Genomic DNA, 56,027 nt, shown 5'->3' with positions numbered 1-56,027 from the left:
GAACACGAAGAAGGGAATCGCGAGGAACGAGAAGATGTTCATCCCCGACATCATCTGCTGGAAGATGACGGCGACCGGCAGGCCTTCGTAGAGGATGGTGCAGATCGCCGAGAGGCCGATAGCGAAGGCAACCGGCACGCCGAGGACCAGGAAGCCGAAGAAGGTGGCACCGAGGATGATCAGTTCCATGAGGGGACGACCTCTTCGCCGCGCAAGAGAGCAATGATGTGCTCGATGGAAAAGGAGACGATCAGGATGCCGGAGGCGATCAGTGGCACGTAGCGGATGACCTCGGGAAGGCCGAGATTGGGGATCTTCACGGTGCCTACGGACGCCCCGAGGATCCAGCCGTTATAGGCCATGGCAATGCCGAAGACGGCGACCAGCACATGGATCGCAAGCTCGATCTTTTCTCGCACGGGATCCGGAAGCATCACCAGCAAGCTGTCCATGCCAATGTGCCCTGCATCGCGCACGCCGACCGCGGCGCCGATCAGCGTGACATACAGGATCAGCACCAATGCGAGGTTCTCCGTCCAGGTCGGGCTGGAATTGAGCACGTAACGCCCGAACACCTGGTAGAATACGATGGCGACGATGACCAGCAGTCCGGTCACGGAGAGATACATCCCCGCGCGCGCAACAGGTGCATTGATCCGCGACAGCAAGCCGGTCGACGGGCGTCCGGTGACCGCGTCATGCTCGTGATCTGCGACGTGTGGGTCTGTCATCCCGCGTCTCCCCCGGCGAGGGTCCGGTGTCACCTCACGGCGACGCCGGACCCGCCCTGATGTTCTTACTTCGTGTCCTGGATACGCTTGACGAGGCTCTGCAGCTTCTCGTCGCCGGCAAACTTCTGGTACACCGGCTTCATCGCATCGACGAATTCCTGCTTGTTGGCGATCGTGACGACCTGAACGCCGGCGGCTTCGACGGTCTTGCGGGAGGCCTGCTCACGCTCGTCCCAGAGCTTGCGCATCACCGGCACCGACTCCTTGGCCGCCTTGCGGATCATCGCCTGATCCTCCTTGCTCAGCGTGTCCCAGACCTTCTTCGACATCACGAGGACTTCGGGCGCCAGGGAGTGCTCGGTAACGTTGTAGAACTTGGCGGCCTCGAAGTGACGCGACGACTCGTAGGAGGGCCAGTTGTTCTCGGCAGCGTCCACCAGGCCGGTCTTCAGCGCGGTATAGACCTCGCCATACGGCATCGGCGTCGGGTTGGCGCCGAGGCTCTGGATCATGCCGACCCAGAGATCGGATTGCTGGACGCGGATCTTCAGGCCCTTGAGGTCGGCGAGCGATTTGACCGGCGCCTTGACGGTGTAAATGGACCGGGCGCCGCTGTCGTAATAGGCAAGACCGACCAGGCCCGCAGGCTCCATGGCGGCCAGGATCTCGTCGCCTATCGGCCCATCGAGCACGGTGCGCATGTGCTGCGTGTCGCGGAAGACGAAGGGCAGGCACAGGGCGATGGTCTCGGGCACGAAGTTGTTGAGCGGCGATGCGTTGATCCGCATCATGTCGAGCGCGCCGATCTTGAGCTGCTCGATGGTGTCCTTCTCCGAGCCCAGGGCGCCATTGGGAAACACCTTCACGCCGAGCTTGCCGCCGCTCGCCGTCGCGAGCTGTTTGCCCATGAACTTGACGGCCTCGACGGTCGGATAATCGGCGGGGTGGACGTCGGCGGAACGCAAATCACGCGCGGTCGCCAGGGGCGCTGTGACCGCCAGTGCAACGGCTGTGATGATGCCGGTGAGTGTCTTCATCTGGGCTTCCTCCGGGGTTGATTATGTCGTTGTCGGCAGATGCTGCGAGCCGCCTTGGGTCGCTCCACCTCAGGCGTGAAGTCAAGCGCCAATGTCGTCCGTAGGGCGGGCGGCATTCTCTGTCCAAGCCAAATCCGGCATCGATCGATGCAACAGTTGCATCGATCGATTTCTGGCGCAATTCGCATTATGGCGGGGTAAGGCGGGCAGGCTGACGTCGCCGGCACGTGACTTGACGCCAGCAATCGAGGCACCTCAAGATGACCGACACAGCGGACCATCTCGAAGGAATGCCCATGCCGCGGAAGCTGATCGATATCTCGGTGCCGCTGAGAAACGACGTGACGGCCGATCCGCCGGGCAACCATCCGACCATCCAGTATATCGACCATCAGCAGGGCCTGCCCCGCATGCTGCAATTCTTCGAGGGGCTCAAGGCGAAGGACTTGCCGGACGGACAGGGCTGGGCCGTCGAACAGGTGTCGCTGTCGACCCACAACGGCACGCATCTCGACGCGCCCTGGCATTTCCATCCGACCATGAACCGCGGCGAGCGGTCATGGACGATCGACGAGGTCCCGCTGGAATGGTGCTTTCAGCCCGGCGTGAAGCTCGACTTCCGGCATCTGCCCGACGGCTACGTGGCGAGCGCCGACGACGTCGAGAAGGAATTGAAGCGCATCGGGCACACGCTGTCGCCGCTGGAGATCGTCGTCGTCAACACCAGCGCCGGCGCAAAGTTCGGCAAGGCCGAATACGTGAATTCCGGCTGCGGCATGGGCTATGAAGCCACCATGTATTTGCTCGAACGCGGCGTGCGGCTGACCGGCACCGACGGCTGGAGCTGGGACGCGCCGTTCGTCTACACCGCGAAGAGATATGCCGAAACAAGAGATGCCGGCCTGATCTGGGAGGGCCACAAGGCGGGGCGGCATATCGGCTATTGCCATCTCGAGAAGCTGCACAATCTCGACCAGCTGCCCTCGACCGGGTTCACGGTCTCATGCTTTCCGGTGAAGATCGAACGCGCCTCGGCGGGCTGGACCCGCGCGGTTGCCATCATCGACAGTTAGGCGGACGGCATCACTCGCCGTCGAGGCCGCTCTCGGCGAGTTCGCGCAGCGCATCCATATCCAGCACGACGATGGCGCCGTGCTCGAGGCGAACCCAGTTGCGGCCGGCCCAGGCGCGCAATTGCTTGTTGATGCTCTCGCGCGTCATCCCCACCATCTCGCTGATCTCCTGCTGCGTGATCGCAAGCGTGCCGCTGCCGGAGTCGAACTTGCGCTCCTCGGTGAGACCGAGCAGCGCGCTCGCCAGCCGGCCCGGCAGGTTCTGCAGGATCACCTGCTCGACCTGCTGGCTGGTCCAGCGCAGGCGCGCGCAGAGCAGCTCGATGAACTTCATCGCCAGCGCCGGCTGGCTCTTCACGAACGGCAGGAAATCCCGGCGATCGATGATGTAGAGCTCGCAATTGGTGTTGGCGGTCGCATCGGCCGATCGCGGCGCGCCGTCGAGCACCGCGATCTCGCCGAAGATCTCTCCGGGACCGATCAGATTGAGAATGGCGTTCCGCCCGTCCGGCGAGGAGGAGGAGATCTTCACCGTGCCCGAGATCACCGCGAACAGATTGTTGCCGGGATCGCCCTTGGCGGCGATCGTCGCGCCGCGCTTCACGGTGGTGTGCTTGGCGTAGCGGCAGAGCTGATCGAGCGCTTCCGGCTCCAGATCCGCGAAGATCGGGTGCTTGCGCAGGACCGATAGTTTGTTGCCCGCCAACTGTCGAGGGTCGCCGGTCTTGTCCTGAGGCACGCCGCGGGGCTCCTAAGACTGCGAGGCACTGAGGTTCCTGCGTAGTCAACGTTATCAGGCTTTTCAACCGGAAAGCACGCGCGCCATTTGAGGCAAATGCCGCGAAAAAGCCGCGGTCGAGCCGGAGCCCGCATCCGAAGGATGCGCCGATGCGTTTTGATCGCTGCAGAGTTGCAGATTGCGCAAGCTGTGATTGTGTTGAGGCGCTAACGAACGGCGGAGCCTGCCGGACGAGCGTCGGCCGTCTTGCGGACGAGAACTCGAAAGTTCAGCGCTTGGAATCCAGATCGAGCCGGCCTGAGCTGGTTTGCCGGTCCGCCCAAGCCAAGGCTGCGGCAAATGCGACGAAGATCGCGACGACGACAACGGTCACCAGCAACGCGTCCGCAGGCATTATTCCCTCCCGATAGTTTGTAGCATTATTTTGCTGCAGCCGGCCGGTGTCATTGATCGAGATCAAAAACGTCGGAGGCCGTCCCGGACGGAGTGTCAGGCTGCGGCCAGCGCCTCGGCGCGGGCAGGATCGAGCAGGCTGATGCCGCCATGAATGATCTCGATCACGCCATGACGCTCCAGCTTGGTGAAGGTGCGGCTGACGGTTTCGATGGTCAGGCCGAGATAGTCGGCGATGTCCTGACGGCTCATCGGAAGAGGAACCGTGTCGGACAGCCCCTTGAGCGCGACCAGCCGTTCACGCCAGCCGAGCAGGAAGGTGGCGACCTTTTCGTCCGCCGAGCGGCGGCCGAGCAGGACCATATGATCGCGTGCCTGGCCCAACTCGCGAATGGCCAGCTCATTGATCCGCCTCAGCAGCTGCGGCCGGTCTTCGATGAAGCGTCCGAAGGCGGCCTTCGCGAACTGGCACACAGTCACGACGCCGATCGCATCGGCCGAAAAATTGTGCCGGCCGGATATGTTCATCCCCAGGAAATCGCCGGGCAAGGCAAAGCCGACGATCTGACGTCGGCCGTCGGGCAGCAGCTTGTACAGCCGCATGACGCCATCGAGCACGTTGTAGAACGAGGTTGTGATGTCCTCCTCGGAGAATACGGTCTCGCCCGCGTCAAAATGAACGCGGCGCCCGAGATGCTCGAATTCCCTGAGCTCGGCCGCGTCCAGCGACGAACAAACCGCCGCTCCGCGTACGGCGCAATCGTTGCAGAAATGCCCGTTCGGCTCAATCGTGACCACGGAAGGCTTCATCCACCGCTCCCCGCGCCGGCTGCCCCCGACACCAGGCCGAGTCCATCGCGCGGCTGGATTTTACTGCACTGCGCCAAAGCCAATTGACTCAGATCAAATTTGGATGGCATCCCCGTCTTATTCTGCCTCCAGAGTTCGACGGGATCACTTTTCCATGCTGCCAAGCGCCCTGCGTCACGGTCTGATTGGGCTGCTTCTGATGACACCTGCGCTGGCGGCCCCGACCGCCGAACAGCGCGGCAAGGCCTTTGCAAGGGCCAATTGCGCGCGCTGCCACGCGATCGACCGCGCCTCCCGAAGCCCGCTCGAGGGCGCCCCCCCGCTCCGCACCCTGCATCGGCGTTATCCGATCGAGACCCTTGGCGAGGCGCTGGCAGAGGGGATCTACACCGGTCACGCCGACATGCCGGCCTTCGAACTCAGTCCGGACCAGATCCACGACCTTCTGTCCTACCTGAAAACGCTGGAATAGACGGCGTCATACCGCCTGCACGGTCCACCCGATCAGCTCCTTGGCGATGCGGGCAAAGGCCGCGTCGAAGGCGGCGACTGCGGCGGCCGGCTCGACCTTGTCGAGCTTCTCGCTGGTCTCGATCAGGCGCGAGGCAACCACCTTGCCGTTCTTGTCCACGATCCGCGCCGACAGCCCGATCTCGGCCCGTGTCTCGCCCTCCGTCACAATCCGAAAGCGCCGGATGTCGATCAGGAGCTGGTAATCCGCCTGACCGAGGTCGGTCGTACGTAGCGGGGCGTGGGCGATGTCGTAATTCTCGAAGCTGTCGATCAGGCGCGCCTGCACCAATTTCGGAATGCTGTCGGCCCAGAGGAACTCGGCAAAGCCCGGCCTGTCCCCGACGGGCGCGAACAGCATGCGCTGGGTCTGCAGCATGGCGACCGCGCTCGGCTCGGGAATGGCCAGTGACGCGGGAAGCGTCTTGCCGGCCGGCCCGAGGTTCTGCGGCGAGTGCAAGTCGTAGGTGACCTTCTGCGCAGGAGCGCCGCCGCCGGTCATCTTCTCCAGGCCAGCCAGAATGCTATCGATCTTGCCGGTGTTACGCGCGAGCCCGTCGGAGAACGACTTGAAATTCGCGATGGTGTCCTTCAGCGGGCCGGAATTGTCCTGAAGCACCGTGTCGACCCGCCGCAGCGCATCCCGCGCCGCCTGCGTCATGCTCTGACCGGCGCCGGCCTCGGCGATCAGGGTCAGCGGCTCGCCGGATTTGGCGACGATCACGCCGCCCTCCAACGTCACCACCGGCACGCCGGTCAGGCCCTGGAATTCGAGGCCGACCTTGGTGTCGGAACGGACCGGGGTGGCGGTCGCAACCGAGATCGTCGCATTGACGAAACGCGGATTGTCCGGCGCGAGCCCGAGCTGGGTCACCTCACCGACACGGATGCCGTTGAACAGCACGCCGGCGCCGACCAGAAGACCCGGGACCGGCCCCTGGAATTGCACGTGGTAGTTCGTACGCGGTCCGATGCCGCCGGTGTTGTTCAGCCAGTAGACGAAGCCGAACACCGCAAGGATCGCGGCCAGCACGAAACTGCCGATCAGCACGTAGGGAGCGCGGGTTTCCATGTCTCATCTCATCTCGTGTTGCAGCATCTGTGAGCGCTTGCCGTGGAAATAAGCGCGCACCCAGGGATGCTCGGATTGCAGCAATTCCCGCATCGGGCCAATCGCCACGATCTTGCCGTCGGCGAGCGCGGCGACGCGGTCGCAGACCGTGGTCAGACTCGCAAGGTCGTGGGTCACCATGAACACGGTCAGCCCCAGCGTCTTTTGCAGCGTCTTGATCAGCGCGTCGAAATCGCCGGCGGCGATCGGATCGAGGCCGGAGGTCGGCTCGTCCAGGAACAGGATCGGCGGATCGAGTGCGAGCGCGCGGGCCAGCGCCACGCGCTTGGTCATGCCGCCGGACAGCTCCGCCGGATATTTGTCCGCGTCCTGGGCGCGCAAGCCGACCATTTCGAGCTTGGCGATCGCGATCTCGTCCATCAGCTCCTGCGACAGGACCAGATTTTCGCGCAAGGGAAACTGGATGTTCTGGCGGACCGTCAGCGAGGAGAACAGCGCCCCCTGCTGGAACAGGATGCCCCATGTCGTAGCTGCGCCTCGATCGTGACCGCCGGTGGGTTGTCCCATGACTTCGATGGTTCCGCCCCGGCGCGGGATCAGACCGATGATGGTCCGCATCAACACCGACTTGCCGCCGCCGGACGCCCCCACCAGCCCGAGGATCTCGCCTCGGCGGACGTCGAGCGAGAGATGGTCGAGCACGTTCTGACGGCCGAAGCCGACCACGAGGTCACGGACGCGGATCGCGAACTGGTCTTGCGATGCATCCATCGTCACATTCCGATCGAGGCAAAGAAGACCGCGAACAGGCCGTCGAGCACGATCACCAGGAAGATCGACTTCACGACCGAGGTCGTGGTCTGCCGCCCCAGCGACTCCGCGCTGCCCTTGACGCGCAATCCCTCGCTGCAGGCCACGATCCCGATCACCAGCGCCATGAACGGCGCCTTCATGATGCCCACCTCGAAATGGGTGACGGAGATGGCCTCGTGCAGCCGCGCGAGGTAGATCGCCGGCCCCATGTCGCCATAGAACTGCGCGACGAGACCGCCGCCATAGAGCGCGGCAATCGATCCGATGAAGGTGAGAATGGGCAGCGCAATGACCAAAGCCGCAACGCGCGGCAGGATCAGGACGTCGACCGGATCGAGCCCCATGGTCGAGAGCGCGTCGATCTCCTCGCGCATCTTCATCGAGCCGAGCTCGGCGGTGTAGGCGCTTCCCGACCGGCCGGCGACCATGATGGCGACGATCAGCACGCCGAGCTCGCGCAGCACCAGGATGCCGACCATGTCGACAGTATACGATTCCGCGCCGAATCTGCGGAAGTGGAAAAAACCCTGCTGCGCGATGATGGCGCCGATCAGGAAGGTGATCAGCGCGACGATGGGGATCGCCTGCCACCCGATGCGGTAGAGCTGATAGACCAGCGAGGTCAGCCGCAGCGAGCCCGGCCGTCGCAGCACACCAATCACCGCCATGAACAACGCGCCGAGCATCTGGAGGAAGATCGTGATGTCTTCCCGCGCGCCGACCGTGGATTTGCCGAGATCGCCCAGCCTCGCCAGCACCGGGTTGGGTGCAACCGTCGGGGCCTGCGCATTACGGTTGACCTGACGCACCTCGTCCATAAGCCCGCTGAAATGGTCGGCAACGCCGACGAATTTTGCCGACCTGCCTGACGATGCAGCCCTGCGCGACAGCTTCTCCAAGACCCAGGCGCCGAGCGTGTCGAGCGCACTGACGCCCGACATGTCGAGGGTAACGACGCGCGACCGATCGACGTCGGCTCCGACCGTCCGGGACAATGTCTCGAGCGTGACCACATTCGCGGCAGTCCAGGGCCCTTCAGGGCGCAATTTCAGCTCGTCGCCGGACGGCGTTGCGAGCAACAGCGGCTCGTGGTTCACGCTTCCACCTCATCGGGACAATCGGTCCCCATTCAGACGGCTTTTCTAGGCCAGCATATGGCCGCCCGCTTGACCTGTCTCAAGTCCCGGACCACGCCGCCGATTGACGCAAATCAAGCGCGATCGCACCCGCGGGTCCTAGGCTTGCTTCCGTTCAATGGGGATATCGAGTCCATGTTCAACAGTGACAGGATGAGCGAAGAATTGCACGCGCTGAAGGTTGACGTCACACGCCTGCTGAGCACCGCGGGCGAGGAGATGTTCGAAAGCTCGAAAGATCGCGCCGAAGCACTGGCCGACCAGATCAGGGCCGCGCTGACCGAGCTCGGCGAGACCGTGGACGAAGAGCAGGAGCAGCTTCAAGGCCTCGTTGCGGACCGTCCGATCACATCGCTCGCCTCGGCCTTCGCGCTCGGCGTGGTCGTCGGCTTCATGCTGAGGAGACACTAGGTGAATAGCGAGAATGTGGTCAAACACCTGCGCGTGCTCTGGCGCACCGACAGGATCATCGCGGACATCAGGCTGCGCCATCTGCTGATCGGCCTCGGGCTGCGTGCCTTTGCGGCGCTGACCGCGGCGTTCGGGCTTCTGATGCTGGAGTTGTCGGCCTATTTCGCGCTGGTTCAGATCTGGAGTGCAATTGCAGCGGCGGCCATCCTCGGCGCCGTCAATTTTGCCATCGCGGCCGCTCTCTTCGTGATCGCCGGTCGCGCTCCGTCAGGCCGTGACATCGAGCTCGCCAACGAGATTCACGACACCTCCATCGAAGCCCTTCAGCTCGAGGCGCGCGCGCTCCAGGCCCAGATGTCCGGCGCGGTGCATCATCCGCTCAGCACGATCGTGCCGGTGCTGGTCCCGCTGATCGCGGTCATCATCAAGAACTTGCGGACGACGCCCAAGTCCTCCGCCGCGGCAAATTCGGCCGAAGCGCGCTCCTGACGGGCGCGCTTAGAGCTTCAACCTGACGTCGCAGATATCCGGCTCGGCCGGATCCGGCTTGACCTCGAAGCCGAGGTGCCGGCACATTTCGAGCATCACGGCGTTCTCCTTGAGCACGTCGCCCGATATGGCCTTCAATCCTTCCGACTTGGCGTAGTCGATGATCAGCTGCATCAGCGCCCAGCCGAGCCCCCTGCCCTTGAGATCGGACCGCAGCAGGATCGCGTATTCGCCGCTCTCGTAGATCGAATCCGAATGGAGCCGAACCACGCCGACCATTTCGCCGGTCGCCTCGTCGAATGCAATGAAGGCCATCGCGCGCGCATAGTCGAGCTGGGTCAGGCGCGCGATGAACTCGTGGGTAAACTCCTTCATCGGCGCGAAGAACCGCAGGCGAAGGTCGTGTGGCGTGACGTGACGGAGGAATTCGTGGATGGTCGGCTCGTCCTCGGGGCGCATGGGCCGCACGAAGATGCGCCAGTCGTCCTTGAGCTTGAGGCGGCGCTCCCATTGCGATGGATAGGCGCGAACGGCGAAATTAGCCGGGCCGGAACCGACAAACTTCCGTTGCGGCGGCCCAACCGCAACACGGGCGTCGACCGCGGTCACGCCGGTTTCGTCCGCCAGCAGCGGATTGATGTCGAATTCGCGGATCTCGGGAATGTCGGCCGCCATCTGCGCCAGTTTGACCAGCACCATGGCGACCGCGTCCGGCTTCACAGCCGGCACGTCTCGGTAAGCGCGGAGCAGCCGCGACACCCGCGTGCGCTCGATCAGGTCGCGGGCCAGCTGCAGATCGAGCGGCGGCAGCGCGAGCGCCTTGTCGTTGATGATCTCCACCGCCGTCCCGCCCCGGCCGAAGACGACGACCGTGCCGAAGGTCGGATCGTCGGCGAGGCCCAGGATCAGCTCGCGCGCTTTCGCCTTGACGACCATCGCCTGGACGATGACGCCACCGATGCGCGCCTCCGGACGCAGCTTCTTCGCACGCGCGATAATGCCCGTGGCGGCCCCTCGGACTGCTTCAGGCGTGGTCAGGTTGAGAACGACGCCGCCGACGTCGGATTTGTGGACGATGTCCCGCGACATGATCTTCAGCACGACGGTGTCGCCCTGTGCGAAGATGTCGTTCGCATAGGCCACCGCCTGCTCGACATCGGTCGCCGCATAGGTCGGCACCATCGCGATGTCGTAAGCTTCGAGCAGGTGCTTGATCTCGACCGGCTCGAGCCATTGACGGCCGTCCGCGATCGCGGCGGTGACGATCTGCCTCGCGCCCCTCGCGTCCGGAATGAACGTGTCGGGCATCGCGGGAGGAACCTGGCTCAGCTCCTCGACCACTTCGCGGTGCCGGACCAGATGCATGAAGCCGCGCACGGCGTCGTCCTCGGTCGGATAGTTCGGTACACCGGCGCTGGAGAGTGTCTGAATGATGTGCTGGTCGGCTCCAACCCAGGCCGCCAATACGGGCTTCGCCCAGCTGCGGTGCTGCTCGCGATATTTTCTGACGAGCTCCGTCACGGTCGTGGCGATCTCGGCGGCCGAGGCGATCGCCGTTTGCACGTTGAGGACCAGGACTGCGTCGTTGTCACGATCGGCCAGCAGCTCCTCCAGCGCCACCGCGTAGCGCGAGGCGTCGGCATCGCCCACGATGTCAACGGGATTTGCACCGGACCAGGTCGACGGCAGCGCTGCATCGAGCTTCTTTCGCGCCTCAGCCGAGATGGTTGCCGGAATTCCTCCGAGTTCCACCAATCGATCGATCGCAAGGACGCCGATGCCGCCACCGTTGGTCAGGATACCGAGACGCTTTCCCGTCGGCGATTCGACACGGCCGAGTGTCTCGGCACAATCGAACAGCTCACGCAGATCGGAGACCCGCAGGACGCCCGCGCGGCGGAACGCCGCGTCGTAGACAGCGTCGGAACCGGCGAGCGCACCGGTGTGCGTGGCAGCCGCCTTCGCGCCCTGCGCCATGCGGCCGGACTTCACCACGACGACCGGCTTCACGCGCGCGGCGGCGCGCGCCGCCGACATGAACTTGCGCGCGTCCTTGATGGCCTCGATGTAGAGCAGGATCGCGCGGGTCTTCTGATCCATCGCGAAATGGTCGAGCAGGTCGCCAATATCGACGTCGATTTGATCGCCGATCGAGACGATGCCGGAGAAGCCGACGCCGCGCTGCGCGGCCCAATCGACCATGCCGGCAGCGATCGCGCCCGATTGCGAGATCAGCGCGAGACTACCCGCCCCCGGCATATGCGCGGCAAAGCTGGCATTCAGGCTGACGCCGGGCATCATGATGCCGAGGCAGTTCGGCCCGATCAGCCGCATGCCGTATTTTCGGGCGGCAGCGCTTGTAGCCTCGTGCAGCGATCCCGGTCCCTGGCCGAGTCCGGCCGAGACGATCAGCGCGCCCGCAGACCCGCGACGCCCGGCTTGGTCGACGATGCCTGGAATCTCGCCCGCGGGGGCGGTGATGACCACGAGTTCGGGCACAAAGTCCAGCCTGTCCAGGCTCTTCACCGCCGCGACGCCCCCGATCTCGGCATGGCGCAGATTGACGAGGCCAAACTGCCCCTTGAATCCGGCCTTGCGAATATTCTCCAGGACCGCGCGTCCCACGGACGCCGGACGGGCGCTCGCCCCGACGAGCGCGACCGAGCGTGGCGACAGCAGGTTGTTCAAACGATAGATTGACATGAAAGAAAATGCGCCGGGTCAGCGGCGGTTCCGATGGTTGACGATCAGGCCGAGAAAGGTGGCGAGCCTAGTGCGAGATCATAACCCAGCACGGTGGCTGGCCAATGACGGTCTTTGTCACACCGCCCCAGACGATCTCGTTCAGGCGCGAATGATGGTAGGCGCCCATCACCATCGCATCCATGCCATGGGAATTCGCCCAGCTTCCCAGGACCTTGCCGATCGAGCTGCCGCCGCCTTTCGTCGTTTCGAACGAAGCATGGACCCCGTGTTCCCTCAAATGATCGACGAGAGCCGTTCCGGATTGTACGACCGCCTCGGTCTTATCCTCGACCACGGTCACCACCCGGACCGAGGTGGCAGCCCGAAGAATAGGCAACGCGTCGCCGACCGCTCGCGCCGCACGCGCGGAGTGATTCCAGGCGATCATGACGTTCTCGAATTCAGGCCGAAGTTCGTCCGCGAGATGTTCTGGACAGAGCAGAAGCGGCCGGCCGGATTCGAACAAGAAGGCTTCGACAATGCTCTCCGTTCGGCTGTCGTGCGGCTTCACCGGAAGCAGCGTGAGATCGCTGAAACGGGCATGCTCGGCCAGGATCGCCGCGATCTGGTCCGCCGGCACCTTGCCCGCTCGGCTCTGAGCGCGAAGATTGGCGCGCGATGTCGCATTGGTGAATGCGTTCAGGAGCTGCTGCATGTCGCCAGCCTCACGCGAACCGCTGGTCTCCGCGGAATCGCGATCGTAGGGCAGCATCACCCTCGGCCGCTCGAAAACGTCTTCCTCAAGCCCGAGCGCGGTGATCCTGGCGCCGAGATCGGCGGCGACGGCTACGCATTTCTCGATCGCGGCCAGGGCCGGCCCGCGCGGCCGGCCGACAAGCGGCAGAAAGACGTCCTTGATGGGCATCGGAATTCTCCTCGGCCACCACAATAGACCGGCTTTCATCGAGACGCTTGATCCTCGTCAAGCTAATGAAACTCGGTCCGCCACGCGCGTTGACCGACGTCAAGGACTGGCCACACGGCTATTCTATGGATGATCCAGCGGAGCCGTTTGCCCCGGAGAGACTCATGCGTGCGATGGTGTTGCCGGCCCCACGAACGCGGCTCCAGATGGAGGAGCGGCCCGACCCGATGCCTGGCGAGGGTCAGCTGCGCGTGAAGATCAGCGCCTGTGGGGTATGCCGGACCGATCTTCATCTCGTCGACGCCGAGTTGCCTGACATTCGCTATCCGATCGTGCCCGGCCACGAGATCGTCGGTCGGGTCGACCTCGTGGGCCCGTATGTCACAACGCATGCGCCCGGTGATCGCGTCGGCATTCCCTGGCTCGGCTTCACCTGCGGGCATTGTCGCTTCTGCCGCGAGGGCATGGAGAACCTGTGCGACGCACCGTTGTTCACGGGCTACACACGCGACGGCGGCTACGCGACCCACACCATCGCCGACGCACGCTACGCCTTTCCCCTCGGTGAGGAGGGGAGCGACGTGGAGATTGCGCCTCTGCTGTGCGCAGGGCTGATCGGCTGGCGCTCGCTGGTGCTGGCCGGCCCTGCCGAGCGGCTCGGCCTCTATGGTTTTGGCGCGGCGGGCCACATCATTGCGCAGGTCGCGCGTTGGCAGGGACGATCCGTCCATGCATTCACGCGACGCGGCGATGCCGCTGCCCAAGACCTTGCCCGTCGTCTCGGCGCGGTCTGGGCGGGGTCCTCCGATGAGATGCCCGAGGAGCCGCTCGACGCCGCGATCATCTACGCACCTTCAGGCGAGCTTGTCCCGGCCGCGCTGCGCGCTGTCCGCAAAGGCGGTCGTGTCGTCTGCGCCGGCATCCACATGAGCGACATTCCGAGCTTTCCGTATGATCTGCTCTGGCAGGAACGGCAGTTGGTCTCGGTCGCCAATCTGACCCGGCAGGATGGCCTCGATTTTCTCAAAGTCGCTCCGCAAGCCGGCGTGCGCACCGAAACGACGGCCTTTCCGCTCGATCAGGCCAACGAAGTTCTGACCATGCTGCGAGCCGGCCAGATTCTCGGCGCGGCTGTGCTGACGCCCTGATGGTGGTTTCGGATGCCCGTTTCCATGACAGATGAATTGGCGGCCCAGGAGCGGATCTTCCGGACGCTGACCGGCCATCCCGGCGTAACGCGAATCGACACGCATGGAGCCTCGGTGTTCCTCGACGGGAAGCGCGCGTTGAAGATCAAGCGCGCCGTCCGGTTTCCCTTCCTCGACTATTCGACGCTCGAGAAGCGCAAGGCGGCGTGCGAGGAGGAGATCCGGATCAACCGGCCGCTGGCCCCGCAGATCTATCATCGCGTCGTGGCGATCACGGAAGAGCCGGATGGATCGGTGCAGGTCGGCGGCCCCGGCCGGCCGATCGAGTACGCGGTGGACATGTCGCGCTTCGACGAAAGCAGGACGCTGGATCATCTGGCAAAGGCCAGCCCGCTGGATCCGGCGCTCGCCTCGGCTACCGCCGACGCGATCGTGGCTTCGCACGTGGCGGCGACCGGCGCCGACGGCAGAGCATGGGTGTCATCCATCCCCGGCCTGATTGACGGCAACGGTCACGGCCTGCGGGCTGGCGGACGTTTCAATCCGGAAGACATCGAAAAGCTCGGCCGTGCCTCGCACGAGGCATTTCGACGTATTCGTCCCCTGCTTTCAGGGCGCGGCCGTCAGGGCTTCGTGCGCCGCTGCCATGGTGATCTGCATCTTGCAAACATCGTTCTGATCGATGGCCGGCCCGTGCTGTTCGACGCCATCGAGTTCGATGCGCAGATAGCAACCGTCGACGTGCTCTATGATCTCGCATTCACGCTGATGGACCTGTTGCACCACGATCAGCCACGCGCGGCCAACGTCGTCCTGAACCGCTATCTCGCCGCGACGCCCGCCGATAATCTCGACGCGCTCTCCGCCCTGCCGCTGTTCATGTCCATCCGGGCGGCGATCCGCGCCCAGGTGGCCCTGGCGCGGCTGAGGCCGCCGCATTCCGATGATCTCGACATTCTGGACCAGGCACAGCGTTATTTTGATCTCGCCAGGATGCTGATCCATCCTGCCGCTCCGCGTCTGATTGCGGTCGGCGGATTGTCAGGCACGGGCAAGACCGTTCTGGCGCAAGCGCTCGCGCCCGGCATCGCACCGCCACCCGGAGCCGTCGTGCTGCGCAGCGACCTCGTCCGCAAGCAGATGTTCGGGGTCGAGGACACCCACCGCCTGCCACCGTCCGCCTACACACCGGAGCATGCGGCCCGCGTCTACGACACGCTGGCTCAGCATGCCCGGCGGGTGCTGGCGCAAGGCCATTCGGCAATCATCGACGGCGTATTCGCCCGCGAGGACGAACGGGACGCGATCGCCGCACTGGCGCGCGAGGGCAACGTGCCGCTGAACGGCCTGTTTCTGGTTGCGGACCTCGCGACCCGGCAGACACGGATCGGAAGCCGCCGGGAAGACGCATCGGACGCCACGCAAGAGGTTGCCGCGCTGCAAGAGCACTATAATATCGGCCATGTCGGTTGGGCGACCATCGATGCATCCGGGACACAAGAGCAGACGCTCCAGAACTGCCGGAGCGCGATCGCTGAAGGCAAACAGGGCAATCTGATTGGCGCGGGCAAAGATGGCGCGACCTAGCACGACCTCGACGGCCGCTCGCGCCACGCCGGCAGCGCGGCGCAATGCCCTGCCCGGTCGCCTCAGCCCCGGCATGGCCTGCGATACGGCGTTCCGGATCATCGCGCGCCGCCACCTCGCCGCCATCATCGCCCAGCATGACGGCACCAGCCGTGGCGATCCCGACGCGCTGCATCAGATCCGGATCGCGCTGACGCATCTGCGCACCGCTATCCGCTTCTTCTCGCCGATGGTCGACGACGCCCTGCGGCCGAATGTCTGGGCCGAGCTGAAATGGCTGAACGGTCAGCTCGGCATGGTGCGAGACCTCGATGTGGCGATCGAGCGGGTCGTCGCTGAGAGTGGCAACGAACTCGCCGTGATCGCCGAGCTTCATCATTGGGACGAAAGGCGCGTCGAGAGCCACCGCCAGCTGGCGCGCGCGCTGCAATCCGCGCGGTACCGCCGCCTCGTCGAGCAGACCTCGACCTGGATCGAGAGCGGCCCCTGGTCGACCCGGCGCAGCAAGGAAGCCATCCGATTGCGCCGTTGCACGCTCGCTGACCATGCGACCGAGCGACTGACCGAATGGGAAACGACGCTGCTCAAGAAAGCGCGAAAGCTCCGCAAGCTCGACGTCGAGAAACGCCACAAACTACGCCTTCTCAACAAGCGGATGACCTATTCGATCGAGTCGCTCCAGGATCTGTTCGCTGATGGGACGGCGGCGAGGCAGAAGTCGATCCTCAAGCAATTGCGCAAGGCGCAACGCTCGCTCGGACAATTGAACGACGATGCGCGGGGACAAGCGCTGGCGGCGTCGTTGAACGGGGCCGGCCTCGATGCGAGCAATCGCTTCCTCAATCGCAAGCGGGAAAAGAAGCTGTTGCGAACGGCCGCGGAGGCCTATCGGAAGCTGGACAAGGCCAAGGCCTTCCGCTCCTCGGAGCTCGCGCCGAGCTCTGAGCCGGAGGTCTAGGTGTGAACGTAGTCTCCCGGCGCATCCGGGAGGCCGAGGGCGTCTCCAAGCCCGATCTGAGGCGGATTGCAGGGTGCGCCGGAGCGCGCCGCCAGCCATTTGGCCCATTCCGGCCACCACGATCCTTCAACGTGTGGGGCCAGCTCCAGCCATTCATCCGCACCAACATAGGGCGCATCAGCAGGTTTGGTCAGCACCTGATAGCTATGGCCGGGCTCCTCAAGAGGCGCAACCACACCGGCGTTGTGACCGCCGCTGGTCAACAGGAACGTCACGTCGGCATCCACCTGATAGTGGATCTTGTAGACGGATCGCCATGGCGCCACGTGATCGGCGAGCGTGCCGACCACGAACATCGGCGCGTGAATATCGGAGAGCGAAATGCTCCTGCCTCCGACGAGATAGCGCCCTCCCGCCAGATCGTTGTCGAGGAACAGCTTGCGCAGATACTCCGAGTGCATGCGATAAGGCAGCCGCGTGGCGTCCGCGTTCCAGGCCATCAAGTCGCTCGGCGGTGCGCTCTCGCCCATGAGATAGTCATGTGACAGACGCGACCAGATCAATTCGTTGGAACGCAGCAGCTGGAAGGCGCCAGCCATCTGCGTCGTATCGAGATAGCCGCGCTGCCACATCATGTCTTCGAGAAAGGCCACCTGGCTCTCGTTGATGAAGAGCGTTAGCTCTCCGGCCTCGGTGAAGTCGGTCTGGGCGGCAAGGAGCGTGACCGTGCCGAAACGGTTGTCACCGTCGCGCTCCATCGCGGCGGCGGCGATCGACAGCAATGTACCCCCCAGACAATAGCCGAGCGCATGGGTCTTCCGACCCGGCATGATCAGGCCGATCATGTCCAGCGCCGCCATGACCCCCAGCTTGCGATAGTCGTCGAAGGCAAGATCCCGATCCCTCGCATCCGGGTTGCGCCAGGAGATCGCGAATACGGTGAAACCTTGGTCGGTCAGATATTTGACCAGTGAGTTCTGCGGCGAGAGATCGAGGATGTAGTATTTCATGATCCAGGCCGGCACGATCAGGATCGGCTCGGGCCGCACCTGCGCGGTGGTCGGATGGTATTGAATCAGCTCGATCAGCTCGTTGCGGTAGACGACCTTGCCGGGTGAAACCGCCACGGTGTCGCCGACCGCGAACTGCCCGTCGTCCGCCAATTTCGAGTTGGAGAGAAAACGCATCAGATCGCTGTACCAGTTCTGCCAGCCGAAGACGAAATTTTCCCCGCCGCTCTGGAACGCCTTCTCCAGCACCTTCGGATTGGTCGCCGCGAAATTCGACGGCGCCAGCATGTCCAGCATCTGCCGCATCGAGAACTCGACGATGGCTTCGTTGGCGTGCGACACGCCGCGCACGCCCGTCGCGGCATCGCGCCACCAGCGCTCTCCGAGCAGAAACGCCTGCGCCAGCAGGTTGAACGGCGCGGCCTCCCATTGCGGTCCACTGAAGCGGCGATCCCGTCCCTGCGGCCGAACCACGGACCACGGCTTCTGCTCCGGTGATATCGCGTGCGCGACGGCTTCGGCCAACCGGCCAGTGTCGCGGAGGATATTGCGGGAAATTTCCATCTGGCGTTGCGGCGCCGCAGCGAGATGCGAACCCCAGTCGAGCCAGGCGAGCGACAGGGCCAGCGGCGAAAGGCCGCCCGTGAACCGCGCCAGCATCGCGTGAAACGCGCGGTCGAGCGGATATGGCTCCGATGCAGGCAAAGGGTCGGCGGCAGCTGGCATTTCTGCGGGCTTTTCGGCGCGTACCGTCGAAGCTTCGGAACCCGCGGGGGGTCGACGGGAAGAGCCTGCACTGCCGGCTCTTCGGCCCGCGGAAATATCTGCACGACGCTCATGGCTCAATGATCCCAAGGGCTGCTTCTAAGTCGGCGGAACGATAGGGCGAGCTTTCGCAGAAGCGTTGAGCTGCATCAAACCTAAGGCCCGGATCACAATTGCTTCATCGGTGCGGACGGGCTCCTCCCATTGACCTGGGTCAAGCCGTACCCCGCCGCTCGGGCTAGTTTTCGCGCATCAAAATTCGACAAAGCCAGCGGAGTTATCCATGCGCGCCCACCAGATCATGACCCGGTCGGTCATCTCGGTCGCCCCCGACACCAGCATCGTCGAGGCGGCAAACATCATGCTGAAGCGGCATGTCAGCGGCCTCACAGTGGTCGATGACACCGGCAAGCTTGTCGGTGTCGTCTCTGAAGGAGATTTCATCCGCCGCAGCGAGATCGGCACCGGGCGCAAGCGCGGACGCTGGCTGCGGTTCATCCTGGGTCCGGGCAAATCCGCCAGCGATTTCGTCCACGAGCACGGCCGCAAGGTTTCGGAGGTGATGACCGACACGCCCGTCACCATCACGGAGGATACGGCGCTCGCCGAGATCGTCGATCTCATGGAACGCAACAACGTGAAGCGGCTGCCGGTCGTGCGCGGAGACAAGGTCGTCGGGATCGTATCGCGCGCCAATCTGCTGCAGGCGGTGGCGGGACTCGCCCGCGAAGTGCCGGATCCGACGGCGGATGACGACCACATTCGCAGCCGCATCATCGAAACCATGGAGAAGAACGACTGGTGCCCGTTCGGCCTGAACGTCATCGTCCGTGACGGTATCGTTCACCTCAGCGGTGTCATCACCGAAGAGCGCACACGGCAGGCCGCGATGGTCGCCGCGGAGAACGTCGACGGCGTGAAGAAGGTGCACGACCATCTGTGCTGGGTCGACACCATGTCGGGCATCTATCTGAACTCGCCCGAGGACGACGAGCTCGCCAAGGCGAGCTGACAGGCGAGCTGACGAGGCGAGCTGAGCCAGACGCTTCAGCGCGGAATGACGGCGGTGGCCTCGATCTCGACGCGTGCCGCCTTCTCCACGAGGCGCACCACCTGCACCAGCGCCATCGCGGGGTAATGCGCGCCGAAGATGGCACGGTAGATCTTGCCGAGCTCCTTCAGGTTGGACAGGTACTCGTCCATATCGACCACGTACCAGGTTAGCCGCACGAGATGCTCGGGCCGCGCGCCGGCTTCGGCCAGGATCGCCGCAATGTTGCTCAAGGTCTGGTGCACCTGGGCGGCGAAGCCGTCGGCGAGACGCTCCTCGGCATCCCAGCCGATCACCCCGCCGGTGACGACGATGCGCCCCTCGGCGGCCATGCCATTGGCGTAGCCCTTCGGCATCGGCCAGCCCGACGGCTGGAGCACCTGCACGCGCGAACGGGTGTCATCCTCGGCTGCTGTCAGCACCGCGAGCTGCGGGCCTTTCGGCGTCGTCACGGACAATTCTTCATCCTTCTCTCATTCCGCCGCAACGCCTGAGGACGTCACAGCCGCCTGCGCCAGTTGCCGCAGGGCAAAGCGCTTCAATTTTCCGGTCTCGGTCTTCGGCAGTTGCGTCACGAACTCGATGGCGCGCGGATATTTGTACGGCGCGATCTCGCGTTTGACATGCTCCTGCAGCTCGGCCACAAGCTGCGCGTCCGCTGTCACGCCGGACGCCGCGACGACATAAGCCTTCACGATCATGCCGCGCGCCTCGTCCGGAGCGCCGACCACACCGCACTCGGCAACCGCCGGATGCGTGAGCAGGGCCGCCTCGACGTCGGTGCCTGCGATATTGTAGCCGGCCGACACGATCATGTCGTCGGAGCGCGACTGGTACCAGAAATAACCGTCGCTATCCATCAGATAGGTGTCGCCGGTGATGTTCCAGCCGTTCTGGACGTATTTGCGCTGCCGCTCGTCGGCGAGATAGCGGCAACCGGTCGGCCCGCGCACCGCAAGCTTCCCCATCGTGCCCGGCGGCACGTCATGGCCGTCGTCGTCGACGATCTTGGCCTCATAGCCCGGCACGGGCTTGCCCGTCGCCCCCGGACGAATTTCGTCCTCGGTCGCGCTGATGAAGATGTGCAGCAGCTCGGTCGAGCCGATGCCGTCCATCAACTTGATGCCGGTGGCCTTGAGCCAGGCGTCGAAGGTCGGCTTGGGCAGGGTCTCGCCGGCAGAGACGCATTTGCGTAGCGAGGAAATATCGCGGCCGGCAAGCTTACCGATCATGGCGCGGTACGCGGTCGGGGCGGTGAAACAGATCGTGATCTTGTACTGCTCGATCGCCGTCAGGATGTCGTCGGGCGTCGTCTTCTCCAGCACCACGAAAGAGGCGCCGATGTGCATCGGAAACAACACGCCGCCGAAGCCGAACGTGAACGCCAGCGGCGCCGAGCCGACGAAGCGATCCTTCTGTTCGGCCCGCAAGATGTTGCGCGCATAGCCGTCGCAGACCGCAAGCATGTCGCGATGGAAATGCATGGTGCCCTTGGGATCGCCTGTCGTGCCCGACGTGAAGGCGATCAGGCAGACGTCGTCGGAGGCGGTATCGAAGGCTTTGAATTCCGCGCTCGCGTCGGCAATGAGCGCTTCGAGCGAGTCCGGCGCGCCATTGCCCCAATAAACGATACGTCTGAGAGCCGGCGCCGCAGCTTTCGCCTTCTCCATTTCCTCGGCGAGCTTTCCGTCACACAGCGCGAGGGTGATCTCCGCCTTCTGGATCGGGTAGGACAGCTCCTTGGCACGGAGCAGCGGCATCGTCGCCACCACGATGCCGCCGGCCTTGACCACCGCGAGATAGGTTGCAACCATCATCGGATTGTTGGCGGAGCGCAGCAGCACGCGGCCACCGGGAACAAGACCGAGCTTGCCAACCAGCACATTGGCGATGCGGTTCACAAGGGCTTGCAGCTCGCGATAGGTGTAGCTGACGGCGGGGCTGATGACGCAGGGCGCGTCGCCATGGCCCTGCTCGACCCAGCGGTCGAGAAAGTAGCTGACGCAATTCAATCGTGGCGGATAGTTCAGCTCCGGCCGCGTGAAGATGAACTCGGGCCAGAGCTCGCGCGGCGGCAGATGCCGCTGCGCAAACGTATCGACATGGGCCGTCGCGGCGTTGCCGTCATGCGAGCCCGTGACTTGAACCTTGGCGGCGTTGGCCATCGCACGCTCCTTTCAGCATGGATTGCACCCGGCAGCACGATCTGGAAAACATTTTAGGCTTAAAACAATTTGGCGCAATAGCGGATTTTGAGCATCCCGTGCTTTTTCCTGCGGCAAAAGGGATTGAGCGGCCCTGCCGGCCCCGCGCCTACGGCCGGCGGCGCGCGGCCGATTTCTGCGCCGACGCCTTGGTCTTGGCGAGCAGCCGCATCAATTCGCGCACGTCCTTTGGCGAAAGGTCGGCGAACAGATCGGCGATCCAGGTCTCGTGCTCCGCAGCCATCCGGCGGAACTCGCCTCGACCGAGTTTTGTGAGGCGGATCACCTGGACACGACGGTCCGTCTCCGACGTCCGGCGGTCGAGATGACCGGATTCAACGAGACGCTCGACGAGACCTGTGACGTTGCCGTTCGACACCATCATGCGCTTGGAGACATCGGAGAGCGTCATGCCATCAGGCGCCTTGTCGAGCTGCGCCATCAGATCGAAGCGGGGCAGAGTGACGTCGAACCGCTGCCGCAGCCGACCGCGGACCTCGCCCTCGATCAGCGTCGTGCAGGTCAGAAGGCGCAACCACAGCCGCAGCTCGTCGGCATGGTCCTCCGGCGTCTCGACGGCCTTGGTCTCGGAATCGAGCATCTCGCTGCAGTCACTCTCGGCGGGCATTGGCGCCGGCACGGATTCCCCCAACATTTTGAGCTTCAAATAAATCGAAGCCGGCTGCAAGTCCAAAGCTGCAACAATCGACCGCACGTCAACTTCTTTAGGCTTCAAATAATTGGCGCGGCGTTTGCATGCGCCGCCGTCCGAAGGATGGCGACACCTTGAGCGCTGCTTGCCGCGGCAGCCATCATCGGCATAAGCTTGGATTGAAGTACGCGGCTTGCAGCGCAAGCCCTGATGTCACGGGGGGACAGATCTTGAAGACGCAATTGACCTTGGCCGCAGCCTTGCTGGTCGGCACCGCCCTCAATCCAGCCGTGGCGCAGGAGAAGATCAAGCTCGGTGTGGTGGTGACCCTCTCGGGACCCGCAGCAGCACTGGGTCAGCAAGTCCGCGACGGCTTTGCACTGGCGGTGAAGGATCTCGGCGGCAAGATGGGCGGCCGTGATGTCGAGGTGATCGTTGCGGATGACGAGCTGAAGCCGGACGCGGCGGTGACCAAGGTCAAGGGGCTTCTGGAGCGCGACAAGGTCGACTTCGTGATCGGCCCGATCTTCTCCAACATCCTGCAGGCGATTCACCGGCCCGTCACGGAATCGAAGACCTTCCTGATCAGCCCCAATGCCGGTCCGTCGACTTTTGCCGGCAAGGACTGCAACCCGTTCTTCTATGTGACGTCGTATCAGAACGACCAGGTTCACGAGATCCTCGGTAAGGTCGCGCAGGATCGCGGCTACAAGCGCATGTACCTGATGGTGCCGAACTATCAGGCCGGCAAGGATTCGGTGGCAGGCTTCAAGCTCGACTACAAGGGCGAGATCGTCGAGGAGTCCTACATGCCGCTGAACACGCTGGATTTCCAGCCGGAGCTGTCCAAGATCTCCTCGCAGAAGCCCGATGCGCTGTTCACGTTCATGCCGGGCGGCCTCGGCGTCAATCTCGTCAAGCAGTACCGGCAGGCCGGCCTTGCCGACAGCATTCCGGTGCTCTCGGCCTTCACGGTGGATGAATCGACCCTGCCGGCGCAACAGGATGCGGCCGTCGGGATGTTCGGCGGCGCGAACTGGGCGCCCAACCTCGACAATCCCCAGAACAAGAAGTTCGTGGCATCCTACGAGGCTACCTATAACGTCGTGCCCGGTACCTACGCCTTCCAAGCCTACGACGCCGCGATGCTGATCGACAGTGCGGTCAAGGCCGTGAAGGGCGACCTGTCGAACAAGGAGGCGGTCCAGGCCGCGCTGAAGAAAGCCGATTTCACCTCACTGCGCGGCGCCTTCAAGTTCAACACCAACGGCTATCCCATTCAGGATTTTTATCTGACCAAGGTCGCCAAGCGTCCGGATGGCAAGTTCCAGACCGAGATCGTGCAGAAGGTCTTCGAGAATTACGGCGACCGTTATGCCAAGGACTGCAAGGCGGCGAACTAGAACCAAGTATTGCGTTAGGGGAGGACTGCAATGAAGAGCGAAATTACCGGCATCACACGGGCCAATGAAGGAATCCAGGGCATCTCCTGGAACATCCTCGGCCAGACCTATGTGCCGAAGAGCTACGCCGAGAACAGCTTCTCCTGGCATGCGACGCTGCCGCCGGGCACGTTCGTCCCGCCCCACATCCATCCCGACCAGGATGAGTATCTCTACATGCTCGAGGGCAAGCTCGATTTCGTGCTTGGCAATTCCGAGGCGCAGGCCACGGCCGGCGATCTGATCCGCCTCGGCATGGGCGTGCCGCATGGCATCTTCAACAAGTCGGAGCAGACTGCAAAAGTGCTGTTCTGGGTTTCGCCAAGCCGCAAGCTGTTCGACCTGTTCTGGGGCCTTCACAACATGAAGGAGCAGAAGCCGGAAGATGTGGTGGCGATGGCGGCCGAGTTCAACATCCACTTCCTGCCGCCGCCGCCCGGCGGCTAGCGGCGCGCCTCAGGCGCGCACGGCCGCGAGCCCCGGCACCGCGGCGAAGCCGGCCTTGGTGGCATAGCCGCGCACGATGGCCTCGCGCTGGGAATAGCTGAGGACATTGTCGACATTGTCGAATCCATCAGGGGCGAGCTGCTCGACGGCGTCGATGACGCCCTCGGGGCCGCCGCGCCGGTTGGAGCGGACGATATCGGCCGTCATTGGCAGACGCTTCTTCTCGTACTCAAGCAGCGCCTGGCGCGGATGCTCGGCACGCACCAGCGCATCCGCAAGGCAGCGCGCATCGAGGATCGCCTGCGAGGCGCCATTGGAGCCGACCGGATACATGGGGTGCGCTGCATCGCCCAGCAGCGTGACGCGTCCTGATGACCAATATGGCAAGGGATCGCGGTCGCAGGTCGGATATTCGTAGAATTCGGGTGTCGCCGCGATCAGGCTCTTCACGTCGATATAGGGCACCGAGAAGCGTGCCACATGGGGCATCAGCTCCTCGCGCCGCCCCGGCCGCGACCAGTCTTCCTTGCGCGGCGGCGGCACATTGCCCTCGCCCACCTTCACCAGCACCGCCCAATTGGTCAGACGGCTCGCCGGGCTCGATCCCTCCGCGATCGGATAGATCACCACCTTGGCATTGAGGCCGCCGGCCACGATCATCGATTTTCCGGTGAGGAATAGCGGCCAGTCGCGAGCGCCGCGCCACAGCATCAGGCCGTTCCAGCACGGCGGGCCTTCGTTCGGGAATAACGTCTCGCGGACGCGGGAATGGATGCCGTCGGCGCCGATCAGAATGTCGCCGCGCGCGGTGTGAATGTGCGCGCCGGCGCGATCGAAGAAATAAGCGATGACGCCGCCCTCATCCTGGGTGAAGGCTCCGAGCCGGCAGCCGGTGTGGATGGCATCTTGCCCGAGCCGCTCCTCGACGGCGCGATGGATGACGCCCTGGAGGCGGCCACGATGGATTGAGAATTGCGGCACGTCGTGGCCGGCGTCGATGCCGCGGGCTTCGCGCCAGACCTCCTGGCCGTGGCGGTTGAGATAATAGAGCTGGTCGGTGCGGATCGCGACGTCGTCGAGCTTCTGAAGCAGGCCGAGGCCGGCGAGCTCGCGCATGGCGTGCGGCAGCGTGTTGATGCCGACCCCAAGCTCGCGAATGGTGTCGGCCTGCTCGAAGATCTCACAGTCGAGGCCGCGCGAACGCAGCATCAGCGCCGTAGTGAGACCACCGATACCGCCACCGACGATAATCGCCTTCATCGCCCTTACTCCACTCGAAACACAGGCAATGGGTTAACGTCGCACGGGCGGTCACTCCGCCGCAAGCGGCTTTGTCGCCTCCGCCTTGAGCTCGGCCCGGGTCTTGGGCTTAGCCTTAATTCGCAGCTCCTCGAGGTCCTGCCGGTCGCGGACGCTGTTGCGGAAAATTTGCTCTTTTCCTGGCAGATATTGCGGGGGACAAAATGCCGCGTCCGCCCCGTACCACGCCGCCGCCTTCATGGTGAAGAACGGATCGACCAGATGCGGCCGGCCAAGGGCGACGAGGTCTGCCCGGCCCGCTGCCAGGATGGTGTTAGCCTGGTCCGCCGTTGTGATGTTGCCGACACACATCGTGGCCACCCGCGCCTCGTTGCGGACCTGATCGGAGAACGGCGTCTGGAACATGCGGCCGTACACCGGCTGCGCATCGCGGACGGTCTGCCCGGTCGAGACGTCGACGAGATCGACGCCTGCCTCGGCGAAAGCGCGGGCGATCGCCACCGCGTCGTCACCAGTGATGCCCCCGTCGACCCAATCGGTCGCGGAGATGCGCACTGACATCGGCTTGTGCGATGGCCAGGCCGCGCGGAGCGCCTCGAAGATCTCGAGCGGGAAACGCAGACGGTTCTCGAGCGCGCCGCCGTACTCGTCCGTGCGGGTGTTGGTCAGCGGCGAGATGAAGCTTGCGAGCAGATAACCGTGGGCGCAATGCAGCTCGAGCATGTCGAAACCGCAGCGCTCGCCGCGCTCGGCCGCCGCGACGAAAGACTCCCTCACCGCCTTCATGCCGGCGCGATCGAGCTCGCGCGGCACCTGACTGTCGGGAAAATAGGGCAGCGGCGATGCCGAAAATACGTCCCAGCCGCCCTCGTCCAGAGGACGGTCCATCCCGTCCCACATCAGCTTGGTCGCGCCCTTCCGCCCGGCGTGCCCGAGTTGCAGGCAGATCTTTGCAGCCGAATTGCCGTGGACGAAGTCCACGATGCGCCGCCAGGCGGCCTCCTGCTCGTCGTTCCACAATCCGGCGCAGCCGGGCGTGATGCGTGCATCGCGGCTGACGCAGGTCATCTCGGTGAAGATGAGGCCGGCCCCTCCGATCGCGCGCGAACCGTAGTGCACGAGATGGAAATCGGTCAGCACGCCTTCCTTTGCCGAGTACATGCACATCGGCGACATCACGGCGCGATTGGCGATCTCCATCTCGCGCAGCCGGAACGGCTGGAACAGCGGCACCGCCGGCTTTTCCGTATCGACGTCAAAGCCGCTGCCGCGAACCTGTTTGGCAAATGACTTCTCGACCTCAGCCACGAAATCGGGCGCGCGGAGCTTGAGATTGTCATAGGTGATCGCCTTCGAGCGCGTCATCACGCCGAAAGCGAACTGCACCGGGTCGAAATCCCAGAAGCGATCGACATGCTCGAACCAGACCAGCGAGACGTCGGCGGCATGCTGCGTCTTCTCGACCTCCTCGCGTCGGCCGTGCTCGTAAACATCAAGCGCAGCCTTGATATCGGGTGCCTTTTCCATCGCCTCGGCCAAGGCGATGGCGTCTTCCATCGCGAGCTTGGTGCCGGAGCCGATCGAGAAATGCGCGCTCGCCTTGGCATCGCCCAGCAGTACCATGTTGTCCTTGACCCAGCGTTTGCTGCGGATCATCGGAAAATTGCGCCACATCGAGCGATTGGTGAGCAGCTTGTGCCCATCGAGGAACCAACCAAAGATCTCGGCCATCCGCGCGGCGGACTGCGTCTCGTCCAACGCTGTCAGGCCAGCGCGCTCGAACGTTTCAGGATCGGTCTCGAAGATCCAGGTCGAGTGTCCGGCCTCATATTGATAAGCGTGGGCGATGAACGGCCCCCACTCGGTCTCCTGGAAGATGAAGGTGAAGGCATCAAGCGGTTTGGTCGACCCCATCCAGGCGAACTTGTTGGAGCGGATGTCGAGCTCCGGCTGAAAATGATCGACGTATTTCTCGCGAAACCGACTGTTGATGCCGTCGGCGATCAGGACGAGATCGGCATCGGCAAAGCGGGCTTCGTCGTCGATGTCCACTTCGAAGTGCAGGATGACGCCGAGCTCGCGCGCCCGCTCCTGCAGGATCAAAAGCAGCTTGCGCCGGGAGCAGCCACAAAAGCCGTTGCCGCCGACCCGGTGCACCGTGCCGCGAAAATGTACGGCGATATCGTCCCAGTAAGCAAATTCCTGCGTAATGCGGCGATAGCTCGGCAGATCATGTTTTTCGAAATTGTCCAGCGTGGCGTCGGAAAACACCACGCCGAAGCCGAAGGTGTCGTCGGCCCGATTGCGCTCGTACACCGCGATCTCGGCGCCCGGGCGCTGCTTCTTGAGCAGGATCGCAGCATAGAGACCCGCAGGTCCGCCACCGATGATCGCGACTTTCATGGGAGCCTCGCCAATTCACCCGGCCACGAAAACTATTTTAAGCCTAAAATAATTTCGCGCAAGTCCCCGCTGCCGGCTTGGTCACAAGCTGAACAACGGCCTAGTCGCCGCGGAAGACCGGCTTGACCTTGTTGGCGAACGCCTCGAAAGCGCGCTCGAAATCGGCCGTGGTCATGCACAGCGCCTGGGCAACAGCTTCCGCCTCGATCGCCTCTTCCACCGACATTGCCCATTCCATTGCCAGCATCCGCTTGGTCATGGTGTTGGCAAAGGTCGGCCCTTCCGCGATCTGCTTGGCCAGGACCTGCGCCTGAGGCAGCACCTGCTCGTCAGTGACGATGCGGCTAAAGAAGCCCCAGCGCTCGCCCTCCTCCGCAGTCATGAACCGGCCGGTATAGAGCAGCTCGGAGGCGCGGGACTGCCCGATGATCCGCGGCAGGATTGCGCAGGCCCCCATGTCGCAGCCGGCAAGGCCCACCTTGTTGAACAGGAACGCCACCTTGGCCCCGCTCGCCGCGAGGCGCATGTCCGAGGCCATGGCGACGATCGCCCCCGCCCCGGCGCAGATGCCCTCGACGGCGGCCACGATCGGCTGCGGGCAGGCCCGCATCGCCTTGACCAGATCGCCGGTCATCCGCGTGAAGGCAGTCAGCCCCTTGGTGTCCATCTTCACCAGCGGGCCGATGATCTCGAACACATCGCCACCGGACGAGAAATTGCCGCCGGCACCGGTGACGACGATGGACTTGACTGCGTCGTCGAACGCGCAGGCGCGGAAGAAATCGGTGAGTTCCCGATAGCTTTCGAACGTCAGCGGATTCTTTCGTTCGGGCCGATTGAGCGTGACCATCGCAACGCCGTCGACCACAGCCAAAAGGAAGTGCTGGGGCGAGTAATCAGCGAGCGGCAAGGTGACGGGATTGGCTGGTCTGCTCATGCGATCTCCTTAGGTGTTTGTTCCGCGCCGCTAGATTTCGCCGCCTGCGACTGAGATCGCCTGTCCGGTGATCGCACTCGCGCCCTGCCCGCATAGCCAAAGCACCGCGTCCGCGACCTCTTGAGGCGCGATCAGCCGTCCCTGCGGATTGTGCTTGGCAAGCTCGGCGATCGCCTGCTCGCGGCTTCGTCCCGTCTTCTTCATGATGTTGTCGATGCTGCCGGCCACTAGGTCAGTATCGGTGAACCCCGGGCAAACCGCATTCACGGTCACATTGCCGCCGGCCAGCTCGAGGGCAAGTGAACGAACGAGACCGACCGCGGCATGCTTCGCCGCAGCATATGCGCTGACATAGGCATAGCCCTTGAGCCCCGCCGTCGACGCAATCACGACGATGCGGCCATAGGGGCGATCCTTCATGCCCGGCAGCACGCCGTGGATGGCATGGACTACGCCCATGAAATTGATGTCCATCATGCGCGCGAACAGGGCACTGTCCGATTTCGCGAATGGCGCAGATTCGGCGCTGCCCGCATTCGCGATCAGGATATCGATCGGCTTGCGCGCGTGGGCCTCGCCAATGGCAGCTTTCAGAGCGATCTCGTTCGCGACGTCGGCGACAACCGCAAAATGCGCAGCGCCCGCCTTGACTGCCTCGTCGAGGACCGCGGCATTCCGGCCGACGATCGTCACGGTGGCGCCGGCGCCGACGAGAGCCGCCGCGATGGCGCGGCCGATCCCGCGACCGCCACCGGTCACCAGCGCGTGCGGCGAATGCGGCAATCCGGACATGCGCTAGCTCCCTCAGATCTGCGGAACGTGCCTCCGATATATTTTAACCTTCAAGCTTTTGCAATGAAAGCGGCGATCGCCGTCCGCGGATATCGCACCATGAGCGACCGGCCCGAAAATTGCTTTAAGTATAAAATTATCGCTTTCCATCCCTCACAGGCCTGTTAGCATCGAAGGGCCAAGCAAAAGGATGTCGCGTGTCGCAGCCTGCGCCAATGATAACAAAGGACGGTCGCTTCGCCTACGAAGCCGCGGGCGATCCCGGCGCGATACCTCTGATCTTCCTGCATGGCATCGGCGGTGCGGCACGCGCTTGGCGACGGCAACTTGCCACATTCGGCGAACGCTTCCACGCAATCGCGTGGGACATGCCGGGCTATGGCGGCTCGGCGCCGCTCGCCAGCGTCAGCATCACTGCCCTGGCGGAGGCACTCCAGCAATTCATCGAGCAACTCGGTGCAACCAGACCCATTCTCGTCGGTCACTCGATCGGCGGCATGATCGTCCAGAAATGGTTGGTACAGTTCCCGAAGCTGGCCCGCGCAATCGTGCTGGCGCAGACTAGCCCAGCCTTCGGCAAGGCCGATGGCGACTGGCAGAAATCGTTCATTGCGGCGCGGCTCGGCCCGCTCGATCGCGGCGAGACGATGACCTCGCTGGCGCCTTCGCTGGTGAAGGAGCTCGTCGGCGACGATCCGGATCCAAAGGGAATGGAGCTAGCGCGCGAGTGCATGGCAAGCGTGCCCGAGGCAAGTTATCGCGCCATGATGCTGGCCCTGATCGGGTTCGATCAGCGCAGCACGCTTGGCAATATTCCCGTCCCGACACTGCTGCTGTCGGGATCCAAGGACAATAATGCGCCGGCGCCGATGATGGCGAAGACGGCGACCTACATCCCAGGCGCTGAATATGTCGAGCTCGCCGGCGTCGGCCATCTCGCCAACCTCGAACGTCCCGATGCCTTCGACGAGGCGCTCGGCCGCTTCCTGAATTCCGTTACGACCAAAGCGTAAGGGTAACTGCGCGATGACCATGCAAGTCAACAAGACGATTGGCGCCACCGGCAAAGTCGCGCTGGACGCCCCGATCTTCGATCCCATCGCATTCCGCCTGAGCGACGAGCAGGCCGGCATCATCACCCGCGCAAGGGAGATCGGGCAGACCGTATTTGCCGATCGCGCCGCCACCTACGATCGCGAGGCGATCTTCCCGACCGAGAATTATCGCGACCTGCATCGCGTCGGTCTGCTCGGCATTGCCGTTCCCAAGAAACACGGCGGGCTCGGCGCGAACTACCAGACCTACGCCTTGGCAGCCGCCGAGATCGGCCGCTATTGCGGCGCGACCGCGCTGACCTGGAACATGCATGTCTGCTCGACCCTGTGGTCGGGCCCCCTCGCGGACGATCTCGACATGGATTCTGCGACCCGCGCCGAGCACGAACGGCGGCGCGCGATCCACTACAAGCGGATCGTCGAAAACGGTGCGATCTACTCGCAACCGTTCTCGGAAGGCGGCGCTGCGGCCGCGGGCGGCGTCGCCTTCGGCACGGAAGCAAAGCCGGTCAAGGGCGGCTGGATCGTCAACGGCAAGAAGATCTTTGCGTCGCTCTCCGGCCACGCCGACTATTACGGCGTGCTCTGCACTGAGATCGAAGAGGGCGAGAAGGCATCTCGCCGCAACACGCTCTACCTCGCAATATCAGCCAAATCGGAAGGTGTCTCGGTCGTCGGTGACTGGGACCCGCTCGGCATGCGCGGAACGGTGTCGCGCACGCTTCTGTTCAAGGACGTGTTCGTCCCGGACGACTCTGCGCTGATGCCGCGCGGCGTCTACTTCCAGGCCGCGATGCGCTGGCCACACATGTTCCTGACGTTGTCGCCGACCTATATGGGCCTCGCACAAGCCGCCTACGACTTCACCTTGCGTTATCTGCGCGGCGAGGTGCCGGGCATGCCGCCTGTCAAGCGCCGCATGTACACGACGAAGCAGATCGCGGTCGCCCAGATGCAGATCAAGCTCGAACAGATCAAGGCGATCTGGTTCCAGGCCGTGACCGAAGCCTGCGCCAATCCGACCAAGGAGCAGGTGCTGCGGGCCTATGCTGCGCAATATTCGGTGATGGAAGGTGCCAATGAGCTCGCCGCGCTCGCGATACGCACCTGCGGCGGCCAGGCCATGCTTCGCTCGCTGCCGCTGGAGCGGATCTATCGCGACAGCCGCTGCGGCTCGCTGATGCTGCCCTGGACGGCCGAACTCTGCCTCGACCGCATCGGGCGCGAGGCGTTGTACGAGGCCGGCGAGACGGACGACTGACGGTGGACCTCTGCAGTCTGATCGATCGCAACGCGGCGTTCGCGCCAGACAAGACAGCCATTGCCTTCGAAGGCGAGCGGCTGAGCTATGCGGCGTTCGCCGCACGCATCGAACGGACCGCCACGGCATTGAAGCAGGAACTCGGCGTCGGCCGCGGCGACCGCGTCGCGATCCTGAGCCTGAACCGACCGGACTATCTGGTTCTGCTCTATGCATCTGCGCGGCTGGGTGCGATGCTGGTGCCGCTGAACTGGCGGCTGGCGGTCGCCGAGCAGCACTTCATCCTCGCCGATGCGGGCGCCAAGGTGCTGGTGCTCGAACGAGCATTCGAGGGAGTTCTCGCCGAGCTTGCGCCCGGGACAGCCGTCGTTGGCCTCGACTTCGCACCACCTCGCGGCAGGACATTCGAAGGACTGTTGGATTGCGGCGGCGGCGGCGGACGCAACCCGCACACGGACCTCTCCTGCCCGCTGCTCATCGTCTACACCTCAGGAACGACGGGACGGCCAAAAGGCGCCGTGCTGCGCCAGGAGGCACTGTTCTGGAATGGCGTCATGAGCCAGCACATGCACAACATGACGTCCGATGACCATGTGCTGACCGTGCTGCCATTCTTCCACGTCGGCGGCCTCAACATCCAGACGACGCCGGCTTTGCAACTGGGCGCGACCGTCACCGTTCACTCGCGCTTTGCGCCGGATACCGCGCTTGCGGCCATCGAACAGGAACGGCCGACCCTCACGGTGATGGTGCCTGCGATCATCCAGGCGGTGAGCGAGCATCCCGCCTGGACGGAAGCCGATCTTTCGTCACTCAAGGCCGTCGCCACCGGCTCGACCATCGTGCCGCCGCACCTGATCGAGCGCTTCGTCGCGCGCGGCGTTCCGGTGCTTCAGGTCTACGGCTCGACCGAGACCTGCCCCATCGCTATCTACACGCGGCTTGGCGGCGACCTGTCGCGTGCGGGATCGACCGGTCTTGCCGGCCTGTGCTGCGAAGCGAAGGTGGTCGATCTCTCCGGCGGCGAGGTGCCAGCGGGCACACCGGGCGAAATCGCGGTGCGCGGACCCAACGTGTTCTTCGAATATTGGGGCAACGAGGCCGCAACGCGCGAGGCGTTGCACGACGGCTGGTATCGCACCAGCGATATCGGCCTGTGCGACCCCGACGGCTATTTCTGGGTCCGCGACCGCAAGAAGAACCTGATCATTTCAGGGGGCGAGAACGTCTACCCGGCCGAGGTCGAGCGCGTCCTGCTCGAACATCCCGATGTCAGCGAATGCGCCGTGATCGGCCGGCCCGACCCGCGCTGGGACGAGGTCCCCGTCGCTTATGTGATCCGCAGATCCGGCTCCCGGCTCGAAGCGGATGAACTCAGAATGCATATTCAGGCACAACTCGCTCGCTACAAGGTGCCGCGCGACATTGTCTTCGTCACCGACCTGCCGCGCACGGCGTTGGGCAAGGTCCAGCATTTCCTGCTGAAGCAGCTCGATGCGCAGTCCCGCGCGCAAGGAGAAGCATCTTGAAGATTGCGATTCTGGGTGGGGGAAACGGCTCTTTCGCGGCCGCAGGCGATTTTGCGCTGTCGGGGCACCAGGTCCGGCTCTGGCGCCGCGATGCAGACCAGGTGGCGGCCCATCGTGACGCCGGCTCGCGGATTGTCGTGAAGGACCATAACGGCCGCCACGACGTGAAGCTCGCGCTGGTCACGACCGATATCGCGGAGGCCGTCGACGGCACGGAGTTGATCCTGTGTCCGGCTCCTGCCTTTGCGCAAGCAGATATCGCCGGCCTGCTCGCTCCGCATCTGCGGGACGGCCAGGTCGTCTTCTTGCCGCCGGCGACATTCGGCTCGATGATCTTCGCCCAGGCTGCGCGGGATGCCGGCAACCACGCCAAGGCAAGCTTTGCCGAAACCGGCACGCTGCCGTGGCTGACCCGCAAGCACGGACCGTTCGAGGTCGCGATCACCATTCGCGCCAAACGGCTTCCGGTCGGCGTGTTCCCGCTCGACCAGGCACCGCACGCACTCGACGTGATCGGACGGGCTTTCCCCGATGCCATCGAGCCGTGCGGAGACGCGCTGTCAGGCGCACTGATGAACGCAGGCCCGATCATCCATCCGCCGTTGATCGTGATGAACGCAGGCCCGATCGAGCATTTCGAAAGGTGGGATATCCACAAGGAAGGCACGCAAGCCGCGATCCGGCGGGTGACCGACGCACTCGACGCCGAACGGATCGCGGTGCGCGAAGCGCTCGGCTATGGCGCGCCGCATTTTCCGCTGGCTCATCACTACGCGAAGGAAGGCGAGATATGGATGTACGGCCGCGGCTCGCATGACCGGCTGACCGATTCCGGTGACTGGCGCGAGCGGATCGTGCTGACGGAGCATCGGTACATGCGAGAGGATCTGCGGCTGGGGTTGTCGCTGCTGGTGTCCGTCGCTGGCCTGGCTGGCGTGGCCACCCCATTGGCCAACGCGTTCCTGTCGATCGGCGGCGCGATCTGCGGCGAGGATTTTGCGCAAGGTGGCCGGACGCTCAAGACGCTGGGGCTCGACAATCTCAAAAAGGCCGAATTGCAGACGCTGCTTCGCAATGGATTTTGATCGATGACCAATCGCGCCGACATCGCCTGTCTCGGGGCTGGCCGCATGGGGCGCGGCATCGCCGTCGCGTTCGCCTATGCGGGGCACCGGGTCACGATGATCGACGTCAAGGCGCGCTCCGCGGAGGCGTTCACCAAGCTGGAGGCCGACGCGCTCGGCGAAGTCGGGAAGACGTTCGCCAGCCTGTCGAAGCTCGGGCTGCTGACCGAGGCCGACGTTGATCCGCTGATCGCGCGGGTCTCGGTGGTGCCGGCAAGCCAAAGCGGCGCCGCGTTGGCGGAAGCCGGCATGGTCTTCGAGGGCGTCCCTGAAGTCGTCGAGCTCAAGCGCGAGGTGCTGGGGCAAGCTTCAAAGCAGGTCGGCCCTGACACGATCATCGCATCGACGACATCGACCATCCTGGTCGACGACCTCTCGGGCGCGATCGTGAACCCGCGACGCTTCCTCAACGTGCATTGGCTCAACCCGGCCTATCTCATTCCACTTGTCGAGGTTTCGCCCGGGAAAGCCACCGACCCCGCCATTGTCGACGAGGTCAAGGCGCTGCTCGAAGGCATCGGCAAGGTGCCGGTTGTCTGCGCGGCGACGCCGGGCTTCATCGTTCCCCGCATCCAGGCACTGGCAATGAACGAGGCCGCACGCATGGTCGAGGAAGGCGTCGCCAGCGCCGAAGAGATCGACAAGGCGATTCGCTACGGCTTCGGCTTCCGCTACGCCGTGCTCGGGCTGCTCGAATTCATCGACTGGGGCGGTGGCGACATCCTCTACTACGCCAGCCGGTATCTCGAAGGTGCGCTCGGCAGCGACCGCTATCGCGCGCCGGACGTCATTTCGCGCAACATGCATGAAGGCCGGATCGGCCTGCGCACGGGCGCAGGCTTCATGGATTACTCCGGGATGGATGTCGATGCTTATCGCGTGAAGCGGCTGCAGGCCATGGTCGACCTGCTCCGTCACTTCGGACTTGCGCGCCCGCCGGTGCTCGATCGCGACTAGCCGAAGACGTCCTGAAGCACGCCCTCCCGGACTACGGCAACGCCATCGAGCTCGATCGTCGTTCCCATCATCGGCAGGTCGAAATGCCCCGCCGTGTAGCGTCCCGCGAATTCGTTCGCGCCGGTCGAGAACAGGAAATTACCCGAGACCGCCCGAATCTCCGTGCCGTTGGTGTCGCGCTGGTCGTACATCGAGAGCGCCTCATAACGCGCACCGGGATTCATCCCGAAACCGACATGCGAGACCGCATAAGCCTCGCGGTCGCCCCAGGCCGCGAGATAGGTGCGCATCATCGCGGCATCCGTGCCCTCGCCTTCCAGTTCGACGACATAGTCATCCTTCAGCGTCATCTTCACAGCCGACGTCAAATAGCGCTTAAATGTGAGATTGATGTCGCCCGGCGCCATCACCAGCGTGCCGTTGATGGTCCCGCTCTTGGGGAAGCTGACGACGATGCCACCAGGCCAATGCGCGAGCGTGCCGGGCTTGTCGGTCCAGCCCCACACACCGACCGTGGACGCGCCGACCATATCGACGTCGAGCGCCGTGCCGGCCTTCGAGGTCACCCGCATCCGCTTGGTTCCCCGCAGCATCTTCGCCGCCGCCCGAACGCGCTTCTCGAGCGCGGAATCCGGCACCATCCGCTCCAAGGCCTCGGGATGCTCGTTGGAGATCACCAGGATGCGCGCGCCGGCCTTGAGGATCTCCGGCGTCTCCACCGCGTGCATCAGGCCCTCGATGGTGCAATCCACCACAAAGCCGGCCTGCTGAAGCGCGCTGATGACCGGGCCAAGCTTCTGGATCGCCTCGCTCGCCCCTGTCGATCGAACCGGAACGATATGCCGGTTACGCGGCGTCGGCATCACCACGTGAAACGGCCTCGCGCCCATGCGCAGCAGCGCCAGTTCCGCCAGATGCACATTCAGCGCGCGCGACTGGGTCTCCGAGAGAATTGCGGCGGTGTCGCCAGCCTTGACGGCGCATCGTTCGAAAATCTCGCAAAATGCGTCGATCCATTTTGCCTCGATGCGATCAGCCAGCATGGGTCACTCCCGGTCTTGTTTATTCTTCGTCCAGATCACGCTTCTGGAAAGCCGCGCAAGAGGTACGACCGCAGGGCGCCCAGCAGGGCGTTCAGGATCAACCCCAGCAGCGAGATCGTGATCAGCGGCACGAACATATCGACGGCCTGAAACGTTCGCGCCGCGGTGACAAGCGCGTGCCCCAATCCGTCCGTCGACGTGATCATCTCGGCCAAAAACACCACGATGCAGGAAATGACAAGTCCAATCCGGCATCCGGTCAGGATCGACGGCATCGCCGCCGGCAGCACGACCTTGAACAGGATTTCGGTGCGCGGCGTTCCCGCCGCCATAGCTGACCAGATCAGTTTCTGCTCGACGGTCGATGCGCCGTAATAGGTCGAGAGCAGAATGGGAAAGAGCGCGTCCGCAGCCACCAATGTGATCTTCGATCCGTGACCGAATCCGAGCAAGAGCAGGAGTGCCGGATAGAGCGCAACTTTAGGCAGCGGAGCCAAGACGCGGACGATCGGCCGGACCACGGCGTTGATCGCGGGACTTGCGGCGGCCGCAATGCCGATACTGACGCCGAGCACGACCGCGATCGCGAACCCGGCGAACAGCCGAATGAGAGTCGCCGCGATCTCCTGCTCGAACGTCCACGTCACGAGTTGCTGCAGCAGCCGACTGAAGACAAAGCCCGGCGGCGGCAGCAGGACCGCGGGCGCAAAGCCGAACGACACCAGGCCCTGCCACAGGGCGATGATCAGGACGATCGGGGCAATTCCAAGAAGGACGTTCGGGGACAGAAGGCGCGACATCACGAGAAACTCAGCGGCATATCGAACTGCGGCTCGGACCAGCGCACGAGCCTGGCCCGAACCCTTTCAAAAATGGCATCGAGGCAGATTCCCATCGCTCCCACGACGATGATCATCGCAAAGACGGTGTCGTATTGGCCCATGTCGAGTGCATTGAACAGGATGTTGCCGGCGCCGGACTGCCGGGCAATCATCTCACTCGTGATCATCGTGATCAGCGCCAGCACCAATCCCGTGCGGCATCCGGTCAGGATTTCCGGCAGCGCCGCCGGCAGCACGATCCGCACCAGGCGATGGGTCGGCGACAGCCCCATCGCGGCACCTGACCACAGCATCTTCTCTTCGACGGCCTTGGCACCCTCGAAGCTATGATAGATCACGGGAAGGCTGACACCGAGGAAAATCACCAATGTCTTCGTGATGTCGCCAACGCCCAGCCATAACATGATGATCGGCATCAAGGCGGCCTTCGGCACGGGATAGATCACCATCAGGAGCGGATTGAAGAAAGCCGCGACGCCCCGGCTGCGCCCCATCAGCAGGCCCAGCGGAATCGAGACCAGTACCGCCACACCAAACCCGAGCGCCATGCGACGAAGCGAAGCCAGGATGTTGATGAGGGATTCCTTGTCGCCGAGAATATCCGGAATGGCGCGGATCGCCTCGATGGCCGTCGGGAAGCTGTCGTTTTTCAGCGCGAGCGAGGCAACCTGCCACACCGCCAATAACCCGATACAGGCCAGCACCGGAGCGGCGCGTCTGGTCAAGGCGGCCGGCGACATCATAAGGCAGCTCCGGATTCGTCGCTCTCATCGAACATGCGCTCGATATCGACGACATACTTCTGATAGCGCGGGTCGAGCAACAGCTCGTTGCGGCGGCGCGGCCGCGGCAGATCGATGTCGATGACCTCACGGATGCGACCGGGAGATTTCGACATCATCACGACCTTGTCGGACAGAAAGACGGCTTCGTCGACCGAATGGGTGACGAACAGCACCGTCTTGCGATCGCGCTCCCAGATGTTCAACAGATCGTTCTGCAGGCGTGTCCTTGTGTGCGCGTCGAGCGCCCCAAACGGCTCGTCCATCAGCAGGACTTCGGGATGGTAGGCAAGCGTCCGCGCCAGCGCCACGCGCTGCTTCATGCCGCCTGACAGCTCCTTGGGATAGAAATTCTCAAAGCCCTTGAGGCCGACCATCTCGATCAACGCCCGGCTCTGCGCTTCAGCCTCAGTAGCGCGAACGCCTTGCTGACGCGGGCCGTACATCACATTGCCGAGCACGGTCTTCCAGGGAAACAACGCGAATTCCTGAAATACAGGACCACGATCCGGACCGGGCCCCGTGATCGCCTGTCCCTTCATCTTCGCCGCACCGCTGGTCGGGCTGACAAAGCCGCCGACGATATAAAGCAGGGTCGACTTGCCGCAGCCGGAGGGGCCAAGGATAGAGACGAATGCTCTCTCCTCGATCGTTAGCGAGATATCTGAAAGCGCCACATGATCCCTGCGCGTCGAGGTCTGAAAGACCTGCGAGACGCGGTCGATCTCGATGATTTTGGAAGCCGGATCTTTTGATGTCACCGGTCTCACCCATTCGCTCGATCTCGCAGGCACTGCCGTCATCCCGTCGCTCGCCTCACCGTGAGGCACGGGCTTAGCAAGAAGCCTGCCAGACAGGCGAATGTTTTCGCACCGATGCGATAGGTCATTCGAACCACGGCCATTCCGCCGGACCTTCGTGTGTCACGGCTCCGCCCGGCGCCTGCCCAACCAGTCGCGCATATTTTGCGAGCGCGCCTGCACGGTGGCGCGGCGGACGCTGCTTCCAATCGCGGCGCCGCGCGGAGAGTTCCTGCTCATCGAGCAGCACATCCATCCGCCGGTTTGCGGCATCGATCCGGATCCTGTCACCGTTCCGAACGAGCGCCAGCGGGCCGCCGACAAATGCTTCGGGAGCCACGTAGCCGATGCACATGCCCCGAGTGGCGCCGGAGAATCGGCCGTCGGTGATCAGCGCCACCTTTTCGCCCATGCCCTGCCCGTAGATCAGCGCAGTGACGCCGAGCATCTCTCGCATGCCGGGACCGCCCACCGGCCCCTCATTGCGGATCACGAGAACCTCGCCCGCCGCGTAAGTGCGATCCCGAACCGCTTTGACGCAGGCTTCCTCATCCTCGAACACGCGCGCCACGCCTTCGAAAAACTGAGTCTTCAAACCTGCAACCTTGATAACCGCACCGTCAGGACAGAGGTTACCCTTCAGCACCGCCACGCCGCCGTCAGGCATGATCGGCGCACGTGCCGCATGCACGACCTCTCCATCGGGTGCGTTGGCAGCGCCATATTCTCCGGCAAGCGTGCGGCCGGTGATGGATAGACAGCTGCCATCGATATACCCGCTCTGGATCAGCTCACGGATCACCACGGCGGCGCCGCCGATATCGTAGACATCCTTTGCCGTGTATTTGCCGCCCGGCCGCAGATTTCCAATCAACGGCGTCCTTGCAAAGACCTCACCGACGTCATCGATCGTGAATGCAATGCCGGCCTCGTTTGCGATCGCCGGCAGATGCAGCGCGGCGTTGGTCGAGCCTCCCGTCGCCGCAACGATCGCCGCGCCGTTCTCGAGGGACTTTCGCGTCACGATGTCGCGCGGCAACGGCCCGCCGCGTTCCAGCATCTCCATGATCAGGCGTCCAGCGCGGCGCGAGATTTGCGCACGCTCGGCATAGATACCCGGCACCATCGAGACGTTGGGAATGGTCAGTCCCATCGCCTCCGAGACCATGCCCATGGTGTTCGCGGTGAACTGGCCGGCGCACGCACCAATCGTCGGCAGGCAGGCACGCTCGATCCGCTCCAGCGTAGCGCCGTCGATCTCGCCTGTCATGAAGCTGCCGACGGCCTCATAGGAGTCGAGCACCGTCAGCGTCCGCCCGTCCACGCGGCCCGGGAGCGCGCTGCCGCCATAAATGAAGATAGACGGCACGTTGCAGCGAACCATACCCATCATCACGCCCGGAAGCGTCTTGTCGCATCCGCCGTATCCGATCAACGCGTCGTAGGCCAGACCATGGACGACGGCCTCGATCGAGTCGGCGATCAGCTCGCGCGAGAACAGCGAGAACTTCATGCCCTCGTGGTTCATGCTGATGCCGTCGGACACCGAAACGGTCGAGAATTCGCGCGGCGTGCCGCCGGCCTCCTCGATGCCGGTTTTCGCCGCAGCCACCTGGAAGTCGTGGGTCATGTTGCAGGGCGTCTGCTCGCCCTTCATGCTGACGACGCCCACCATCGGCTTGGTAATCGCAGCGTCGTCGAGACCCATGGCACGCATGAAGGCGCGATGCGGGGCCCGGTCGAGGCCGTCTGTCGTCACTCGTGATCGCAGCTTCTTCATGCGTGCATCTTCATTGTGCCTCATCCCTGATCCTCCGGGACGCGGCTAGATCCTCGTCCGGATCGTTCGCTCGATTGCCTACTGGAGCGGAGCGACGATCGACGGATGCTTGAACTGCGCAACATCCAGTTTCGGCAGCATTCCGGTCTCGGCGTAGATGTCGAGCATCTTCTGGATCGCCGGGAAGTTCGGCGCCGCCCCTGGATCACGGCCGAAATCGTTGTCCTTGAGCAGGTAGGTCTCGAGCACCGGGATGGGCGCCTTCAGCACTTCATTGACGACCTTGAGGGTTTCCTCGCGGTTGGCCAGCGCCTTCTTCATGCCCGAGGTGATGTCGCGGACATAGGCCTTGACCACTTCAGGGTTCTTGTCGACGAAATCGGCGCGGCAGGCTTCCAGGATGTGCACGATGTTCGGCATGGCCTCGGACAGTGAGAAGAGCTTCCTTGTGCCGCCCTTCGCCTCCGCGCGCGCGGCGAACGGCTGGTTCATGTTGACCGCATCGACGCGGCCCTGGCGCAGCGCGTCCTCGGAGACCGCAAAACCGACTTCGACCAGCTTGATATCCTTGGTCGGATCGACACCATTCTGCTTCAGGAGCAGATTGAACGGACCTTGGGTACCGCCGCCGATCACGGAAATGCCGACGGTCTTGCCCTTGAGGTCGGCGATCGTCTTGATGGGCGAGCCATCCTTGACGGCCCAATAGACCGAGAAACCGCCGGGCTTCTCGAACACGTGCTGCGCCACGATGTAGGCTTTGAGATTGCCGCCGACGACGCCATTCGCAAGCGACAGAGGCGCCTGCGTCGCGCAGTCCAGCGCGCCAGCCGCGAGGGCCTGCGTCATCGGCGCAGTGCCCTGGAATTGGGTCCATTCGATGTTGTAGGCCTTGCCGATATTGGGAAATTCAGCCGGGCGGCGCATCATCCAATACTTGGACTCCTCGGCTGGGATCGTCCAGCCGACGCGGATCGTCTGCTGCGCCCATGATGAGGTTGCCCCTGCGCTCACGGCCGCCGCCGTCCCAAAAGCCAGGATCCACTTTGAAACGGTTCGCATCGTGCCCACTCCGCTGCTCCAGCGCCGACCGGCGCCACCCACCCCGACCGCCTCAAATGTTTCATGGTTCAAACATTCAGGCAAGCCATGCGAACCAGGCGGTTTTGCCGTCCGATACGCAATGTATGGTAAAGCGGCTTCGCGCTGCGACAGAGGGAGGCAACCTATGGCTGATGCGAGCAAGGCAAACCCGCAAGGCGCCGAGAGGCTCGGCTATCTCGGCCTTGGCCTGATGGGAACGCCGATGACGCGTCGTCTGCTCAAGGCCGGCTATCCGGTCACTGTCTGGAACCGGTCGGAGGGCAAAATGGCTCCGCTTGTCGAAGGCGGTGCCAAGCGTGCAGTCACACCCCGCGATCTCCTGGTGAACTCCGATATCGCCTTCATGTGCGTGACGGATGCGACGGCCGCCGAGGAGGTGATCTTCGGGCCCGAGGGGCTGGCAGCGGCGCCCGGCGCAGGCAAGCTTGTCGTCGACTTTTCGTCAATACACCCCGACGCTGCACGCGACCTCGCAAAGCGGCTGAAAGACACCAATGGTGCTGGCTGGATCGATGCACCGGTGTCCGGCGGGACGAAGGGCGCCGAGGAAGGCACGCTTGCGATCATGGCCGGCGGAGAAGCGGACGATATCGAGCGAGTCCGGCCTTACGTGCTGGCCATGGCGCGCAGGTTCACCCACATGGGCCCGACCGGCGCCGGCCAGACCACGAAGCTGTGCAATCAGGTGATCGTCGGTTGTGCGATGGCCGTGCTGGCCGAAGCCACGCGCCTCGCCGTCAACGCCGGAATCGATGCCAATCGTCTGCCTGTAGCGCTCGCCGGCGGTTTTGCGGACTCCATTCCGCTTCAGCTTTTCGTGCCGCGGATGGTGCAAGGCATTCACTCACCACCGCTTGGTCACATTGCCACGATGCTCAAGGATCTCGATACGGTCGCCGACGTCGCACAGGCGACGTCGACGCCAGTGCCGATGGCCTCGCTTGCAGGACAATTGTTCAGGTTGGCCAAGGCCGCGCGCGGCGCCGAAGCGGACGCGCTGGAGATTTACAAGCTTTCAGCAGCAGACCGCTAAGCTGTCGAGCGCGGCCCGACGCATGCTAAGGTGACTTGCTGCGCTCGTCGTCCGAGAGAAACCGGCCAAACGCCCCTCGCGCGAACAGCAGCGGCTCGGTGGTGTTGTAGGTATAGGCCTCGACCGCGCCGAGAAAGATCACGTGGTCGCCGCCATAATAGCGATTCACCGAACGGCATTGAAAGTTCGCGACGCTCTCGGCAAGCACCGGCGCTTGGCCGAGGCCCGGCGTCCAGTCCACGCCGGTGAACTTGTCGTCCGAGGATTTCGCGAATTTGCTTGCGAGCGCCTGCTGCGAAGCGCCAAGCACGTTCACGGTGAAATGGCTGGCGTTCTGAAAGATGGTCAAGCTCGAGGAATAAACGACGAGGCTCCACAGCACCAGCGGCGGATTCAGCGAGACCGAGGCGAACGAATTGCATGTCAACCCGTAGGGCTTGCCGTCAGGCGCCGCGGCCGTGATGATCGTCACGCCCGTCGCATAGGTCCCGAGCGCGTTGCGAAAGTCTCGAGGATCGATCGACGAGCTGTCGCTCGCGAACTCATTGGCTGGATCGGGTCCGGCCGCCTGCTGCGGCAGATCATTCATCAGCCGGCCTCACAGCGTGAGATTTTCGGACGGAAGGCCCAGCGCCACGCGTCCATAATTGGTTCCGGCCGCATCGAAGTTGAACGCGAGATGCGAGTTGATGGCGTGAGCATCGCGGAACTGCCGCTGCAACACACCGCTCGTGAACAGGCCGCGCGCGCCGCTGGCGGCAAACAGCATCGAGACCGCGTCCGTACATAGGTTCACTGAAAAAGATCCATCGCGCCGATATCGGGTCTTGGTCGCCATATCAGGGATGTGACCGCGCCGCGCCTCCTCCATGGCATCGAGGCACGCCGATCGCATGATCAGGCGTGCGGCATCGATCTTCGCCGAAGCCTCCGCGATCTTGATCTGGGTGCTCTGAAAGTCGCTCAATTTGGCACGGTTATAGGTCGAAATGCGATGACGCGCGACCTCCGTGTAGTCGTCGAGGCACGCCTGCGCATTCCCCAACGCGACGCCGGAGAGGACGTATGGAAACAGTGAGAACACGGGCAGCGCATACAGCGGATTCGGATTGACCTTGCTTCCCGGTGCCGGGCCGCCTGAGAGGTCGCCAACGGCAATCGTCATGTGGTCAGCCACGAAGGCATCCCTGACCTCCACGTCGCACGACCCCGTCCCGCGCAGCCCTGCGACATTCCAGGTATCGAGCACGTTGTAGTCGCCCTTCGGCAGCAGAAAGATGCGATACTCGATGCCGTCCGCCTCGTCTTCGGAGTACACAACGCTTGCCAGCATGTTCCATTCACACGAGGCAACGCCGGAGGAGAATGGCCAGCTGCCGCGCAGCTGGTATCCGCCCTCGACTTTCGTCGCGCGTCCGGCGGGAAAAATGAACGAGGATGCGATCAGCACGTCCGGATCACGGCTCCAGACCAGATCCTGCGCCTTCGGCTCGAACATGCCGAGCATCCAGTGATGGCTCGCCAGATTGGCGAGATTCCAGGCGACCGACGCATCCGCTTGTCCGAGCAACTCGGCGCAGTCGACGAGCGCGACATAATCGAGCTCGGCGCCGCCAATCCGTGCCGGTTGCAGCATTCGGAACAGGCCGGCATCGTGGAGATCCCTTTCGGTCTCCGGCGGGAGATGCCGCAACTCCTCCGTTCGCGCCGCCCGCTCGCGTAGCCGCGGCACGAGGGCCTGAGCCCTCGCGATCATCGCCGCATAGGCGCGTTCGCCGGCTTCCGACCCGGTGGGCTGACCCATGCTCGGCTTTCGACCAGGCGCCATTCTGTCCCTCACTTCACGTATTTATGCGGCCACCCCTTCGCCAAATCAAGCCAACGCCGCCGGCCTTGCTTTAAAGCCGGCGGTCCCGACGCCGGGGACTGATCGCGCGGGCCTAGCCCGTGGAAGGCTTGCTCGCCCCAAAAACTCCCTTCTGGGTGACTTCCGTGATCCGACGCGCGTCATAACCGAGAATATTACGTAAGACGTCCTGGGTATGCTCCCCTAACAGCGGGGCAGCAACGGGATCGACCGTGCCAGTCAGGCTCATGGTAATCGGCGGCTCGATGTTGGGCACCCATTCCGCGGTCGGGTGCGGAATCCGGTTCAGGCGCTGGCGCTCGCGAGCTTCAGGCGCGTTGAACCCCTCCTCCACGGTCCGGAGATAGCCAACCGGAATTTTGGCCTGCTTCATCTTCGCCATCCAGTTCTCCAGGGTATCGCTGGCAAAAACCTCCGCAATGGCTGCGCGCAAGAGCTCCTTGTTCTCGGAACGGGTCTTGCGCGTCGCAAACTGCGGATCGGTGATGAGATCTGGCCGGTTGAACACTTCGACCACGAGCCGGCGATAGAGCCGGTCGTTGGCGCAGGCCATGTAGAGCGGCCCGTCTGAGGCTTCATAGACGCCGACGGTGGGGGAGCCGCTCGGCGAATTGCCGAACCGGCCGGGATTTTCGCCGTTGATGAGATAGGCCATGCCGTAGAAGCCGGTCATCCCCATCGCGACGTCGAACAAAGCGACTTCGACATGCTGCCCGCGGCCGAGCCGGTCCCGCGCGAGCAGCGCCATCAGGATGGCATTACAGGCCGACATCCCCGTCGCCATGTCCACGATGGGTGGGCCGGTACGAACCGCCGGACCGTCGGCAAATCCATTGAGCGACATGAAGCCGCTTTCCGCCTGCGTGATGGGATCGAAGCCGGGGCGCGAGGCGAACGGTCCCGAGCGTCCGTAGGCCGAGATCGAGCAATAGACCAACCGTGGATTGAGCGGCGCGACTGCCTCATAGTCGAGCCCGAACTTCTTCATGACCCCGCTTGAGAAATTTTCCACGACCACATCCGCCTTGCGGATCAGGTCCAGCGCGATCTCGCGGGCCTCAGGTACGGAAAGGTCAAGCGCAATGCCGCGCTTGTTGCGGTTCAGGCTGAGAAAGGCGGCGCTCTCGCCGCCGATCTCGGCATGCTCATAGGCCCGCGTGTCGTCGCCGCCGTCGGGATTCTCGATCTTGATGACGTGTGCGCCAAAATCGGCGAGCGTCTGGGTGCAGGCCGGGCCGGCAACGACACGCGTAAAATCGATGACCAAGAGACCATCGAGCGCAGTCAGCCCTCCCGTCCCTCGCGACGAGCGTTCCGGCAATTGAGGTTTGGTGGGCATCGAGGGCGCTCCCTTACATCGGCTTATGGCCGCCGAATTTCCTGCAATAGCAAACTTAAAGCCCGGCGCCGCCAACTTCGCAAGTGTCCCGCTTGCATCGCCCGTAAACGCAAAAGAAGCCCGGCAGCCATCAGGCTGCCGAGCTTCTCGCTATGCGCACACAGGCTGCGCCGCACCTCTTATGAGCCATTGCAGGCCACGTTCCGCACCACGGGAAACGCACCCCACCCAGTCAGCGCAGCCGCTTTCGCCAGTAAAGCGTATGCGACCAGGCCCAGGGGATCTCCGGCTCATAGAGCCGATAGCCTGCTTGGATGAAATTTTGTCCGTTGCATCCGAAACACACTGTCCCATCCAATGCGGCGTCCCCTCGCCTCGATCGCTCGCATCAGCCTCACCTGAAGGCCGTGCCCCCAATGCCGCCGCAAAACTCCGACCCTGGAGAAGTAGCCGCTATTTCGGACAAGCGTCGACGGCATGACACCGGCAAAGGCGACTGCGTCATTACCGCGATAGGCCAGCCACCACGCTCCAAGGTCGAACTGAGGCATTGCCGCAGCATCGAAAAACGTCAGTTGGTGAAGATCGGCCAAGGTGTCGGCAACGTCATCATCAGACGCATCGACAATACGAATTCTGTACATGACGTATCCATCGACGAGGGACGAATTCGCTCCGTCGCACGGCGACGTCGGGGAGCCTCACTTGCCCAGCGCGACCTTGACGCCCAGCCAGACCGCCCCCATCAAGCCGGTTGCGACCACCGTGATCACGGCCTTGAACGTATAACTCTGCGCCTGTTCGACCCTTTTCCGCCAGCGCCGCAGATGCTGGAAGTCTACTCTGAGCTCCTTCCGATCGTCATCTTCGATTCCAAGAGAAGCCAGCACCGACGCCACCACCTTCGAGACGATCGCATCGATGCTCTCCTGATGGAGTCTGTGCTGCTCGACCAGCGTCTCGGCAACGATGGCCTTGATTTCGTCGTCCGCCATCTTCACCGCTTGATGATCCTTGCAACGTTTTCGAAGCGGCGTTTGGCAAAGTAGAAGGAGACCACGAGATTGGCCATAATCGCCGCAAAATCCCGCCAGGGCGTCGGTAGAACCCAAACCGAGGACCTTGTCCCAGACCAGGAGCTTCGCGAAATACAGCGTCACGCAATATCCCATCAGCTTGTCCGGCTCGTAAGCGCGAGCGATATCGGATAGGTGGTCATCTTCTCTCCATGCGAAGAAAATGCGCGGCAGATCGCGTCAAGCGAAGCGCGATCGTTTCGGGCGCGACCCCTATCTCCGTATATTCCGGAGACCGCAGCGGCGCGGGCAATCGGCCCAGCGCCGCGAGCCGGCACGTTCGCGCGTGCACGGCCTGCAATGGTTCGGACGGCGGCGCGCCGATCGGACGCTCCATGAACGTTACGTCGAGTGCGTGGCCGGATGCGCGGCCACCGTCCGATTCTGAAATCGAGACGAAAAAACCCGCAGCGGATGATGTCCGCGCGGGTCAACAAACTCGTCTCGATGATGTCATCATGCCGGTGTTTTGCCCGACGTGTCAAAACCCATCTCGAAAATGAAAAAGCCCGCCGCAGAATTCTCCGCGCGGGCTGAACCAAACTTCTTTCGATGATGCCATTTTGCCTGTGTTTTGCCCGACGAGTCAAACGAACTTACCGGCTCGGCGAAAGTTAGCCGATCGGGAGGATCGCCCGATGACACCCAAGACGACATCACAGCAGAGATCGCGAAACCTGTCCGGAGCCAGACCGCGCAGCGACAAGGCGCGCGACAGGCGAGGGGCGATCGTCGAAGAGCCCGGCGAGAGCGCCGACGGCGGTCGCGATCTCGCGCGCGGCGAAGGCGGCACGATCGACCTTCCTGGCGAGCCCGGCGATTTGTCGAAGGACGATTAGGCCCGCCGGAACCACCCCGACGAGTGCCGCGTTGATGCCTTTCAGAAGGAACGTTCGCGCGATGAACCACACTGTCCTGGTCGTTGATGACGAGCCCGCCGTCCTCGACGTGATCATCGGCATGCTGGAAGATCTCGGCTACGAGGTGATCTCAGCCCAAAACGGACCGGAGGCGCTCGACCGGCTCAGGCAAAACCTGGAGATCTCCATCCTCATCACCGACATCAACATGCCCGGCATGGACGGCCATGAATTGGCCGAGCTGGCAAAGCGAAACCGTCCGGAGTTGAAAGTGCTGCAATTGTCCGGTCGCGAGCCCCGGCGCGGCGGCCTGCCGATGATAAGGAAACCGTTCTCGTTCGAGGAACTCGCCGACGTCATGCAGCGAACCACGGGCGTTTGCTGAGCGTCGGCCAAAACAAAACCCGCAACGGATGGCTCCCGCGCGGGCTGAACTCAACTCTTTCGATGATGCCAATATGCCGGTGTTTTGCCCGACGAGTCAACGCGGCGAACGCGGACGAAGGAGATCCTCCTCCCAACTCAATATGTGGTGCGCAACGGGCTTGCTTCAAGTCCCCGCCCCGCCGTAGACCCCCCGCCCCAACGAACATCCAAAGCAACCAGCCGAAGGGGTCAACGTGCCCGTCCTGCTTCCGCCGTCCCGTTCACGCCACAGCGCCCAGGGCACCGACGCGATGGAAACGCCGACCGACCACGCCGTCGTGATCGCCGGCGGCGGCCCAACCGGGCTGATGCTAGCCGCCGAGCTCGCGCTCGCCGATGTCGACGTCGCAATCGTCGAGCGGCGTCCCGATCAAACGATTGTCGAGACCCGCGCCGGCGGCTTGCACGCCCGCACCCTCGAGATCCTCGATCAGCGCGGCATCGCGGGCCGCTTCCTGCGCGAAGGAGAGATCCTCCAGCTCGCCGGCTTTGCCTGGACCAGGCTCGACATCAGCGATCTCCCCACCCGGCACCCTTACGGGCTCAAGCTGCGGCAGACCCGCATCGAGCGCATCCTGGCCGATTGGGTCGAACAGCTCGCCGTCCCGATCTATCGGAGGCGCGAGGTCACGGGCTTTGCGCAGCACGAGACCGGCGTCGAGGTGACGCTGTCCGGCGGCGAGCGCTTGCGCGCAAAATATCTGGTCGGCTGCGACGGCGGCCGCAGCCTGGTGCGCAAGGCCACCGGCATCGACTTCCCCGGCTCCTCACCAACGCTCAGCAACCTCATGGCCGAGGTCGAGATGCGCGAGGCGCCGGAATTCGGCCTGCGTCACGATGCGCTCGGCTTTCACGGCCTCAGCAGAAGCGAGAGCGGACGTGTGCTGGCCGTGGTGACGGAAGCAACCCTCGCGGCTACCAGCCAGCCGAGTTTGCGCGATCTCAGCGACGCGCTCGTCGCCGTGTACGGCACCGACTTCGGACTACAAAACGCGGCGTGGATCTCCCGCTTCACCGATGCGGCGCGGCAGGCTGCATCCTATCGCAAGGGCCGCGTGCTGCTCGCCGGCGATGCCGCGCATATCCATCACTCCGTCGGTGGACAGGGCCTCAACCTCGGTGTGCAGGACGCCGTCAATCTCGGCTGGAAGCTGGCACAGGTGGTCAAGGGCGTCTCACCGGACAGCCTGCTCGACAGCTACCACGATGAGCGTCATCCGGTGGCCGCGCGCGTGCTGAAGAACACCATGGCGCAGATCGCCCTGCTCCGCCGCGGCGACGACGGCCGCAAGGCCGCGCGCGAGGCGATCGCCGAGCTGCTCGCCATGGACGAACCGCGCCGGCGCTTCGGCGCGATGATGAGCGGGCTCGACATCGCCTACGATCTCGGCGAAGGCCACGTGCTGCTCGGCCGGCGCATGCCCGATCTCGACCTGACCGTCGAAGGACGGAAGCTGAACCTGTTCACGCTGCTACACGGCGCGCGCGGCATGCTGCTCAATTTCGGCCAGCGCGGCGGCGTCGACGTGGCCCCGTGGGCGGATCGCATCGATGTCGTCGACGGCGATTACGACGGCGTGTGGGAGCTTCCGGTCCTCGGGCGGGGCGCCACGCCCGGCGCCGTGCTGATGCGGCCCGACGGGCACGTGGCCTGGGTGGGAGACGAGGGCCAGCACGGGCTCGAGGAGGCGCTGACGCGGTGGTTCGGGCCCGCGGCGGCGTAGGGCGGTACTCCTGAATCACTTACTCTAGGTGCTCCGGATCTCCGCTCGTCCCTCGACAGCGGACATCGAAGATCGCCCGATGGGCCACGACTTGGCATTCGACGCTAACACGTTAATTCGCTCACAGCGGCAGAAACGCTGCGATTGTTTCAATAAATTCCCTGCTAGCTGCTGGTTGAGGCGGTCGGACGAAGATGAAGCGAGATTGCACCGGGATATCCGCCTCAGCTCGACCATCTTGGCTGATGAGAATCAAGCCGGCGCCGCCATTTGCAACATTCAGAATAATCGGCTCGCCGCTCCATGTCTTGATCGATTCCATGCCGACGATGAGAAATTCGCCGATGGGCTGGTCGAAATATTGGATACGCAATTGGGGGCCGACTTCGGCCGCAGCAAGTTCAAAACCAAGCTGCTGGGCACGTGCGTAAACGTTTGCCAGGGCCACGGTATCGGACGTAAACCCAAGCTGGGCCGGCGAGATATTGACAAGCTCCACGTTTGTTCTTTGAGAGCTAATCTTGAACGCGGGCCGAGCAAGGATTTCAGCGGCCTGACTGCCAACGCTGCAGCCCCTACTATCGAGCTCGTTGCGCAGCTTAAGAGAGTCGGCGAAAGTACCTATTGTAATCGCTTTCCATGTCGCAACGTCGCGAGCGGACATGATGGGCTGTTGGGGCGCTGGGGTCGAACGCGTCTTAAGCTGCAGCTGGTTGTGCAAGACATCCCGGGCTGAGCATTGCGCCGACGCGGTGCTCGCGAAGGCAATAACGCAGGCTGCCCAGAGTATGAAGGCGAAAACGTAGAAGTAAACTCGCGTTGCGCTTGAATGGTCATTACCTGCCGCGCAGCAGGCTTGGCTTCTGAAAAGAGACATGGCGAATGGCTTTTTCTAACGCGTTAGACAGAAAAAGCCCGCCTCCGAGTCAATGGGAAGAACGGAGAGAATGAAATAAAATGAACACTCCCAGCCGACTTTGGAATGCGTCCGGAGGCGGGGCCTATGGCTACAGTATTCCAATTTCCAATGGCAGGTGGCAGTCCGTAAGCCTGATTACCCACCCGCCCCATCAATCCTAACTGGAATGATGTCGATAAAATCTAGCATTCAGAGCAAATCGGGACAACACCCAAGTCGGCTGAGGGCACAAGCAGTCATGCTCCGGCTGCTCGGAAGATGTCCGCTCGACCCTTATGAGTACGGGACCTGGCGCACCTCTTTACCGCCAGAAGAAAGCCCGCGGTTGCCCGCGGGCTTCTTAAACTTCATTTGCTCGAGACGCGGCTCAGCACCCGAATGTTGCGTCGCTCGTCGGCTTCCAGTGGGACCGCCTTTGTTGGCGAGCCCACCACCGGAGCTGGGCTCTCCGGCCTGTACGCAATCACGTCGACGATCCATTGCGGCCATTTCGCTTCGGGACTCGGCTCAGCCCGCGCTTGGAGCAGCTTCTGAAGTATTTCGCTCATGCCTGCTCCTGCGATTGCAGCCAGACGTCTTCGTGAGAGACGTCGAAATCGTTTGTCGCGCCGACACTTCCGAGAACACTGAGCGGCACCCGCCGCACGGATTCCTCAATAGTGGCGTCAATCACTGGATCGTTCACTGGGTCTCCGGGATGGACGATGACCCGCTCGATGCGGTGAAGGAACTCAAGCGGCGTGCCGTCCTCGCTTGCAATGCGCTGCAACGACTTGCCCCAGCCGCGATCGAGAAGCGAATTCGCCGCGCAGACGCGCGCATACGCCGGGGCCTTCTTGTCCCGCATGATTTGCACCAGCGTGTTCACGGCCTGCAAGGTCTGCGTCCGCGCGAGGGACTTGATTTCCGTCATGGTCCGCCCCTTCAAAGTCCTGCGAGCAGCCTCCCTCGCAAATGCCACTTCGGAGCGTTTGTTCTTCGATAGGACGATCTCATTCATCTGCAATCTCTCTCTGTAAATTCAATCACAATGGATCGGGACGCAAAAAACCTGCGGCGGAAAATCCGGCGCGGGTGCAAAACAAACTCGTCTCGATGATGCTATTCCGCCGGTGTTTTGCCCGACGTGTCAAACGACTTCGCCGGTCGTGATAAGAGCTAGGCCGCTCCGCGCAGCGGTAACGCCAGTTGAAGTCCAAAAGGTCGCGTCGCGTTGGCTTCGACGAAGGCCTGCAAGGCCGGCGTGATCTCTGCGTCCCTGGCGGCAGCCTCTGCCAACTCATCTGCAATCTCGTTGGTCGCATCGCGAGCGTACCCTCGATCGCATTGAAGGCGACGATCCGCACCGGATAAGTGTATTGGCCTGAGAGCAGATCGCGAATGATCGTATCGCGGTCCGTGTCCTGTTCGTCGGTCTCGCGCCAGGCGCAGCCGGCGCGTGCGCCGAAATCTTTAAGCACCAGATAGATGTCCCGGTCGAGGCGATCGGTCGGGACGACCGAGGGCGATGAACGCATACGCTTACTCCGAAACTGCGCGTTGGCGGAGAGACGGCCCCGGCATGCAGGGGGGCTTGGGGTATGGCCGGGGCCGCTCCGCCAGCTCGGCGGCGAGCTAGCAACGACTCAAATCCACGGCGATTGCTGCAGTTCCTGAGTTGAGAAGATTCTTGGCGGTGCTCCGATTAGTCTAACGGGGCTTCGTGGATACGCTCGCCGTCTTCATCGGTGACCAGCACCTTGTAGCCTTTGCCACGCAATTCGGGACGAGCCGTTGACAATTCACGCGCTAGACGGTTCGCGACCTGAATTGCCATCGACACGTCTTCGAGCACTTGTCCGCCGTGGTCAGCAACAGTTTTGCTATCGATCAAATCGAAATGGTAGCGCGGCATGGGAGCTGAACTGAACCGACTGTATCCCGTTCCTCGTCTTCAGCGAGGCAGACGAACATGGACCAAGGATTCAAACATCCATCGAAAGATATACTAGGAATAACCATTCCCTTTGGTACTTAGGAATCTCCCAACAGGGCGAGGTGATTCGATGCTGGAAATGATCCTGATCATGGCCGTCATCGGGACGGCGCTGATCGGCGGCACCGTCATCATCTTTGAGTGGCGAGCGCTGGTCGGCTACTGGCACCTCAGGACCAAGCGCTGACTTTCACCGAGTCAGCGGTGGCCTGCGGATCTACAGCCTAAAGATGAAGCTCAACGCCCCTTCAGCTTGCGCTCAACCTTCTTTCGGCTGCTGCCCACCTTCTTGACCGCCTTCTTCACGGCAGAGGCGGAGCGGCCCGTCTTCTTGGCCTCGTAGCTGACTTCGTATTTCTGCCCGCCCGCCACCCGCGCGCGATCTTGCTTGCGACCGCGAGCGGTCTGTTTCTTTGCTTTAGCCATGTTGCACCTCCATGCGCTGCGAAAACCACAGAGGATTCAGTTTGTTCCTAAAGCTTCTCTGTAGCGACGGCGAACTCGGAACGAATCGGCGCCGAAAGATTCGAATCAAATGAGTTTGTTGCGTGGAGTTGTTTGGTGGCGTCCCAGCGTCAGCGGAAGTCCCCGGCGATCGGCGTCAAGGCGCCTTTGCCGGGCTTTATCGAACCGGCCTTGGCATCCTCCGTCGAGAGGGTGCCGTCCGGGGAGCGGTGGATTCACGAAATCAAGTTCGACGGTTATCGCGTCCAACTTCACTTGGCCAATGAAGCGGTCACCATCTATACCCGGCGCGGCCACGACTGGACCAAACGCTTCAAGAAAGTCGCCAATGACGCGTGGCATATCAGGGCGGGCTCGGCGATCGTCGATGGCGAAGTCGTTGTCCCGGCCGCCGACGGCACGACTGATTTCTCCGTTCTGCAGAATGAACTCAAGGGCAAGTCGTCCAAGATCGTGCTGGTCGCTTTCGACCTGCTGTATCTGAACGGCCGCGACATCCGCCGTCTGCCGCTGATTCAGCGCAAGGCCGAGCTGAAGAAGCTCATTTCCGGCACCGACGTGCAGTTCAGCGAGAGCTTCGAGCTGGAAGGGCGCGAGATGTTCGTGCATGCCTGCAAGGTCGGCTTGAAGGCGTGATCTCCAAGGTTCGCGACAGTCCCTACAACAGCGGCCTGCCGGCAGCGAGAGACCCTGACCATCGCGGGCTTCGCGCTCGACGAAGGAAAATGGAACGGCGTCTATCTCGGCCGCCGCAAGGGCGGTGACCTCATCTACGCCGGCAAGGTCGACCATGGGTTCGACAAGACATCAGCCGCCGAATTGCGGAAGCGCCTGGAGCCGCTGCGCCGCAGGACGCAGCCTTACGCAAAGCGTATCGCGCACAAGGGCATCTGGGTCGAACCGAAGCTGCTGGCCGAGGTCGAGTACCGCGCCAAGTCGGCGGAGGGAAAGGTGCGGCATCCCTTCTTCAAGGGATTGAGGGAGGACCTGTGATGGACGCGTTTGATCGCTGGCGGACATGGGCGGAGAAATCGCTTGATGATCCGCTGACCATTCCAGCGTGGCTTCACACGGCCGTGCTGAGCCTCCCGCCCGAGGAGCGGCAGGATCGCGCCAAGGTAAATGCATCAGCAAAGAAGGCGGAGGCTCGCGATGAGACCTAAATTCCGTAACGAAGGTTGGCAGCCCGCAAGCGAGGAAGATCACTTCCTCATTTGTCCCACCTGTGGGGAGCTGTTCGATTGCCGCGACCTTGGCGAGCTGTTCGAGCATCAACACGGTGAGCCCATCGAAGAGGAGCCGACGAGGCAATAGCGATAGGAGATTTTCCACAGCCACGACCGGCAGTGGCTGGCCGGCCGACCCTCCTACTAGGAATCGATAATTTGCCAACCCTGTTGGCTCATGGCCTTGATGATCGGATGTCCACGAAGTCGCGCCAATATCTCTTTGGCACTCAGATCAAAATGTCGGCCGAACGCGCCAAGGAAGCGCGCAAAGAGGCCGACAACCTGCGAAGCGTGGAACTACCGCATGCTCGGCTATAAAGGTCCCGCCCAGCCATCGCCAACCATTGGCGATGCGATCAATGGAGGATATCCCTACCTCGAGGTCCGCTGCCTTGGCTGCGACACCAATCAAACCGTTGCACTCGAGGTCATCCGGCGTCCTAAGATCACACCGGTCCACGAACTCGAACGCTACATGCGTTGCAAGGAGTGTTCGCAAGTGCGTGGCTACCCGTATAAGCGCAGTACGCTTGTAGCGCTCAGGCCGACAAAGATTTCAGCCAGCCACCCACCCTCGATCTGGTGGCCGGGCGAGCGGTAGGAATAAACTCTTTTATGTGCAATCTCTATTCGATCACCACCAATCAGGCCGCCATCGCCCAACTCTTCCGTGTCGTCCACCGCTACGAAGGCAACTTGCCGCCAATGCCCGGCGTGTTTCCGGACTACCCCGCCCCCGTCATTCGCGACGCAAGCGGCGAGCGCGCGCTGGTGATGATGCGCTGGGGCATGCCGCCACCACCGCGCACCGGCGGTCCGCCGGTGACGAACATCCGCAACACCGCCTCGCCTCACTGGCGCGCTTGGCTCAAGCCTGAGCACCGCTGCCTCGTGCCCGCCAACAGCTTCGCCGAATACGCACCGGAGCCGAATCCGGAGACGAAGAAGAAAGATGTTGTTTGGTTTGCGCTGGCGGAGACGCGGCCACTCTTTGCATTCGCCGGCATCTGGTCAACCTTCAACGGCGACCGCGGCACGAAGTCGAAGCCCATTCCGGGGCCGCATCAGGTCTATGGGTTTCTCACGACGAGCCCAAACGCGGTCGTCGAACCGATACATCCTAAGGCCATGCCAGTCCTCCTGACTTCGCCCGAGGAGTGGAACATTTGGCTTCGTGCGCCGTGGGACGAAGCAAAATCCTTGCAGCGTCCGCTGCCTGATAAAGGACTCAAGATCGTCGCCCGTGGGAGTGACAAGGAGGACACCGGAGGGCCGTCCTAGGCGTATGCTCACAGATCCGCGATGTCCGCTTGTCTCACGGTAGCGGCGCGACAGCGCACAATGAGTGAGGTCCCAG

General features: G+C 63.3%; 54 protein-coding genes and 5 pseudogenes (1 of these 59 cut by a window edge). 23 read left to right on the top strand and 36 right to left on the bottom strand.

Features of this window, described 5'->3' with window-relative positions; genetic code table 11:
• The 3 genes from UNPA324_RS12990 to UNPA324_RS12980 form a co-directional block, all read right to left on the bottom strand.
• Positions 1-189, bottom strand: the start of a protein-coding gene (locus tag UNPA324_RS12990; RefSeq protein ID WP_128918421.1) for a TRAP transporter large permease. Its footprint begins 1,104 nt before the window's first position; 189 of the gene's 1,293 nt are visible here — the first part of the coding sequence; its start codon is at positions 187-189; its stop codon lies beyond the left edge, outside the window.
• Complete coding sequence (locus UNPA324_RS12985) at positions 180-731, bottom strand: TRAP transporter small permease (protein WP_128918422.1); 552 nt, start codon at positions 729-731, stop codon at positions 180-182. Before UNPA324_RS12985 ends, UNPA324_RS12990 begins: the two co-directional genes overlap by 10 nt.
• A 65-nt stretch (positions 732-796) precedes the next feature.
• The gene (locus UNPA324_RS12980) at positions 797-1,768 is read right to left on the bottom strand and encodes a TRAP transporter substrate-binding protein (protein WP_128918423.1); all 972 of its coding nucleotides are present in this window, start codon (positions 1,766-1,768) and stop codon (positions 797-799) included.
• A gap of 296 nt (positions 1,769-2,064) precedes the next feature.
• Here UNPA324_RS12980 and UNPA324_RS12975 point away from each other — a divergent pair, with 296 nt between their 5' ends.
• Positions 2,065-2,841, top strand: coding sequence for a cyclase family protein (locus UNPA324_RS12975; protein WP_128918450.1), 777 nt, complete (start codon positions 2,065-2,067; stop codon positions 2,839-2,841).
• 10 nt (positions 2,842-2,851) lie between these two features.
• Here the strand turns inward: UNPA324_RS12975 and UNPA324_RS12970 are convergent, their stop codons facing one another.
• The 3 genes from UNPA324_RS12970 to UNPA324_RS12965 form a co-directional block, all read right to left on the bottom strand.
• A complete protein-coding gene (locus UNPA324_RS12970; protein WP_128918424.1) occupies positions 2,852-3,580 on the bottom strand; it encodes a Crp/Fnr family transcriptional regulator in 729 nt (242 codons plus the stop codon).
• A gap of 268 nt (positions 3,581-3,848) precedes the next feature.
• The gene (locus UNPA324_RS35950) at positions 3,849-3,974 is read right to left on the bottom strand and encodes a hypothetical protein (protein WP_283810243.1); all 126 of its coding nucleotides are present in this window, start codon (positions 3,972-3,974) and stop codon (positions 3,849-3,851) included.
• A 95-nt stretch (positions 3,975-4,069) separates the two neighbouring features.
• Positions 4,070-4,783, bottom strand: coding sequence for a helix-turn-helix domain-containing protein (locus tag UNPA324_RS12965; protein ID WP_128918425.1), 714 nt, complete (start codon positions 4,781-4,783; stop codon positions 4,070-4,072).
• Between the two features lie 154 nt (positions 4,784-4,937).
• Between UNPA324_RS12965 and UNPA324_RS12960 the strand changes: the two genes are divergently transcribed.
• Positions 4,938-5,255, top strand: a complete 318-nt coding sequence (locus UNPA324_RS12960) for a c-type cytochrome (RefSeq protein ID WP_128918426.1) — start codon at positions 4,938-4,940, stop codon at positions 5,253-5,255.
• 6 nt (positions 5,256-5,261) lie between these two features.
• On the opposite strand, the gene UNPA324_RS12955 is transcribed toward UNPA324_RS12960, so the two are convergent.
• Genes UNPA324_RS12955 through UNPA324_RS12945 form a run of 3 tightly spaced genes read right to left on the bottom strand, consistent with a single transcriptional unit; the run spans position 5,262 to position 8,275 of the window.
• Positions 5,262-6,365: an ABC-type transport auxiliary lipoprotein family protein gene (locus UNPA324_RS12955; RefSeq protein WP_141934831.1), complete on the bottom strand. Its 1,104-nt coding sequence runs from the start codon at positions 6,363-6,365 to the stop codon at positions 5,262-5,264.
• Between the two features lie 3 nt (positions 6,366-6,368).
• Positions 6,369-7,136: an ABC transporter ATP-binding protein gene (locus tag UNPA324_RS12950; RefSeq protein WP_181769381.1), complete on the bottom strand. Its 768-nt coding sequence runs from the start codon at positions 7,134-7,136 to the stop codon at positions 6,369-6,371.
• 2 nt (positions 7,137-7,138) lie between these two features.
• The gene (locus tag UNPA324_RS12945) at positions 7,139-8,275 is read right to left on the bottom strand and encodes an ABC transporter permease (RefSeq protein WP_128918429.1); all 1,137 of its coding nucleotides are present in this window, start codon (positions 8,273-8,275) and stop codon (positions 7,139-7,141) included.
• A 174-nt stretch (positions 8,276-8,449) separates the two neighbouring features.
• Here UNPA324_RS12945 and UNPA324_RS12940 point away from each other — a divergent pair, with 174 nt between their 5' ends.
• Both UNPA324_RS12940 and UNPA324_RS12935 read left to right on the top strand, forming a co-directional pair.
• A complete protein-coding gene (locus UNPA324_RS12940; RefSeq protein WP_128918430.1) occupies positions 8,450-8,725 on the top strand; it encodes a hypothetical protein in 276 nt (91 codons plus the stop codon).
• Entirely contained in the window at positions 8,726-9,214 is a 489-nt protein-coding gene (locus tag UNPA324_RS12935) for a phage holin family protein (RefSeq protein WP_141934829.1), read from the top strand.
• Positions 9,215-9,223: 9 nt separating this feature from the next.
• Here the strand turns inward: UNPA324_RS12935 and UNPA324_RS12930 are convergent, their stop codons facing one another.
• Entirely contained in the window at positions 9,224-11,917 is a 2,694-nt protein-coding gene (locus tag UNPA324_RS12930) for a bifunctional acetate--CoA ligase family protein/GNAT family N-acetyltransferase (protein ID WP_128918432.1), read from the bottom strand.
• Between the two features lie 67 nt (positions 11,918-11,984).
• Positions 11,985-12,824: a universal stress protein gene (locus tag UNPA324_RS12925; protein WP_141934828.1), complete on the bottom strand. Its 840-nt coding sequence runs from the start codon at positions 12,822-12,824 to the stop codon at positions 11,985-11,987.
• A 164-nt stretch (positions 12,825-12,988) separates the two neighbouring features.
• On the opposite strand from UNPA324_RS12925, the gene UNPA324_RS12920 reads away from it, so the two are divergent.
• Genes UNPA324_RS12920 through UNPA324_RS12910 form a run of 3 tightly spaced genes read left to right on the top strand, consistent with a single transcriptional unit; the run spans position 12,989 to position 16,517 of the window.
• Complete coding sequence (locus tag UNPA324_RS12920) at positions 12,989-13,972, top strand: zinc-dependent alcohol dehydrogenase family protein (protein ID WP_128918434.1); 984 nt, start codon at positions 12,989-12,991, stop codon at positions 13,970-13,972.
• A gap of 24 nt (positions 13,973-13,996) precedes the next feature.
• Positions 13,997-15,559 (top strand): bifunctional aminoglycoside phosphotransferase/ATP-binding protein, encoded by a 1,563-nt coding sequence (locus UNPA324_RS12915; RefSeq protein ID WP_128918435.1) that lies wholly within the window; start codon positions 13,997-13,999, stop codon positions 15,557-15,559.
• Entirely contained in the window at positions 15,546-16,517 is a 972-nt protein-coding gene (locus UNPA324_RS12910; protein WP_128918436.1) for a CHAD domain-containing protein, read from the top strand. Before UNPA324_RS12915 ends, UNPA324_RS12910 begins: the two co-directional genes overlap by 14 nt.
• Here UNPA324_RS12910 and UNPA324_RS12905 read toward each other — a convergent pair.
• Positions 16,514-18,253: a PHA/PHB synthase family protein gene (locus tag UNPA324_RS12905; RefSeq protein ID WP_246667167.1), complete on the bottom strand. Its 1,740-nt coding sequence runs from the start codon at positions 18,251-18,253 to the stop codon at positions 16,514-16,516. The genes UNPA324_RS12910 and UNPA324_RS12905 overlap by 4 nt on opposite strands.
• Before the next feature lie 322 nt (positions 18,254-18,575).
• Here UNPA324_RS12905 and UNPA324_RS12900 point away from each other — a divergent pair, with 322 nt between their 5' ends.
• Positions 18,576-19,304, top strand: a complete 729-nt coding sequence (locus tag UNPA324_RS12900) for a CBS domain-containing protein (RefSeq protein ID WP_128918438.1) — start codon at positions 18,576-18,578, stop codon at positions 19,302-19,304.
• 35 nt (positions 19,305-19,339) lie between these two features.
• Here UNPA324_RS12900 and UNPA324_RS12895 read toward each other — a convergent pair whose 3' ends face one another.
• The 3 genes from UNPA324_RS12895 to UNPA324_RS12885 all read right to left on the bottom strand — a co-directional run bounded on the left by UNPA324_RS12895 (position 19,340) and on the right by UNPA324_RS12885 (position 22,175).
• Positions 19,340-19,795, bottom strand: coding sequence for a RidA family protein (locus tag UNPA324_RS12895; RefSeq protein WP_128918439.1), 456 nt, complete (start codon positions 19,793-19,795; stop codon positions 19,340-19,342).
• A gap of 21 nt (positions 19,796-19,816) precedes the next feature.
• Complete coding sequence (locus UNPA324_RS12890) at positions 19,817-21,508, bottom strand: benzoate-CoA ligase family protein (RefSeq protein WP_128918440.1); 1,692 nt, start codon at positions 21,506-21,508, stop codon at positions 19,817-19,819.
• A gap of 148 nt (positions 21,509-21,656) precedes the next feature.
• The gene (locus tag UNPA324_RS12885) at positions 21,657-22,175 is read right to left on the bottom strand and encodes a MarR family winged helix-turn-helix transcriptional regulator (RefSeq protein WP_164936119.1); all 519 of its coding nucleotides are present in this window, start codon (positions 22,173-22,175) and stop codon (positions 21,657-21,659) included.
• Positions 22,176-22,429: 254 nt separating this feature from the next.
• On the opposite strand from UNPA324_RS12885, the gene UNPA324_RS12880 reads away from it, so the two are divergent.
• Together UNPA324_RS12880 and UNPA324_RS12875 are read left to right on the top strand one after the other, a co-directional pair.
• Positions 22,430-23,602 (top strand): ABC transporter substrate-binding protein, encoded by a 1,173-nt coding sequence (locus UNPA324_RS12880; RefSeq protein WP_164936118.1) that lies wholly within the window; start codon positions 22,430-22,432, stop codon positions 23,600-23,602.
• A gap of 30 nt (positions 23,603-23,632) precedes the next feature.
• Complete coding sequence (locus UNPA324_RS12875; RefSeq protein WP_018643141.1) at positions 23,633-24,088, top strand: cupin domain-containing protein; 456 nt, start codon at positions 23,633-23,635, stop codon at positions 24,086-24,088.
• A 9-nt stretch (positions 24,089-24,097) separates the two neighbouring features.
• Here UNPA324_RS12875 and UNPA324_RS12870 read toward each other — a convergent pair whose 3' ends face one another.
• From UNPA324_RS12870 to UNPA324_RS12855, 4 genes are all read right to left on the bottom strand, one after another.
• The gene (locus tag UNPA324_RS12870; RefSeq protein WP_128918442.1) at positions 24,098-25,348 is read right to left on the bottom strand and encodes a flavin-dependent oxidoreductase; all 1,251 of its coding nucleotides are present in this window, start codon (positions 25,346-25,348) and stop codon (positions 24,098-24,100) included.
• A gap of 51 nt (positions 25,349-25,399) precedes the next feature.
• Complete coding sequence (locus UNPA324_RS12865; protein WP_128918443.1) at positions 25,400-27,751, bottom strand: bifunctional salicylyl-CoA 5-hydroxylase/oxidoreductase; 2,352 nt, start codon at positions 27,749-27,751, stop codon at positions 25,400-25,402.
• A gap of 100 nt (positions 27,752-27,851) precedes the next feature.
• On the bottom strand, positions 27,852-28,688 hold the full coding sequence (locus UNPA324_RS12860) for an enoyl-CoA hydratase family protein (RefSeq protein WP_128917865.1): 837 nt from the start codon (positions 28,686-28,688) through the stop codon (positions 27,852-27,854).
• A 30-nt stretch (positions 28,689-28,718) separates the two neighbouring features.
• Positions 28,719-29,480: an SDR family NAD(P)-dependent oxidoreductase gene (locus UNPA324_RS12855; RefSeq protein WP_141934827.1), complete on the bottom strand. Its 762-nt coding sequence runs from the start codon at positions 29,478-29,480 to the stop codon at positions 28,719-28,721.
• Between the two features lie 215 nt (positions 29,481-29,695).
• Between UNPA324_RS12855 and UNPA324_RS12850 the strand changes: the two genes are divergently transcribed.
• From UNPA324_RS12850 to UNPA324_RS12830, 5 genes are read left to right on the top strand one after another with little or no spacing between them, the layout of a single operon-like run.
• On the top strand, positions 29,696-30,493 hold the full coding sequence (locus tag UNPA324_RS12850; protein ID WP_245471927.1) for an alpha/beta fold hydrolase: 798 nt from the start codon (positions 29,696-29,698) through the stop codon (positions 30,491-30,493).
• A gap of 13 nt (positions 30,494-30,506) precedes the next feature.
• A complete protein-coding gene (locus UNPA324_RS12845) occupies positions 30,507-31,796 on the top strand; it encodes an acyl-CoA dehydrogenase family protein (RefSeq protein ID WP_128917868.1) in 1,290 nt (429 codons plus the stop codon).
• A 2-nt stretch (positions 31,797-31,798) separates the two neighbouring features.
• Positions 31,799-33,325 (top strand): class I adenylate-forming enzyme family protein, encoded by a 1,527-nt coding sequence (locus UNPA324_RS12840; protein ID WP_141934826.1) that lies wholly within the window; start codon positions 31,799-31,801, stop codon positions 33,323-33,325.
• Complete coding sequence (locus tag UNPA324_RS12835; protein WP_128917870.1) at positions 33,322-34,410, top strand: NAD/NADP-dependent octopine/nopaline dehydrogenase family protein; 1,089 nt, start codon at positions 33,322-33,324, stop codon at positions 34,408-34,410. The genes UNPA324_RS12840 and UNPA324_RS12835 overlap by 4 nt, the downstream gene beginning before the upstream one ends.
• A 3-nt stretch (positions 34,411-34,413) precedes the next feature.
• Positions 34,414-35,406, top strand: a complete 993-nt coding sequence (locus UNPA324_RS12830) for a 3-hydroxybutyryl-CoA dehydrogenase (RefSeq protein WP_128917871.1) — start codon at positions 34,414-34,416, stop codon at positions 35,404-35,406.
• On the opposite strand, the gene UNPA324_RS12825 is transcribed toward UNPA324_RS12830, so the two are convergent.
• The 6 genes from UNPA324_RS12825 to UNPA324_RS12800 all read right to left on the bottom strand — a co-directional run bounded on the left by UNPA324_RS12825 (position 35,403) and on the right by UNPA324_RS12800 (position 41,715).
• Positions 35,403-36,449 (bottom strand): 2,5-dihydroxypyridine 5,6-dioxygenase NicX family protein, encoded by a 1,047-nt coding sequence (locus UNPA324_RS12825; protein WP_128917872.1) that lies wholly within the window; start codon positions 36,447-36,449, stop codon positions 35,403-35,405. The genes UNPA324_RS12830 and UNPA324_RS12825 overlap by 4 nt on opposite strands.
• A 35-nt stretch (positions 36,450-36,484) precedes the next feature.
• A complete protein-coding gene (locus UNPA324_RS12820; RefSeq protein WP_164936049.1) occupies positions 36,485-37,249 on the bottom strand; it encodes an ABC transporter permease in 765 nt (254 codons plus the stop codon).
• Positions 37,249-38,034 carry an ABC transporter permease gene (locus UNPA324_RS12815; RefSeq protein WP_141934825.1) on the bottom strand — a complete coding sequence of 262 codons (786 nt, stop codon included), beginning with the start codon at positions 38,032-38,034 and terminating at the stop codon, positions 37,249-37,251. Before UNPA324_RS12815 ends, UNPA324_RS12820 begins: the two co-directional genes overlap by 1 nt.
• Positions 38,031-38,876, bottom strand: coding sequence for an ABC transporter ATP-binding protein (locus UNPA324_RS12810; RefSeq protein ID WP_128917875.1), 846 nt, complete (start codon positions 38,874-38,876; stop codon positions 38,031-38,033). The genes UNPA324_RS12815 and UNPA324_RS12810 overlap by 4 nt, the downstream gene beginning before the upstream one ends.
• An 82-nt stretch (positions 38,877-38,958) precedes the next feature.
• Complete coding sequence (gene ilvD / locus UNPA324_RS12805; protein ID WP_128917876.1) at positions 38,959-40,653, bottom strand: dihydroxy-acid dehydratase; 1,695 nt, start codon at positions 40,651-40,653, stop codon at positions 38,959-38,961.
• 78 nt (positions 40,654-40,731) lie between these two features.
• On the bottom strand, positions 40,732-41,715 hold the full coding sequence (locus UNPA324_RS12800; RefSeq protein WP_164936050.1) for an ABC transporter substrate-binding protein: 984 nt from the start codon (positions 41,713-41,715) through the stop codon (positions 40,732-40,734).
• A 166-nt stretch (positions 41,716-41,881) separates the two neighbouring features.
• Here UNPA324_RS12800 and UNPA324_RS12795 point away from each other — a divergent pair, with 166 nt between their 5' ends.
• Positions 41,882-42,790, top strand: coding sequence for an NAD(P)-dependent oxidoreductase (locus tag UNPA324_RS12795; protein WP_164936051.1), 909 nt, complete (start codon positions 41,882-41,884; stop codon positions 42,788-42,790).
• Positions 42,791-42,815: 25 nt separating this feature from the next.
• On the opposite strand, the gene UNPA324_RS12790 is transcribed toward UNPA324_RS12795, so the two are convergent.
• The 6 genes and pseudogenes from UNPA324_RS12790 to UNPA324_RS36175 form a co-directional block, all read right to left on the bottom strand.
• Positions 42,816-43,379, bottom strand: coding sequence for a flavin reductase family protein (locus tag UNPA324_RS12790; protein WP_128917878.1), 564 nt, complete (start codon positions 43,377-43,379; stop codon positions 42,816-42,818).
• Between the two features lie 9 nt (positions 43,380-43,388).
• Positions 43,389-44,594 carry an acyl-CoA dehydrogenase family protein gene (locus UNPA324_RS12785; protein WP_245471928.1) on the bottom strand — a complete coding sequence of 402 codons (1,206 nt, stop codon included), beginning with the start codon at positions 44,592-44,594 and terminating at the stop codon, positions 43,389-43,391.
• Between the two features lie 136 nt (positions 44,595-44,730).
• Positions 44,731-45,996: a CaiB/BaiF CoA transferase family protein gene (locus UNPA324_RS12780; RefSeq protein ID WP_164936052.1), complete on the bottom strand. Its 1,266-nt coding sequence runs from the start codon at positions 45,994-45,996 to the stop codon at positions 44,731-44,733.
• Positions 45,997-46,228: 232 nt separating this feature from the next.
• Positions 46,229-46,640 (bottom strand): annotated as a pseudogene (locus UNPA324_RS12775) (GNAT family N-acetyltransferase).
• Between the two features lie 57 nt (positions 46,641-46,697).
• Positions 46,698-46,997 carry a hypothetical protein gene (locus UNPA324_RS12770; RefSeq protein WP_141934824.1) on the bottom strand — a complete coding sequence of 100 codons (300 nt, stop codon included), beginning with the start codon at positions 46,995-46,997 and terminating at the stop codon, positions 46,698-46,700.
• Positions 46,994-47,192 (bottom strand): annotated as a pseudogene (locus UNPA324_RS36175) (hypothetical protein); the annotation flags it as partial. The gene UNPA324_RS12770 and the pseudogene UNPA324_RS36175, both read right to left, overlap by 4 nt.
• A gap of 518 nt (positions 47,193-47,710) precedes the next feature.
• Between UNPA324_RS36175 and UNPA324_RS12765 the strand changes: the two are divergent.
• The 3 genes from UNPA324_RS12765 (at position 47,711) to UNPA324_RS12755 (ending at position 50,082) form a co-directional block, all read left to right on the top strand.
• Positions 47,711-47,911: a hypothetical protein gene (locus UNPA324_RS12765; protein ID WP_128917882.1), complete on the top strand. Its 201-nt coding sequence runs from the start codon at positions 47,711-47,713 to the stop codon at positions 47,909-47,911.
• A 61-nt stretch (positions 47,912-47,972) separates the two neighbouring features.
• Positions 47,973-48,317, top strand: coding sequence for a response regulator (locus tag UNPA324_RS12760; protein ID WP_128917883.1), 345 nt, complete (start codon positions 47,973-47,975; stop codon positions 48,315-48,317).
• Between the two features lie 235 nt (positions 48,318-48,552).
• Positions 48,553-50,082, top strand: a complete 1,530-nt coding sequence (locus tag UNPA324_RS12755; protein WP_141934823.1) for an FAD-dependent monooxygenase — start codon at positions 48,553-48,555, stop codon at positions 50,080-50,082.
• A 121-nt stretch (positions 50,083-50,203) separates the two neighbouring features.
• On the opposite strand, the gene UNPA324_RS12750 is transcribed toward UNPA324_RS12755, so the two are convergent.
• From UNPA324_RS12750 to UNPA324_RS12730, 5 genes and pseudogenes are all read right to left on the bottom strand, one after another.
• Positions 50,204-50,746, bottom strand: coding sequence for a hypothetical protein (locus UNPA324_RS12750; protein WP_347338723.1), 543 nt, complete (start codon positions 50,744-50,746; stop codon positions 50,204-50,206).
• 799 nt (positions 50,747-51,545) lie between these two features.
• Positions 51,546-52,001, bottom strand: coding sequence for a hypothetical protein (locus UNPA324_RS12745; protein WP_245471930.1), 456 nt, complete (start codon positions 51,999-52,001; stop codon positions 51,546-51,548).
• Between the two features lie 158 nt (positions 52,002-52,159).
• A pseudogene (locus tag UNPA324_RS12740) lies at positions 52,160-52,518 on the bottom strand (hypothetical protein).
• A gap of 167 nt (positions 52,519-52,685) precedes the next feature.
• Entirely contained in the window at positions 52,686-52,895 is a 210-nt protein-coding gene (locus tag UNPA324_RS12735) for a DUF6894 family protein (RefSeq protein ID WP_141934822.1), read from the bottom strand.
• A 318-nt stretch (positions 52,896-53,213) separates the two neighbouring features.
• Complete coding sequence (locus tag UNPA324_RS12730; RefSeq protein WP_128917773.1) at positions 53,214-53,402, bottom strand: DUF3606 domain-containing protein; 189 nt, start codon at positions 53,400-53,402, stop codon at positions 53,214-53,216.
• A 135-nt stretch (positions 53,403-53,537) separates the two neighbouring features.
• Between UNPA324_RS12730 and ligD the strand changes: the two are divergent.
• From ligD to UNPA324_RS12715, 4 genes and pseudogenes are all read left to right on the top strand, one after another.
• A pseudogene (ligD, locus tag UNPA324_RS36170) lies at positions 53,538-54,434 on the top strand (non-homologous end-joining DNA ligase).
• Complete coding sequence (locus tag UNPA324_RS35120; RefSeq protein WP_164936029.1) at positions 54,434-54,604, top strand: hypothetical protein; 171 nt, start codon at positions 54,434-54,436, stop codon at positions 54,602-54,604. The pseudogene ligD and the gene UNPA324_RS35120 overlap by 1 nt, the downstream one beginning before the upstream one ends.
• 258 nt (positions 54,605-54,862) lie before the next feature.
• A pseudogene (locus tag UNPA324_RS35710) lies at positions 54,863-55,271 on the top strand (hypothetical protein).
• A 14-nt stretch (positions 55,272-55,285) separates the two neighbouring features.
• Positions 55,286-55,951, top strand: a complete 666-nt coding sequence (locus UNPA324_RS12715) for an SOS response-associated peptidase (RefSeq protein ID WP_128917772.1) — start codon at positions 55,286-55,288, stop codon at positions 55,949-55,951.
• Positions 55,952-56,027 lie beyond the last annotated feature (76 nt).

The sequence above is a fragment of the Bradyrhizobium sp. UNPA324 genome, assembly GCF_006658635.1.
GTDB lineage: Bacteria > Pseudomonadota > Alphaproteobacteria > Rhizobiales > Xanthobacteraceae > Bradyrhizobium > Bradyrhizobium nanningense.
This window is presented reverse-complemented; position numbering and strand designations above follow the sequence as displayed.

Bases quoted from the DNA above. Each gene is read 5' to 3' on its own strand.
- UNPA324_RS12950 (WP_181769381.1), bottom strand. From the start codon at position 7,136: ATGGATGCATCGCAAGACCAGTTCGCGATCCGCGTCCGTGACCTCGTG.
- UNPA324_RS12715 (WP_128917772.1), top strand. From the start codon at position 55,286: ATGTGCAATCTCTATTCGATCACCACCAATCAGGCCGCCATCGCCCAA.
- UNPA324_RS12795 (WP_164936051.1), top strand. From the start codon at position 41,882: ATGGCTGATGCGAGCAAGGCAAACCCGCAAGGCGCCGAGAGGCTCGGC.
- UNPA324_RS12765 (WP_128917882.1), top strand. From the start codon at position 47,711: ATGACACCCAAGACGACATCACAGCAGAGATCGCGAAACCTGTCCGGA.
- UNPA324_RS12930 (WP_128918432.1), bottom strand. From the start codon at position 11,917: ATGTCAATCTATCGTTTGAACAACCTGCTGTCGCCACGCTCGGTCGCG.
- UNPA324_RS12855 (WP_141934827.1), bottom strand. From the start codon at position 29,480: ATGTCCGGATTGCCGCATTCGCCGCACGCGCTGGTGACCGGTGGCGGT.
- UNPA324_RS12745 (WP_245471930.1), bottom strand. From the start codon at position 52,001: ATGAATGAGATCGTCCTATCGAAGAACAAACGCTCCGAAGTGGCATTT.
- UNPA324_RS12875 (WP_018643141.1), top strand. From the start codon at position 23,633: ATGAAGAGCGAAATTACCGGCATCACACGGGCCAATGAAGGAATCCAG.
- UNPA324_RS12940 (WP_128918430.1), top strand. From the start codon at position 8,450: ATGTTCAACAGTGACAGGATGAGCGAAGAATTGCACGCGCTGAAGGTT.
- UNPA324_RS12890 (WP_128918440.1), bottom strand. From the start codon at position 21,508: ATGGCCAACGCCGCCAAGGTTCAAGTCACGGGCTCGCATGACGGCAAC.
- UNPA324_RS12830 (WP_128917871.1), top strand. From the start codon at position 34,414: ATGACCAATCGCGCCGACATCGCCTGTCTCGGGGCTGGCCGCATGGGG.
- UNPA324_RS12920 (WP_128918434.1), top strand. From the start codon at position 12,989: ATGCGTGCGATGGTGTTGCCGGCCCCACGAACGCGGCTCCAGATGGAG.
- UNPA324_RS12955 (WP_141934831.1), bottom strand. From the start codon at position 6,365: ATGGAAACCCGCGCTCCCTACGTGCTGATCGGCAGTTTCGTGCTGGCC.
- UNPA324_RS12780 (WP_164936052.1), bottom strand. From the start codon at position 45,996: ATGCCCACCAAACCTCAATTGCCGGAACGCTCGTCGCGAGGGACGGGA.
- UNPA324_RS12975 (WP_128918450.1), top strand. From the start codon at position 2,065: ATGCCGCGGAAGCTGATCGATATCTCGGTGCCGCTGAGAAACGACGTG.
- UNPA324_RS12915 (WP_128918435.1), top strand. From the start codon at position 13,997: ATGACAGATGAATTGGCGGCCCAGGAGCGGATCTTCCGGACGCTGACC.
- UNPA324_RS12980 (WP_128918423.1), bottom strand. From the start codon at position 1,768: ATGAAGACACTCACCGGCATCATCACAGCCGTTGCACTGGCGGTCACA.
- UNPA324_RS12910 (WP_128918436.1), top strand. From the start codon at position 15,546: ATGGCGCGACCTAGCACGACCTCGACGGCCGCTCGCGCCACGCCGGCA.
- UNPA324_RS12965 (WP_128918425.1), bottom strand. From the start codon at position 4,783: ATGAAGCCTTCCGTGGTCACGATTGAGCCGAACGGGCATTTCTGCAAC.
- UNPA324_RS12800 (WP_164936050.1), bottom strand. From the start codon at position 41,715: ATGCGAACCGTTTCAAAGTGGATCCTGGCTTTTGGGACGGCGGCGGCC.
- UNPA324_RS35120 (WP_164936029.1), top strand. From the start codon at position 54,434: ATGGACGCGTTTGATCGCTGGCGGACATGGGCGGAGAAATCGCTTGAT.
- UNPA324_RS12790 (WP_128917878.1), bottom strand. From the start codon at position 43,379: ATGAATGATCTGCCGCAGCAGGCGGCCGGACCCGATCCAGCCAATGAG.
- UNPA324_RS12750 (WP_347338723.1), bottom strand. From the start codon at position 50,746: ATGTCCGCTCGCGACGTTGCGACATGGAAAGCGATTACAATAGGTACT.
- UNPA324_RS12960 (WP_128918426.1), top strand. From the start codon at position 4,938: ATGCTGCCAAGCGCCCTGCGTCACGGTCTGATTGGGCTGCTTCTGATG.
- UNPA324_RS12815 (WP_141934825.1), bottom strand. From the start codon at position 38,034: ATGATGTCGCCGGCCGCCTTGACCAGACGCGCCGCTCCGGTGCTGGCC.
- UNPA324_RS12870 (WP_128918442.1), bottom strand. From the start codon at position 25,348: ATGAAGGCGATTATCGTCGGTGGCGGTATCGGTGGTCTCACTACGGCG.
- ilvD (WP_128917876.1), bottom strand. From the start codon at position 40,653: ATGAAGAAGCTGCGATCACGAGTGACGACAGACGGCCTCGACCGGGCC.
- UNPA324_RS12900 (WP_128918438.1), top strand. From the start codon at position 18,576: ATGCGCGCCCACCAGATCATGACCCGGTCGGTCATCTCGGTCGCCCCC.
- UNPA324_RS35950 (WP_283810243.1), bottom strand. From the start codon at position 3,974: ATGCCTGCGGACGCGTTGCTGGTGACCGTTGTCGTCGTCGCGATCTTC.
- UNPA324_RS12885 (WP_164936119.1), bottom strand. From the start codon at position 22,175: ATGCCCGCCGAGAGTGACTGCAGCGAGATGCTCGATTCCGAGACCAAG.
- UNPA324_RS12825 (WP_128917872.1), bottom strand. From the start codon at position 36,449: ATGCTGGCTGATCGCATCGAGGCAAAATGGATCGACGCATTTTGCGAG.
- UNPA324_RS12860 (WP_128917865.1), bottom strand. From the start codon at position 28,688: ATGAGCAGACCAGCCAATCCCGTCACCTTGCCGCTCGCTGATTACTCG.
- UNPA324_RS12820 (WP_164936049.1), bottom strand. From the start codon at position 37,249: ATGTCGCGCCTTCTGTCCCCGAACGTCCTTCTTGGAATTGCCCCGATC.
- UNPA324_RS12865 (WP_128918443.1), bottom strand. From the start codon at position 27,751: ATGAAAGTCGCGATCATCGGTGGCGGACCTGCGGGTCTCTATGCTGCG.
- UNPA324_RS12905 (WP_246667167.1), bottom strand. From the start codon at position 18,253: ATGCCAGCTGCCGCCGACCCTTTGCCTGCATCGGAGCCATATCCGCTC.
- UNPA324_RS12785 (WP_245471928.1), bottom strand. From the start codon at position 44,594: ATGGGTCAGCCCACCGGGTCGGAAGCCGGCGAACGCGCCTATGCGGCG.
- UNPA324_RS12925 (WP_141934828.1), bottom strand. From the start codon at position 12,824: ATGCCCATCAAGGACGTCTTTCTGCCGCTTGTCGGCCGGCCGCGCGGG.
- UNPA324_RS12985 (WP_128918422.1), bottom strand. From the start codon at position 731: ATGACAGACCCACACGTCGCAGATCACGAGCATGACGCGGTCACCGGA.
- UNPA324_RS12735 (WP_141934822.1), bottom strand. From the start codon at position 52,895: ATGCCGCGCTACCATTTCGATTTGATCGATAGCAAAACTGTTGCTGAC.
- UNPA324_RS12730 (WP_128917773.1), bottom strand. From the start codon at position 53,402: ATGGCTAAAGCAAAGAAACAGACCGCTCGCGGTCGCAAGCAAGATCGC.
- UNPA324_RS12845 (WP_128917868.1), top strand. From the start codon at position 30,507: ATGACCATGCAAGTCAACAAGACGATTGGCGCCACCGGCAAAGTCGCG.
- UNPA324_RS12850 (WP_245471927.1), top strand. From the start codon at position 29,696: ATGATAACAAAGGACGGTCGCTTCGCCTACGAAGCCGCGGGCGATCCC.
- UNPA324_RS12810 (WP_128917875.1), bottom strand. From the start codon at position 38,876: ATGACGGCAGTGCCTGCGAGATCGAGCGAATGGGTGAGACCGGTGACA.
- UNPA324_RS12760 (WP_128917883.1), top strand. From the start codon at position 47,973: ATGAACCACACTGTCCTGGTCGTTGATGACGAGCCCGCCGTCCTCGAC.